The organism is Sphingobium sp. WR1, from assembly GCF_059693745.1.
The window spans coordinates 116,258-165,048 of sequence record NZ_JCATID010000011.1; the positions used below are offsets into that span (position 1 = coordinate 116,258).

54 protein-coding genes (1 of these 54 cut by a window edge) are annotated in these 48,791 nt (G+C 65.5%); 26 read left to right on the forward strand and 28 right to left on the reverse strand.

Annotation, left to right across the window (positions count from 1 at the left end; all coding sequences use genetic code 11):
- The 3 genes from metC to AC58EF_RS14485 form a co-directional block, all read right to left on the reverse strand.
- A protein-coding gene (gene metC, locus AC58EF_RS14475) for a cystathionine beta-lyase (protein WP_497277035.1) crosses the window boundary here: on the reverse strand, positions 1-1,023 show its 5' portion. Its footprint begins 195 nt before the window's first position; only the first 1,023 of its 1,218 coding nucleotides appear in the window; it begins with the start codon at positions 1,021-1,023; its stop codon lies beyond the left edge, outside the window.
- Positions 1,020-1,868 (reverse strand): 3-mercaptopyruvate sulfurtransferase, encoded by an 849-nt coding sequence (sseA, locus tag AC58EF_RS14480; protein ID WP_497277037.1) that lies wholly within the window; start codon positions 1,866-1,868, stop codon positions 1,020-1,022. The genes metC and sseA overlap by 4 nt, the downstream gene beginning before the upstream one ends.
- Positions 1,869-2,024: 156 nt before the next feature.
- A complete protein-coding gene (locus tag AC58EF_RS14485) occupies positions 2,025-3,260 on the reverse strand; it encodes a hypothetical protein (protein ID WP_497277038.1) in 1,236 nt (411 codons plus the stop codon).
- A gap of 88 nt (positions 3,261-3,348) precedes the next feature.
- On the opposite strand from AC58EF_RS14485, the gene queF reads away from it, so the two are divergent.
- Positions 3,349-3,810: a preQ(1) synthase gene (queF, locus tag AC58EF_RS14490; RefSeq protein WP_497277040.1), complete on the forward strand. Its 462-nt coding sequence runs from the start codon at positions 3,349-3,351 to the stop codon at positions 3,808-3,810.
- A 258-nt stretch (positions 3,811-4,068) separates the two neighbouring features.
- Entirely contained in the window at positions 4,069-6,723 is a 2,655-nt protein-coding gene (locus AC58EF_RS14495) for a M1 family metallopeptidase (RefSeq protein ID WP_497277042.1), read from the forward strand.
- Between the two features lie 209 nt (positions 6,724-6,932).
- On the opposite strand, the gene ggt is transcribed toward AC58EF_RS14495, so the two are convergent.
- From ggt to AC58EF_RS14510, 3 genes are all read right to left on the reverse strand, one after another.
- A complete protein-coding gene (gene ggt / locus AC58EF_RS14500; RefSeq protein WP_497277043.1) occupies positions 6,933-8,636 on the reverse strand; it encodes a gamma-glutamyltransferase in 1,704 nt (567 codons plus the stop codon).
- Between the two features lie 79 nt (positions 8,637-8,715).
- Positions 8,716-9,795, reverse strand: coding sequence for a quinone-dependent dihydroorotate dehydrogenase (locus AC58EF_RS14505; RefSeq protein ID WP_497277045.1), 1,080 nt, complete (start codon positions 9,793-9,795; stop codon positions 8,716-8,718).
- A 147-nt stretch (positions 9,796-9,942) separates the two neighbouring features.
- Entirely contained in the window at positions 9,943-10,209 is a 267-nt protein-coding gene (locus AC58EF_RS14510; RefSeq protein ID WP_497277046.1) for a hypothetical protein, read from the reverse strand.
- Positions 10,210-10,232: 23 nt separating this feature from the next.
- Here AC58EF_RS14510 and AC58EF_RS14515 point away from each other — a divergent pair, with 23 nt between their 5' ends.
- The 12 genes from AC58EF_RS14515 to AC58EF_RS14570 all read left to right on the forward strand — a co-directional run bounded on the left by AC58EF_RS14515 (position 10,233) and on the right by AC58EF_RS14570 (position 19,142).
- Positions 10,233-11,177, forward strand: a complete 945-nt coding sequence (locus tag AC58EF_RS14515) for a helix-turn-helix domain-containing protein (protein WP_497277047.1) — start codon at positions 10,233-10,235, stop codon at positions 11,175-11,177.
- A gap of 115 nt (positions 11,178-11,292) precedes the next feature.
- Positions 11,293-11,703 carry an RrF2 family transcriptional regulator gene (locus AC58EF_RS14520; protein ID WP_497277048.1) on the forward strand — a complete coding sequence of 137 codons (411 nt, stop codon included), beginning with the start codon at positions 11,293-11,295 and terminating at the stop codon, positions 11,701-11,703.
- Positions 11,700-13,184 (forward strand): Fe-S cluster assembly protein SufB, encoded by a 1,485-nt coding sequence (gene sufB, locus AC58EF_RS14525; RefSeq protein ID WP_497277049.1) that lies wholly within the window; start codon positions 11,700-11,702, stop codon positions 13,182-13,184. Before AC58EF_RS14520 ends, sufB begins: the two co-directional genes overlap by 4 nt.
- 144 nt (positions 13,185-13,328) lie before the next feature.
- Positions 13,329-13,706 carry a hypothetical protein gene (locus AC58EF_RS14530; protein ID WP_497277050.1) on the forward strand — a complete coding sequence of 126 codons (378 nt, stop codon included), beginning with the start codon at positions 13,329-13,331 and terminating at the stop codon, positions 13,704-13,706.
- Between the two features lie 14 nt (positions 13,707-13,720).
- Positions 13,721-14,176, forward strand: coding sequence for a hypothetical protein (locus AC58EF_RS14535; protein WP_497277051.1), 456 nt, complete (start codon positions 13,721-13,723; stop codon positions 14,174-14,176).
- Between the two features lie 3 nt (positions 14,177-14,179).
- Entirely contained in the window at positions 14,180-14,926 is a 747-nt protein-coding gene (gene sufC, locus AC58EF_RS14540; RefSeq protein ID WP_497277053.1) for a Fe-S cluster assembly ATPase SufC, read from the forward strand.
- Between the two features lie 97 nt (positions 14,927-15,023).
- On the forward strand, positions 15,024-15,776 hold the full coding sequence (locus AC58EF_RS14545) for a SufD family Fe-S cluster assembly protein (RefSeq protein ID WP_497277055.1): 753 nt from the start codon (positions 15,024-15,026) through the stop codon (positions 15,774-15,776).
- Positions 15,777-15,856: 80 nt separating this feature from the next.
- Positions 15,857-17,047, forward strand: a complete 1,191-nt coding sequence (locus AC58EF_RS14550) for an aminotransferase class V-fold PLP-dependent enzyme (protein WP_497277109.1) — start codon at positions 15,857-15,859, stop codon at positions 17,045-17,047.
- Entirely contained in the window at positions 17,040-17,504 is a 465-nt protein-coding gene (locus AC58EF_RS14555) for an SUF system Fe-S cluster assembly protein (RefSeq protein WP_497277056.1), read from the forward strand. Before AC58EF_RS14550 ends, AC58EF_RS14555 begins: the two co-directional genes overlap by 8 nt.
- A gap of 124 nt (positions 17,505-17,628) precedes the next feature.
- Positions 17,629-17,991 carry a HesB/IscA family protein gene (locus AC58EF_RS14560; protein ID WP_497277058.1) on the forward strand — a complete coding sequence of 121 codons (363 nt, stop codon included), beginning with the start codon at positions 17,629-17,631 and terminating at the stop codon, positions 17,989-17,991.
- Between the two features lie 96 nt (positions 17,992-18,087).
- On the forward strand, positions 18,088-18,885 hold the full coding sequence (locus tag AC58EF_RS14565) for a Rossmann-fold NAD(P)-binding domain-containing protein (protein ID WP_497277059.1): 798 nt from the start codon (positions 18,088-18,090) through the stop codon (positions 18,883-18,885).
- Between the two features lie 77 nt (positions 18,886-18,962).
- Positions 18,963-19,142, forward strand: a complete 180-nt coding sequence (locus AC58EF_RS14570) for a hypothetical protein (RefSeq protein ID WP_497277061.1) — start codon at positions 18,963-18,965, stop codon at positions 19,140-19,142.
- Here the strand turns inward: AC58EF_RS14570 and AC58EF_RS14575 are convergent.
- On the reverse strand, positions 19,139-20,035 hold the full coding sequence (locus tag AC58EF_RS14575; protein WP_497277062.1) for a DMT family transporter: 897 nt from the start codon (positions 20,033-20,035) through the stop codon (positions 19,139-19,141). The genes AC58EF_RS14570 and AC58EF_RS14575 overlap by 4 nt on opposite strands.
- Positions 20,028-21,047, reverse strand: a complete 1,020-nt coding sequence (locus tag AC58EF_RS14580; RefSeq protein ID WP_497277064.1) for a threonine aldolase family protein — start codon at positions 21,045-21,047, stop codon at positions 20,028-20,030. Before AC58EF_RS14580 ends, AC58EF_RS14575 begins: the two co-directional genes overlap by 8 nt.
- A gap of 156 nt (positions 21,048-21,203) precedes the next feature.
- Between AC58EF_RS14580 and AC58EF_RS14585 the strand changes: the two genes are divergently transcribed.
- Together AC58EF_RS14585 and AC58EF_RS14590 are read left to right on the forward strand one after the other, a co-directional pair.
- Positions 21,204-22,295, forward strand: coding sequence for a branched-chain amino acid aminotransferase (locus tag AC58EF_RS14585; RefSeq protein ID WP_497277066.1), 1,092 nt, complete (start codon positions 21,204-21,206; stop codon positions 22,293-22,295).
- Positions 22,296-22,475: 180 nt separating this feature from the next.
- Positions 22,476-23,684, forward strand: a complete 1,209-nt coding sequence (locus AC58EF_RS14590; RefSeq protein WP_497277067.1) for an FAD-dependent monooxygenase — start codon at positions 22,476-22,478, stop codon at positions 23,682-23,684.
- A 223-nt stretch (positions 23,685-23,907) separates the two neighbouring features.
- On the opposite strand, the gene AC58EF_RS14595 is transcribed toward AC58EF_RS14590, so the two are convergent.
- From AC58EF_RS14595 to AC58EF_RS14630, 8 genes are all read right to left on the reverse strand, one after another.
- Positions 23,908-24,141 carry a hypothetical protein gene (locus AC58EF_RS14595; protein WP_497277068.1) on the reverse strand — a complete coding sequence of 78 codons (234 nt, stop codon included), beginning with the start codon at positions 24,139-24,141 and terminating at the stop codon, positions 23,908-23,910.
- A 28-nt stretch (positions 24,142-24,169) separates the two neighbouring features.
- A complete protein-coding gene (locus tag AC58EF_RS14600; protein WP_497277069.1) occupies positions 24,170-24,421 on the reverse strand; it encodes a hypothetical protein in 252 nt (83 codons plus the stop codon).
- 30 nt (positions 24,422-24,451) lie between these two features.
- Positions 24,452-24,763: a hypothetical protein gene (locus tag AC58EF_RS14605; RefSeq protein ID WP_497277110.1), complete on the reverse strand. Its 312-nt coding sequence runs from the start codon at positions 24,761-24,763 to the stop codon at positions 24,452-24,454.
- Positions 24,764-24,790: 27 nt separating this feature from the next.
- Positions 24,791-25,081 carry a hypothetical protein gene (locus tag AC58EF_RS14610; RefSeq protein WP_497277071.1) on the reverse strand — a complete coding sequence of 97 codons (291 nt, stop codon included), beginning with the start codon at positions 25,079-25,081 and terminating at the stop codon, positions 24,791-24,793.
- Positions 25,082-25,123: 42 nt separating this feature from the next.
- Entirely contained in the window at positions 25,124-25,504 is a 381-nt protein-coding gene (gene pspC, locus AC58EF_RS14615; RefSeq protein WP_497277072.1) for an envelope stress response membrane protein PspC, read from the reverse strand.
- A gap of 1 nt (position 25,505) precedes the next feature.
- Positions 25,506-25,772 carry an envelope stress response membrane protein PspB gene (pspB, locus tag AC58EF_RS14620; RefSeq protein ID WP_497277073.1) on the reverse strand — a complete coding sequence of 89 codons (267 nt, stop codon included), beginning with the start codon at positions 25,770-25,772 and terminating at the stop codon, positions 25,506-25,508.
- 3 nt (positions 25,773-25,775) lie between these two features.
- Positions 25,776-26,456, reverse strand: a complete 681-nt coding sequence (pspA, locus tag AC58EF_RS14625; RefSeq protein WP_497277074.1) for a phage shock protein PspA — start codon at positions 26,454-26,456, stop codon at positions 25,776-25,778.
- Between the two features lie 86 nt (positions 26,457-26,542).
- Positions 26,543-26,716 carry a hypothetical protein gene (locus AC58EF_RS14630; protein WP_497277076.1) on the reverse strand — a complete coding sequence of 58 codons (174 nt, stop codon included), beginning with the start codon at positions 26,714-26,716 and terminating at the stop codon, positions 26,543-26,545.
- A gap of 183 nt (positions 26,717-26,899) precedes the next feature.
- On the opposite strand from AC58EF_RS14630, the gene pspF reads away from it, so the two are divergent.
- Complete coding sequence (pspF, locus tag AC58EF_RS14635) at positions 26,900-27,934, forward strand: phage shock protein operon transcriptional activator (RefSeq protein ID WP_497277078.1); 1,035 nt, start codon at positions 26,900-26,902, stop codon at positions 27,932-27,934.
- Positions 27,935-28,000: 66 nt separating this feature from the next.
- On the opposite strand, the gene AC58EF_RS14640 is transcribed toward pspF, so the two are convergent.
- The 3 genes from AC58EF_RS14640 to thiS all read right to left on the reverse strand — a co-directional run bounded on the left by AC58EF_RS14640 (position 28,001) and on the right by thiS (position 30,461).
- The gene (locus AC58EF_RS14640) at positions 28,001-28,471 is read right to left on the reverse strand and encodes a hemerythrin domain-containing protein (protein WP_497277079.1); all 471 of its coding nucleotides are present in this window, start codon (positions 28,469-28,471) and stop codon (positions 28,001-28,003) included.
- 74 nt (positions 28,472-28,545) lie between these two features.
- A complete protein-coding gene (locus tag AC58EF_RS14645; protein ID WP_497277111.1) occupies positions 28,546-28,887 on the reverse strand; it encodes a hypothetical protein in 342 nt (113 codons plus the stop codon).
- A gap of 572 nt (positions 28,888-29,459) precedes the next feature.
- Positions 29,460-30,461 carry a sulfur carrier protein ThiS gene (thiS, locus tag AC58EF_RS14650; protein ID WP_497277080.1) on the reverse strand — a complete coding sequence of 334 codons (1,002 nt, stop codon included), beginning with the start codon at positions 30,459-30,461 and terminating at the stop codon, positions 29,460-29,462.
- Between the two features lie 114 nt (positions 30,462-30,575).
- Here thiS and aroQ point away from each other — a divergent pair, with 114 nt between their 5' ends.
- The 4 genes from aroQ to AC58EF_RS14670 all read left to right on the forward strand — a co-directional run bounded on the left by aroQ (position 30,576) and on the right by AC58EF_RS14670 (position 33,355).
- The gene (aroQ, locus tag AC58EF_RS14655) at positions 30,576-31,016 is read left to right on the forward strand and encodes a type II 3-dehydroquinate dehydratase (RefSeq protein ID WP_497277081.1); all 441 of its coding nucleotides are present in this window, start codon (positions 30,576-30,578) and stop codon (positions 31,014-31,016) included.
- 157 nt (positions 31,017-31,173) lie between these two features.
- Positions 31,174-31,647 carry an acetyl-CoA carboxylase biotin carboxyl carrier protein gene (accB, locus tag AC58EF_RS14660; RefSeq protein ID WP_497277083.1) on the forward strand — a complete coding sequence of 158 codons (474 nt, stop codon included), beginning with the start codon at positions 31,174-31,176 and terminating at the stop codon, positions 31,645-31,647.
- Positions 31,648-31,661: 14 nt separating this feature from the next.
- Positions 31,662-33,014, forward strand: a complete 1,353-nt coding sequence (gene accC, locus AC58EF_RS14665; RefSeq protein WP_497277084.1) for an acetyl-CoA carboxylase biotin carboxylase subunit — start codon at positions 31,662-31,664, stop codon at positions 33,012-33,014.
- The gene (locus AC58EF_RS14670; protein ID WP_497277085.1) at positions 33,011-33,355 is read left to right on the forward strand and encodes an arsenate reductase family protein; all 345 of its coding nucleotides are present in this window, start codon (positions 33,011-33,013) and stop codon (positions 33,353-33,355) included. Before accC ends, AC58EF_RS14670 begins: the two co-directional genes overlap by 4 nt.
- A 42-nt stretch (positions 33,356-33,397) precedes the next feature.
- Here the strand turns inward: AC58EF_RS14670 and AC58EF_RS14675 are convergent, their stop codons facing one another.
- Positions 33,398-35,551 carry a TonB-dependent siderophore receptor gene (locus AC58EF_RS14675; protein ID WP_497277086.1) on the reverse strand — a complete coding sequence of 718 codons (2,154 nt, stop codon included), beginning with the start codon at positions 35,549-35,551 and terminating at the stop codon, positions 33,398-33,400.
- Between the two features lie 176 nt (positions 35,552-35,727).
- Here AC58EF_RS14675 and AC58EF_RS14680 point away from each other — a divergent pair, with 176 nt between their 5' ends.
- Positions 35,728-36,477 carry a ParA family protein gene (locus AC58EF_RS14680; protein ID WP_497277087.1) on the forward strand — a complete coding sequence of 250 codons (750 nt, stop codon included), beginning with the start codon at positions 35,728-35,730 and terminating at the stop codon, positions 36,475-36,477.
- Positions 36,478-36,504: 27 nt separating this feature from the next.
- Here the strand turns inward: AC58EF_RS14680 and AC58EF_RS14685 are convergent, their stop codons facing one another.
- The gene (locus AC58EF_RS14685) at positions 36,505-38,226 is read right to left on the reverse strand and encodes a fatty acyl-AMP ligase (protein ID WP_497277112.1); all 1,722 of its coding nucleotides are present in this window, start codon (positions 38,224-38,226) and stop codon (positions 36,505-36,507) included.
- Between the two features lie 187 nt (positions 38,227-38,413).
- Here AC58EF_RS14685 and AC58EF_RS14690 point away from each other — a divergent pair, with 187 nt between their 5' ends.
- Positions 38,414-38,935: a regulatory protein RecX gene (locus AC58EF_RS14690; RefSeq protein ID WP_497277089.1), complete on the forward strand. Its 522-nt coding sequence runs from the start codon at positions 38,414-38,416 to the stop codon at positions 38,933-38,935.
- 139 nt (positions 38,936-39,074) lie between these two features.
- Here the strand turns inward: AC58EF_RS14690 and AC58EF_RS14695 are convergent, their stop codons facing one another.
- On the reverse strand, positions 39,075-39,395 hold the full coding sequence (locus AC58EF_RS14695; protein WP_497277090.1) for a hypothetical protein: 321 nt from the start codon (positions 39,393-39,395) through the stop codon (positions 39,075-39,077).
- 37 nt (positions 39,396-39,432) lie between these two features.
- On the opposite strand from AC58EF_RS14695, the gene AC58EF_RS14700 reads away from it, so the two are divergent.
- Complete coding sequence (locus AC58EF_RS14700) at positions 39,433-40,560, forward strand: serine hydrolase domain-containing protein (RefSeq protein WP_497277091.1); 1,128 nt, start codon at positions 39,433-39,435, stop codon at positions 40,558-40,560.
- Here the strand turns inward: AC58EF_RS14700 and AC58EF_RS14705 are convergent.
- From AC58EF_RS14705 to AC58EF_RS14730, 6 genes are all read right to left on the reverse strand, one after another.
- Entirely contained in the window at positions 40,557-41,342 is a 786-nt protein-coding gene (locus AC58EF_RS14705; protein ID WP_497277113.1) for a PhzF family phenazine biosynthesis protein, read from the reverse strand. The two genes, AC58EF_RS14700 and AC58EF_RS14705, sit on opposite strands and share 4 nt — an antisense overlap.
- Before the next feature lie 91 nt (positions 41,343-41,433).
- Positions 41,434-43,215 carry an SLC13 family permease gene (locus AC58EF_RS14710; protein WP_497277092.1) on the reverse strand — a complete coding sequence of 594 codons (1,782 nt, stop codon included), beginning with the start codon at positions 43,213-43,215 and terminating at the stop codon, positions 41,434-41,436.
- Positions 43,216-43,516: 301 nt separating this feature from the next.
- A complete protein-coding gene (gene aroC, locus AC58EF_RS14715; protein ID WP_497277094.1) occupies positions 43,517-44,599 on the reverse strand; it encodes a chorismate synthase in 1,083 nt (360 codons plus the stop codon).
- A 29-nt stretch (positions 44,600-44,628) separates the two neighbouring features.
- Positions 44,629-45,438: an enoyl-ACP reductase FabI gene (gene fabI / locus AC58EF_RS14720; RefSeq protein ID WP_497277096.1), complete on the reverse strand. Its 810-nt coding sequence runs from the start codon at positions 45,436-45,438 to the stop codon at positions 44,629-44,631.
- The gene (locus tag AC58EF_RS14725) at positions 45,435-46,400 is read right to left on the reverse strand and encodes a YihY/virulence factor BrkB family protein (protein WP_497277097.1); all 966 of its coding nucleotides are present in this window, start codon (positions 46,398-46,400) and stop codon (positions 45,435-45,437) included. Before AC58EF_RS14725 ends, fabI begins: the two co-directional genes overlap by 4 nt.
- Before the next feature lie 15 nt (positions 46,401-46,415).
- Positions 46,416-47,342 (reverse strand): DnaJ C-terminal domain-containing protein, encoded by a 927-nt coding sequence (locus AC58EF_RS14730; RefSeq protein WP_497277098.1) that lies wholly within the window; start codon positions 47,340-47,342, stop codon positions 46,416-46,418.
- A 136-nt stretch (positions 47,343-47,478) separates the two neighbouring features.
- Between AC58EF_RS14730 and pdxH the strand changes: the two genes are divergently transcribed.
- Positions 47,479-48,066 carry a pyridoxamine 5'-phosphate oxidase gene (gene pdxH / locus AC58EF_RS14735; protein WP_497277100.1) on the forward strand — a complete coding sequence of 196 codons (588 nt, stop codon included), beginning with the start codon at positions 47,479-47,481 and terminating at the stop codon, positions 48,064-48,066.
- Positions 48,067-48,260: 194 nt separating this feature from the next.
- Positions 48,261-48,791: dicarboxylate/amino acid:cation symporter (locus tag AC58EF_RS14740; RefSeq protein WP_497277101.1), on the forward strand; the 531-nt coding region annotated here is incomplete at its 3' end.

Genomic DNA, 48,791 nt, shown 5'->3' on the forward strand with positions numbered 1-48,791 from the left:
GAAATGGGCGAGGCCGTCGATCAGCGCGGCGCGCGCCGCTTCGTCCCCGCCCTTCAGGATGAAGCTGAACAGGCCCGTGGAGCCGGTGAAATCGCGCCGCCAATGGGCGTGGCCGGGGCAGTCCGGGAACGCGGGGTGGAGGACGCGGGCGACGTCGGGCTGGTCCTTGAGCCAATGGGCAATGGCGAGCGCGCTGTCCTGATGCTGCTTGAGCCGGACGCCGAGCGTGCGCAGCCCGCGCGAGGCGAGCCAGGCGTCGTCGGGGCTGGTCATCTGGCCGAACAGATAGGCGGTCTGGCGGATCTTCGCGAACCAGTCGGCATTGGCGGTGACGCTGCCGATCATCACATCGCTATGGCCGACGATATATTTGGTGCAGGCGAGGATGGAAATATCCACGCCATGCGCCATGGCCGGGAAATAGAGCGGCGTCGCCCAGGTATTGTCGAGCAAAGTGACGACCCCGTTCGCCCGCGCCCAGGCGGTGATGGCGGGAATATCCTGCACCTCGAAAGTCAGGCTGCCGGGGCTTTCGAGGAAGATGGCGCGGATCGGGCCGCCTGCAAGATGGACATCGAACTGGACAGTCAGCGGATCATAATATATCGTTTCGATACCGTAACTTTTTAGCATTTGCGCGCAGAAATTGCGGGTCGGGTCATAGGCGCTGTCGACCATCAGCAGCCGGTCGCCCGGCTTCAACACCGCCATCAACGCGCAGGCGATCGCGGCGACGCCCGAAGGGTAGAGCATCGTCCCTTCCGCCCCCGGCTCCATTTCGGTGAGCGCGTCGGCGAGGCTCCAGGCGGTCGGCGTGCCCTTGCGCCCGTAGAAGAGGCGTTCATGCGTGCTGCTGCCCGCCGCCTTCCGCAGATGGGCGACATCGTCATAGAGGATGGTCGACGCGCGCCAGACCGGCGGGCTGACGATGCCGCCGGGCTGGCCGGGCATCCCCGTCCATTCGGGCCTGCGGCCGGCCTGGGCGAGTTTCGTCAGCGGTTTGCGGTCGTCCCGATCGCTCATGCGGCCGGACCCGTCGCCTTGGGCGTGGCGGGGTCGAAGCCCCATTCGGACCAGCTGCCGTCATAGAGGCTGACGTCGCTCTTGCCGAGCGATTCGAGGCCGGCGAGGATGATCGCCGCGGTCACGCCGCTGCCGCAGGTGGTAATGATGGGTCTGTCCAGGTCGGTGTCGGCGTCGATGAACAAGCGGCGCAGTTCCTCCCCTTGTTTCATGCGGTTGTCGGCAGCGAAGAAGGCGGTGGAGGGAATGTTGCGGCTGCCGGGGATATGGCCCGACGCCATGCCGGGGCGCGGTTCCGCCTCCGCGCCGGTGAAGCGCCCGGCCCCGCGCGCGTCGAGCAGTTGCGCCGCGCCGCTGTCCAGATTGGCGAGAATGTCGGCCTTGGTGCGCACCTGTGTCCGGTCGAGCCGGGCGATGGCGTGTCCGGGGGTCGGTGTCGGGAAACCGCTTTCGACCGGGCGGCCCTCCGCGATCCATTTGATGAGGCCGCCGTCGAGGATCGCGGCGGACACGCCCAGGCCGTAGACGCGCATCATCCACCAACCGCGCGCGGCGCTGTGGGTCGGGCTGTTGTCATAGACGATGATGCGGCTGTCGGCGTTGACGCCGAGCGCCTGCATGTGCTGGGTCATCATCGCGTCGGAGGGCAACATGCCGGGGGTCGGATCGTCGGGATCGTTGAGGCCCGGCAGGTCCATGAAGGCGGCGCCGGGGATATGGGCGGCCTCATATTCGGCACGCGGATCGCGCGGGGTGCCGGGCAGGAACAGGCTGGCGTCGAGGATGACGAGATCGGGCGCGCCCAGTTCGCCCGCGAGCCAGTCGGTGGAAACGAATATGGTCATGCGGCTCCTTTCAACCTCGTTCCTTGGCCGTCCGATGCCACCCCCGTTCGCTTCGAGCCCAGTCGAGAAGCGGATAGCGCATCCTTCTCGTTTCTCGACTGCGCTCGAAACGAACGGGCCAGTAGTAGGATGCTGAACCGATGCTGGGAAGAGGCGTCACGCCGGGGCAAGCTCCGCCGCGGCGCGCGCGGCCGGGCGGCGATATTGGCGCGGCCCCTGATCCAGACGCAGCGGGGCGAGGCGGTCGGCGGGCGGCTCCTGCTCCTGCCCGACGATGAAGGCGCGCGCGGTGCGGCCATGGCCTTGCGGCTCGCCCTCGGCATCCTCCCAGCGATAGGCCATGTCGAAGGCGGCAAGCGGGATCAGCAGGCTGCGCTGGCCCATCGCGACCGGCACGATCTGATCGGGCGACAGGCGCAGTTCGCCGGCAAGCTGCCGCGTCTCGCCCGGCGCGATCGACACTGCGCTGTGCAGCGGCAAGCCGTCCTGGCCGGAGAAGAAGCCCTGAAGCAGCGCCTGCTGCGACGCGCCGGCATTGCCGACGATGCCGCGGATCAGGATATCCTGCGCCGGCCGGTCGCCGCGATTGTGGAGGATGAGGCTGTAGGCGATGGTCACGCCGATCAGCGAATAGCGCGCCTGGCTGACCGCCATGTCCATGTCGAGCCAGGGGCGCTCGGCGGCGGGTTCGGCAGCGGGCGGTTCGGGCGCCGCCACTGGTTCGGGCGTCGGGACGGGCGCGGCGGCCGGTTCGGGCGGCGTTACGTCTGCCGGCGGCGAAGCCGATTCGACCAACAGCTCCTCTTCCGCCTCCTCCACCGGACGGCGGCGACGGAGCAGCAGGAAGGCGGCCAGCGCGACGAGCGCCAGTGCGCCGCCGATGATCCAGGGCAGGTTGTTGTCCGCTTCCGCAACGACCGGCGCGGGCGCAGCGGGTTCGGGCGTTTCCACCGCGTTGGTCGCTGGCGCGGGCAGTTGCGAAGGGGCAGCGACGGGCGCGCTTTCATTGGCTGGTTCGGCGCTTTGCACCGGCTCGGCCGGGGTTGGCGTCGGCTGCGCGGGGGCGGGCGATGCGCGATCGGCCGGAGGGGTAGCACGCGGCTGCGCGGGCTGCGTAGGCGCGGGACGCACCGGCGTCGGCTGCGGTCTTGGCGCGGCCTGAACAGGCACGGGCGGGGGCACGACCGTCGGCGCGACGATGGGCGGCGCGGTGCGCGGCTGGTCGCGATAGACGTCCAGTTCCGGCCCCTGACGGTTGGGATCGGGCACGGGTGCCGTGCTGGCAGGCGGCAGGGAAAAGGTCGGGGCCGGCTTCTGCGGCTGCTGGGCATGGAGAGGCGCAACCAGCAGCAGCAGCGCGGCGAAAAGCAACGAACGAACGAAGGACCCCATGACGTCGCCAAGGCACAAGAATGGCTGAACCGCAAGTGAACAATGCGGGGCGATGACATCAGGCGTGCGATGGCGTAGACGGCGCGGCATGACTGACCTTCCCACACACCCGCTGCACCTGGGCCAGACCAGTGCGCTTCCTGCCCGGCCGGAAGAGGCCGTGCTGGATTATGTCCCCAATCCGCGTCCCGGCAAACCCTATCTGGTGCGCTTCACCGCGCCGGAGTTCACGTCGCTCTGCCCGGTGACGGGCCAGCCCGACTTCGCCCATCTGGTGATCGATTATGCGCCCGCGGACATGATCGTCGAATCCAAGTCGCTCAAGCTGTTTCTCGGCTCCTTCCGCAACCATGCCGCCTTTCACGAGGATTGCACTGTCGGCATCGGCCAGCGGCTGTTCGACGAGATGAAGCCGCTGTGGCTGCGCATCGGCGGCTACTGGTATCCGCGCGGCGGCATCCCGATCGACGTCTTCTGGCAGTCGGACGAGCCGCCGGCCGGACTGTGGCTGCCGGCGCAGGATGTGCCGGGGTATAGAGGGCGGGGCTGACGCCGACCTCCGTTCGTTTCGAGCGTGTCGAGAAACGGGAAGCGTGGTGCTATCCGCTTCTCGACTTCGCTCGAAGCGAACGGACGTGAAGTGCTACACACTTCCTGTTTGACGAACGCGCAACAGACTTCGACCAACGACATAGGCTTGCGGATAGTTCACTTGACCCTCGCGGCGAAAGGACGGATCCCGCATTGCATGACGGCGCGTGATAGTGTCACATCGCGCGCTTCAAGACGTGTCGGAGTCTGAAACCCTATGTCCTTCCAGAAAATCCTGCCGCTGCTGATCGCGGCCGCCCCGGTCGCATTGGCGACGCCCGCCCTGGCCCAGAGCGCAGCCCCTGCCGGCCCCGCCGCCGGGATCACCACCCAGCTGCCGCGCGGCGCTGCCCCTAGCCATTATGCGATCGAGGTGACGCCCGATGCGGCGAAGCTGACATTCACCGGCAAGGTGTCGATCGACGTCACCGTCGCGACCACCATGCCGACGCTGGTGCTGAATGCGGCGGACCTGACCGTCTCGACCGTCACCCTGACCCCCGTAAGGGGCAAGCCGATCACCGGCACGGCCAAGATCGATGCCGAGGCGCAGACCGTCAGCCTCGACTTCGGCAAGCCGGTCGCGCCGGGCAGATACACGCTCGCCATCACCTATGCCGGCGTCATCAACCAGCAGGCCAATGGCCTGTTCGCGCTCGACTATACCGACAATGCGGGGGCGGCGAAGCGCGCGCTCTTCACCCAGTTCGAGGCGCCCGATGCCCGCCGCTTCGTGCCGAGCTTCGACGAGCCGAGCTACAAGGCGACCTTCGACCTGTCGGCCGTGGTCCCGGCGGACCAGCTCGCGGTCGGCAACATGCCGGTCAAGGCGAGCAAGGATGTCGGCGGCGGCAAGAAGCTGGTGACGTTCGGCACCAGCCCCAAAATGTCGTCCTACCTGCTGTTCTTCGGGCTGGGCGAACTGGACCGCGCGACCAAGATGGCAGGCCAGACCGAAGTCGGCGTCATCACCGGCAGGGGCAATACCGGCAAGGCGCAGCTCGCGCTCGATGCGTCAGCGGCGATCCTGCCCTATTATAACGACTATTTCGGCGTGCCCTTCCCCCTGCCCAAGCTCGACAATGTCGCCGGGCCGGGCCAGAGCCAGTTTTTCAGCGCGATGGAAAATTGGGGCGCGATCTTCACCTTCGAGCGGGCGCTGCTGGTCGATCCGCGCTTCACCTCGGAAGAAACGCGGCGCACCATCTACGAGATCGTCGCCCATGAAATGGCGCATCAATGGTTCGGCGACCTCGTCACCATGGCCTGGTGGGACGATCTGTGGCTGAACGAAGGTTTCGCGAGCTGGATGGCGACCAAGGTCACGGACAGACTGAACCCGGAATGGGAAACCCTGCTGTCGCGCGTCGACGGGCGCGAGCGGGCGATGAGCCTCGACGCGCTCAGGACCACGCATCCGGTGGTGCAGAAAATCCATACGGTGGATGAGGTGAACCAGGCGTTCGACGCCATCACCTACCAGAAGGGCGAAGCCGTCATCACCATGCTGGAAGGCTATGCCGGCGAGGATGTGTGGAAGGCGGGCATCCAGTCCTATATGAAGGCCCACGCCTATGGGAACACCGTGACCGACGATCTGTGGAAGGCCGTCGAGGGCGCGGGGGCGAAGGGGCTGGTGTCCATTGCGCATGATTTCACGTCGCTGCCGGGCATTCCGCTGGTCACGGTGGAGAGCGCCCTGTGCCAGGGCGGCAACACGCTGCTGACGTTGAGCCAGGGCGAATATAGCCGCGACGCGAAGGACAAGACGCCGCAACGCTGGAACGTGCCGGTGAAGGCGCAGACGCTGGGCGGCGAGGCGCAGCGCCTGATCCTGACCGGCGGCAAGGGGCAGGTCACGCTGCCGGGCTGCGGCGCCTATATCGTCAATGCGGGGCAGACGGGCTATTATCGCTCGCTCTATCCGGCGGAGAATGTGAAGGCGCTGGCCAAGGATTTCAGCCGGTTGGCGAGCATCGACCAGACCGGCCTGCTGGCGGACAATTTCCAGCTCGCGCTGGGCGGATATCAGCCGATCGGGCTGGCGCTGGACCTGGTGGACGCGGTGCCGGCCAATGGCAGTCCCGCCGTGCTGGCCGAGGTGCCGGGCTATCTCAAGGGCAGCTATGACATGCTGGAGGGTGACGCCGCCGCACAGGCGAAGGTTGCGGCCTATGCGTCAAGGAAGCTGACCCCGGTGCTGGCCGGCATCGGTTATGATGCGAAGGCGGGCGAAGGACCGCAGGTGCCGGTGCTGCGCTCCAGCCTGGTGGCGACCTTGGGCAGCATGGGCGACAAGGCCGTGGTGGCGGAGGCGAACAGGCGCTTCGCCGCGCTGGCAAGCGACCCGGCGGCGCTCGACGGGCCGCTGCGCAACATATGGCTGGGCATCATCGCGGAAAATGCCGATCAGGCGACCTGGGACAGGCTGCGCGGACTTGCCAAGGGCGCGAAGAGCGACCTTGAAAAGAGCACCGTCTACGCGCTGCTGGGCAAGGCGAAGGATCAGAAGCTGGGCGCGCAGGCGCTGGACCTCGCCCTGACCGACGAGCCGGGCAAGACCACCAGCGCGGCGATCATCGGGCAGGTCGGCGCGGCGCATCCGATGCTGGCGGTCGACTATGTGCTGGCGCACAGGGCGCAATATGAGGCGCTGATCGACGTGTCGGCGCGCAGCCAGGCGCTTGCAAGGCTCGGCGGCGGATCGGCCGACCCGGCGATGGTGACGAAGCTGGACGCCTATGCGACCCAATATCTGACGCCGGATTCGCGCAAGGTGGTGGATCGCGCCATCGCCGCGATCAAGACGCGGATCGAGACGCGCGGGCGGTTGAAGGCGCCGACTGCGGCGTGGTTTGCGGGGAAGAAATAAGCGGCAAAAGGAAAGGGCGGCTCGAAAGGCCGCCCTTTTTGGTTGGTGGATTGGGAGGCCTGCTTTTCATCCGCCCCTATAAGGGGAGGTGGCAGCCCGAAGGGCTGACGCGGGGTGTTCTGCTCTCGATAGGATGCCCCCCTCCACCGGCTTCGCCGGTCCCCCTCCCCTTACAGGAGAGGATTTTTAGTAAATTCCAGCCGCCAACCTCATTCCTGCAAGGACACGCCGGGGCTGCGGGGATCGGCAGCGCCGACCCAGTGGCCGTCGGGCATCCTCTCCGCCGCATTGGCCTTGAGGCCGAGGCGGCTGATGGTCACGCGGTGGCCCAACTTCTCCAGCGGGGCCTTCATCGCCTCCAGCGACGTCCCCTGTTCCAGCACCAGCCCGTCGCCGTTGAAGAAGAGAAGGCCGTGGGCGATCGAATCCTGCGCCGACAGGCCCCAGTCGAAATGGGCGATCAGCGCTTTCGCCACCTGCATGATGATGGTCTTGCCGCCCGCCGCGCCGACGGTGAAGACGGGCGTGCCCCTGTCGTCATAGACGATCGTCGGCGACATGGAGGAGAGCGGCCGCTTGCCTGCCTCCACGCGGTTGGCGACGGGCTTGCCGTCCTTTTCCGGGGTCAGGCTGAAATCGGTCAGCTCATTGTTGAGGATGACGCCGTTCGCCACCAGCTGGCTGCCGAAAAAGCTTTCGATGGTGGAGGTCCAGGCGGCGATGTCGCCATCATGGTCCACCGCGACGAAGTGGCTGGTGCCGCTTTCGGGCTGGGGCAGCGATGTCGTGCGCGGCTGCGCGCCGGGCGGCGTGCCGGGATTATAGGCGGTGAGCGCCTTGTTGAGGCGGATCAACGCGGAGCGCTGCCTGAGATAAGCGGGGTCGATCATGCCGCTGATCGGCACCGACACGAAATCGGGATCGCCCAGCCAGGTGTCGCGATCGGCATAGGCAAGTTGCATCGCTTCGCCGATGACATGCCAGGAGCGCGGATCGTCCTTGCCCCATTGCGCCAGCGGGAAGCGCTCCACCATGCCCAATATTTCCAGCACGGTGACGCCGCCCGACGAGGCCGGCCCCATGCCGCAGACGGTATAGACACGATATTTGCCGCAGACGGGCTTGCGCGGCCTGGCCTGATAGGCGGCGATGTCCGCTTCGGTCATCGGCACCGGATTCTTCGGCGCGTTGGTGACGGCGGCGGCGAGCAGCTTCGCATTCTCGCCGGTGTAGAAGGCGTCCGGCCCTTCCGCCGCCACCCGTTTGAACAGGGCGGCGAGCGGCGGGTTCTTGAGGATCGTGCCCTTGGGCGCTGGCTTGCCGTCGATCCAGAAATATTTCTGGATCTCGGGGAAGTCCGCCCAGATCGGCGCGACCGCCCGCATCGCGGTATCGAGCCGCTCGCGCACCTCGAACCCATCCTGCGCATAGCGTATGGCGGGCTGGAACAGGTCGGCCCAGGGCAGCTTGCCCCATTTCCTGTGCGCGTCCCAGGCAAGGCGCAGATTGCCCGGCACGCCGACCGAATAGCCGCCCGGCCAGGCATTGCGGAAGGACATGACCTTGCCGTCGGGGCCGATGAAACGGTCGGGGCGGGCGGCGGCGGGCGCGGTTTCGCGCCCGTCGATCGATTCCAGCAGGCCGGTGCGACCGTCATGGTGCATCAGGAAGCCGCCGCCGCCGATGCCGCTATTGTGCGGCTCGACCACGTTGAGCGCCAGCATCATGGCGATCGCGGCGTCGGTGGCGCTGCCGCCCCGGCGCAGGATTTCCTGCCCCGCCTGTGCGGCGCGCGGATCGGCGGCGGAGACGGTGGCGTTGGTGGACACCGGTTCGCGCGCCAGGGCGGTGGCGGCGGGGATCAGGGCAATAAGGGCGAAGGGGGCCAGCAGGCCGGTCAGGCGGGAAGTCATGGCCGGCACCCTATCGCCGCGACCGCGCTTCGCAACCCCATGATAGACGGGGGTTATGATCGGCCAAACCGGCCGCTTCTCAATCCAGGGCATCCACCCCGACCAGATCGGCGATGTTGCGCACGCCGTCGCGCGCCATCAGCGCCTTCAGATCGGCATTGATGCGTTTCGCCAGCCAGGGGCCTTCATAGACCAAAGCGCTGTAGAGCTGCACCAGCGAGGCGCCGGCGCGGATGCGGGCATAGGCCTGCGCGCCGTTGGCGATGCCGCCGACGCCGATCAGCGGCAGGCGATCGCCCAGAAGGCGGCGGAAATCCTTGAGCCGGGCGTGCGACAAATCGGTCAGCGGCGCACCGGACAGGCCGCCCGCCTCGCCCGCATGGGCCGATCGCAGCGCCGGGCGCGTGATGGTGGTGTTGGACACGATCAGTGCGTCGACCCGATGATCGATGCAGGCGGCGGCGATATCCTCGACATCGGCCGGCTCCAGGTCGGGCGCGACCTTCAGGAAAATGGGAGGCACGCGACTCCCATTTGGTGTGGCGCCGCTGCCGCGCGCGGCCATGACCGCGCCCAGCAGGTCGTCCAGCGCCGCCCGCCCCTGCAAGGCGCGCAGGCCGGGCGTATTGGGGGAGGAGATGTTGACCGTCAGATAGTCGGCCAGCGGCGCCATGCAGGTGACGCCGGTCACATAGTCGGCGATGCCGCGTCCAGCCGCCGTCGCGTCCTTGTTGGCGCCGATGTTGATGCCGATCACCGGCCGTTCGCCCGACGGGCGGCGATAACGGGCGATGCGATCGGCGGCCGCGCCCTGCCCGCCATTGTTGAAGCCGAAACGGTTGATGACGGCGCGATCCTCCACCAGGCGGAACAGGCGCGGCTGGGGATTGCCCGGCTGGGCGAGCGGGGTCAGCGTGCCCAGCTCGGCAAAGCCGAAGCCCAGGCCATGCATCTTGTGCGCGACGCGCCCATCCTTGTCATAGCCCGCCGCAAGCCCCACCGGGTTGGGAAAGCGGATGCCCGCCACGGTCGTTTCCAGCATCGGGTCCGCCGCCAGCGGCCGGAGCGTCGGCATCATCCGCAGCGCGGCGATCGACAGATTATGGGCGCGCTCGGCATCGAGGGCGAAAAGCAGGGGGCGGATCAGGCGGTATGGCATGGGGCGGCGCTATGCCAGCGGCGCGCGCGCCCGTCGAGTCACTGTGGCAGAAGCATCACATCGGGCCACCTATGACATTTCATGACAGGAAACGTCATGAATGAGACTGTTTCGGACGGAAAAATGTCCGATCCATCCAATAAAATTTCACTGATTCGGGCGTAAAGCCGGCTTGCGACCCGAAGGCTCCAAGGCCCATGGCCGAACGAGACCTTTTCCTGACCCGGCGGTGATGAACCGCCGGGTCATTTTTGTCTCAGAGTCGGTTTGGAAATGCGCCTTTGGCGCATCCACATCGAAAATGCGCTCTTTCGCGCATTTTCCAAACAGACTCTCAGCCTTTCTCCTCAAAAAGAGGCATAAAAAATGCTCTTTTTCAGCGCCATGGCTTGCGTCCGAACGTAATTCGCGCATAGTTCCCGCCTGGGGTGAAGAAAATGGGGTTGCATCGCAAGAATGCGCCGGGGAGCAACGTCGCTCTGCCGGATCAGGGGGGACCGCTTTCCTATACCGTTGCGGCCGCGCAAGGTCCGGTCCGGCTGCGCTATTTCGCGCCGCCCGAGCATCTGCGCGCCTATTTCGGATCGCTCTATTTCTTCAGCGTGTCGTCCGACCATTATGCCGATGCGACCCGCGCCGACGTGCCGCAACTGCGCTTCATGATGGCAGGCGCCGGGGATTATCATTTTCAGGACGGAGCCGTCATGGCGACACCGCAGGTCTGCCTGCTGGGACCGACCATGGGTGCGACCCGCTTCGCGCTGGAAGGGCCGGTGCGCGTGCTGGGCATTTCGCTGCTGCCGGCTGGCTGGATTTCGCTCCATGGTGGGGATGCGAGCGGGCTGGCCGATCGCCTGTGCGATCTGGTGGCGGAGCGCGGGCCGGCCTATGGCGCGCTGCTGAGCCAGTTGCAGGACCTGGAGGACAGCCAGGCCGAAGAGATGGCCGACTTGTGCTGGAAGATATTGGGGCGGCTGGTGAAGCCGGTGCGCAAGGCGATCTGGGAATTGCTGGGGACGGTCGACGCCTGGCTGATCGGCGAAGGGTCGCCCCGGATCGAGACGCTGGTGGAAACCACCCAATTGTCGCCGCGCCAGCTCGCGCGGCTCACCAACAAATATTATGGCGCACCGCCCAAATTGCTGGCGCGCAAATATCGCGCGCTGCGCTGTTCGGCGCGGATCGCGCTCGACGGCGACAGCTGGCAGCAATTATGCGAGGAAGCCGGCTTCTACGACCAGTCGCATTTCATTCGGGAGATCAAGCATTTCATCGGCCTGACCCCGCACCAGTTGCAGACCGAGCCGACCGCCGTGGCGCAGCTGACCCTGCTGCGCCGCTCGCTGGGCGGCGACGTGGCGGTGCTCAATCGATTGAGTTGACCCCTCCCAATCAGAAATTCCTTGATTAACGACCCGCTTGCGACCACATGCCCCCAATCGGATGGAATCGGTCCGATTTGAGAATGGTTCGCAACTTGGGACGTGTCATCAGGCCATGAGACTGTCGAGCTTCGCCGATTATGCGGTCGTGCTGATGTCCGCCGCCGCGCGCCATTGCGGCGCCACCCGCATGAACGCGACCACGCTGAGCGCCGAAACCGGCATCCCGCTGCCCACCGCGCAAAAGCTGGTGAGCCGCCTGTCCGCCGCGGGCCTGCTCGAATCGAGCCGGGGCACGGGCGGCGGCGTGCGCCTGTCGCGCCCGCCCGCCGCCATCACCCTTGCGGACGTGGTGGAAGCGGTGGAGGGCCCCATCGCCATGACCGCCTGCGCGGAAATGGGCGCGCATGACTGCAATCTGGAAAGCGATTGCCGCATCCGCCCACACATGAATGTGGCGAACAATGCGATCCGCGAAGCGCTCGCGGGCGTGACGATCGCCAGCCTGACACGAGAAATGGCATGACCGAAGAAGCAACCACTGTTCGCAACCTCGAAGCGCAGGAGGCCGCCGAGCGCGCCTCCACCTATGAGCATGGCTGGTCATCGGCCATCGAGCAGGATTTCGCGCCCAAGGGGCTGAACGAGGATACGGTCCGCTTCATTTCGGCCAAGAAGAAGGAGCCTGAATGGCTGCTGGAATGGCGGCTGAAGGCCTTTGCCCTGTGGCAGAAGATGGAAGCGCCGGACTGGGCCAAACTCAACATCCCGCCGATCGACTATCAGGACGCCTATTATTATGCCGAGCCGAAGAAGAAGGCGGAGCTGGAGTCGCTGGACGAACTCGATCCCGAAATCCGCGCGACCTATCAGAAGCTGGGCATCCCCATTGCCGAGCAGGAAGTGCTGGCCGGGGTGAAGGGCAGCCGCAAGGTTGCGGTCGATGCGGTGTTCGACAGTGTCTCGGTCGCCACCACCTTCCGCAAGGAGCTGGAGGAAGCGGGCGTCATCTTCCGCTCGATCAGCGAGGCGGTGCGCGAATATCCCGATCTGGTGAAGAAGTGGCTCGGCAAGGTCGTGCCGATGCACGACAATTATTTCGCCACATTGAACTGCGCGGTCTTTTCCGACGGCACCTTCGTCTACATCCCCAAGGGCGTGCGCTGCCCGATGGAGCTTAGCACCTATTTCCGCATCAATGCGGAGAATACCGGGCAGTTCGAGCGGACTTTGATCGTCGCGGACGAGGGGAGCTATGTCTCCTATCTCGAAGGCTGCACCGCGCCGATGCGCGACGAGAATCAGCTGCACGCCGCTGTCGTGGAACTGGTCGCGCTGGACGATGCGGAGATCAAATATTCCACCGTCCAGAACTGGTATCCCGGCGACGAGAATGGCAAGGGCGGCATCTATAATTTCGTGACCAAGCGGGCGCTCTGCCAGGGGCGCAACAGCAAGGTTTCATGGACGCAGGTGGAAACCGGCTCCGCCATCACCTGGAAATATCCGAGCTGCGTGCTGAACGGCGAGAACAGCGTCGGCGAATTCTACTCGGTGGCGCTGACGAACAATCTGCAACAGGCCGATACCGGCACCAAGATGATCCACAATGGCAAGGGGTCGCGATCGACCATCGTGTCCAAGGGGATCAGCGCCGGGCGGTCTAACAACACCTATCGCGGGCTGGTGCGCGTGGCGCCGGGCGCGGAGGGCGTGCGCAACTTCACCCAGTGCGACAGCCTGCTGCTGGGCGACCAGTGCGGCGCGCATACCGTGCCCTATATCGAGGTGCGCAACCCGTCGGCGCAGATCGAGCATGAGGCGACGACGAGCAAGATCAGCGACGATCAGCTTTTCTATGCAATGCAGCGCGGGCTGGATCAGGAAAGCGCCGTGTCGCTGATCGTGAACGGCTTCGCCAAGGAAGTGCTGCAACAACTGCCGATGGAATTTGCCGTCGAAGCGCAGAAGCTGCTGGGGATTTCGCTGGAGGGTTCGGTCGGTTGACCTTCGCCCTCGCCTCCTCCGTCATGCCGGACTTGATCCGGCATCCCGCTTCTTTTGGCGCGATAGTCGAAGGCAGCGGGACCCCGGATCAAGTCCGGGGTGACGATATGTTTGGGATGATCGTAGCGAAGCAGGGAGAGTAGGATGAAGTCTTGCACTCAATGTGGTTTGGAAGCGACGGACGACGTTCCAGCCTGCGTGTCTTGCGGCAGGTTGTTCAGTTTTGTTGCCCGTTCGGATGGAACTTCACCAAATCTTTTAGCGTCAATGACGTCGCTCGTCGGCAGACCTGATGGCTCAACTGCTTTGGCTTGGTGCAAAGGGCTAGGCGTAGCCGCTGTTATTTTTGCGGTTATCGCTCTGTTGGGTGGACGAGGCGCGATCTCCCCATCGACCGACCTCGATATGCTATTCGCCGCGTCTTTGCGCATGGCGAACGCGCTGTTCTGGATTGCCTTGCTGGTGGGGCTTGTAGGGTATGTCGTGCGGGCGATTTCGTTTCTGCCCGGACGTGATGATTAAGAGGACCGAGAATTTTGAGCGACGAAGACGATATTCAGGATGCCCTCGCCGATTTCGCGGAGGATGTCGGCAATGGCCAGGCATGGACCGCCGCGATCCGCATCCTGACCGAGGATTATGAGCTGGAAGAGGGCGAGCTTGCCGCCCGCGCCGCCAAGGATTTCGGTGATCTCGACGCCTATCAGGCCGAATGCCGCGCCGCGCTGGAGAAGGGCGATCTCGCCTTCACCGAGAAGCTGAAATCCGACAAGGCCTTCCACAAGGCCAAGGCCCCCAACCTCGCCCGCATGGGGCCGGTGACGGAGTTCGTGACCGGCGTGCTGGAAAAGGGCGCGCCGGAACCGGGCGCCGACTGGTGGCCCTATATGCCGATCAAGCGCCATATCGACACGCTGTTTCCCGCGCCGGGCGACGTGCGGGACATGGCGTTCTGGACCGCGCGCACGCTCCAGCGCGCGCATAAGGGATAAGATATGCTGACGATCGACAATCTGACCAACGAAATCGACGGCAAGGCGATCCTCAAGGGCCTGTCGCTCTCCATCAACGCGGGCGAGATCCACGCGATCATGGGGCCGAACGGCGCGGGCAAGTCGACGCTGGCCTATACGCTGGGCGGCCGTCCGGGCTATGAGGTGACGGGCGGCACCGCGACCTTCGAGGGCGCGGACCTGTTCGAGATGGAGCCGCATGAGCGCGCTGCCGCCGGGCTGTTCCTGGGCTTTCAGTATCCGGTCGAGATTCCCGGTGTGTCCAACCTGCAATTCCTGCGCGAAAGCCTCAATTCGCAGCGCCGCGCCCGCGGCGAGAAGGAGCTGAACGGCGGCGAGTTCATCAAGCTCGCCAAGGAAAAGGCCGCGCTGCTCGGCCTCGACATGGAGATGCTGAAGCGTCCGGTGAATGTCGGCTTTTCCGGCGGCGAGAAGAAACGCGCCGAAATGGTGCAAATGGGGATTCTCGACCCCCGGCTGGCGATCCTGGACGAAACCGACTCCGGCCTCGACATCGACGCGCTCAAGACCGTGGGCGCCGGGATCAACGCGATCATGCGGCAGCCGGACAAGGCGGTGCTGCTCATCACCCATTATCAGCGGCTGCTCGACTATGTGAAGCCGGACTATGTGCATGTCCTGGCGGCGGGCCGGATCGTGAAGTCGGGCGGCCCCGAACTCGCGCTGGAACTGGAGCGCGAAGGCTATGCGGAGGTCGTTGCCGCATGAGCGCCGCAGGCAAATTTCTTTCTTTCCGCGCCTCCGCGCCTCTGCGTGAACAAATTTTTCTCACGCGGAGACGCGGAAACGCGGAGGAGGCGTGCGCATGACTGCCCTTGCTCTGCCGACCCGGAAACAGGAGGAATGGCGTTATAGCGATCTGGAGGCTGTCGCCTCCATCTGGCCCTTGCCCGCGCCGACGCGGATCAATGTGGCGGCCGGGGAAAGCGCGCACCATCATCTGTTGCAGGATGCCGCAGACGGCACGGCGGCGGTGCATGATTATGTCATCAGCATCGCGGACGGCGCCCGGCTCGACTTCCATGTCCTCAACATCGGCGGCAAATTCGGCCGCGTGACCTTCACCGTCACGCTCGGCAGCAATGCGCATTTCGAACTGAACGGCGCGATCATCGGCGGCGGCGACCAGGTGCTGGAGATCATCACCGCCGTCACCCATGCCAAGCCGGATTCGACCAGCGGCCAGACGATCCGGTCGATCCTGGGCCAGCGCGCGACCGGCAGCTATCTGGGCAGCATCAACGTCGCCCGCGACGCGCAGCGCACCGACGCCTTTCAGTCGGTCAAGGCGATGCTGCTGGACCGCACCGCCACGGCCAACGCCAAGCCGGAACTGGAAATCTACGCCGACGACGTGAAATGCGCCCATGGCGCGACCGTGGGCGAGTTGGACAAGCAGGCGCTGTTCTACATGGCCAGTCGCGGCATGGACCCGGCGACGGCCAAGACATTGCTGCTGAAGGCCTTTGTCGCGGGCGTGTTCGATGATGTGGCGGATGAGGCGGTGAAGGACCGCTTCGAAGCGGCGGCGATCGCCAAGCTGGAGGCTCTGGTGTGACGAACAACCCGACTTCCGTTCGCCCTGAGCCTGTCGAAGGGCGCGCGCAGGGCTTCGACAGGCTCAGCCCGAACGGGGTTTTGAGGCTTAGAGACGATTTCCCCGGCGTCGGCGACTGGCATTATCTGGATAGCGCCGCCACCGCGCAGAAGCCGAATGCGGTGATCGAAGCGATCGCCCGCGCCTATGGTCCTGATTATGCGACCGTGCATCGCGGCGTCTATGAACGCTCGGCCAATATGACGCTTGCCTATGAAGCTGCCCGCCGCAAGGTCGCCGGCTTCATCGGCGCGCAGTCGGACAGCGAGATCGTCTATGTCCGCGGCGCGACCGAGGGGATCAACCTCGTCGCCCAATGCTGGGCGGGGACGCAGCTCAAGGCGGGCGACCGCATCCTGCTGTCGATGCTGGAGCATCACAGCAATATCGTGCCGTGGCAGATTGTGGCCGAAAAAGTCGGTGCGCAGATCGACGTCGTGCCGCTGACGGCGGACGGCAAGATCGACCTCGACGCCATGGCCGGGATGATCACGCCCGCGCATAAGATGGTGGCCCTCGCCCATGTGTCGAACGTGCTGGGCAGCGTGCTCGACGTGCGCCGCGCCGCCGACATCGCACATGGCGTCGGCGCGAAGATATTGATCGACGGTTGCCAGGCCGTGCCGCGCCTCACCGTCGATGTGCAGGCGCTGGACTGCGATTTCTACGTCTTTTCGGCGCACAAACTCTATGGCCCGACCGGCATCGGCGCGCTGTGGGGCCGCAAGGAACTGCTCGACGCCATGCCGCCCTATCAGGGCGGTGGTTCGATGATCGACAAGGTGACGTTCGAAAAGACGACCTATGCCCCCGCGCCGACCCGGTTCGAGGCAGGGACGCCGCATATCACCGGCGTCGTCGGCCTGTCGGCGGCGATCGATTATGTGCAGGCCATCGGGCTGGACGCGATCCACGCCCATGAATGCGCGCTGGTGGGCAAGGCGCGGGCGGCGCTGGAGAGCCTCAACAGCGTCCGCGTCTTCGGGCCGGAGGACAGCGCGGGAATCCTCTCTTTCGAGGTGCAGGGGGTTCATCCGCACGATGTCGGCACCATATTGGACGAAACGGGCGTCGCCATCAGAGCCGGGCATCATTGCGCCCAGCCGCTGATGCGCCATCTGGGCGTCGAGGCGACCGCGCGGGCCAGCTTCGGCCTCTACAGCGACGAGAGCGATGTGGATGCGCTGGTCAAAGGCATTGAACGAGTGAGGAAGATCTTCGGGAATGGCTGAGGAACGCAAGATTTTGGTGGAAGAGGTCGAGGCGGTGGACACCCCGCCCAAGGCGCGCGTCGAGGAAGCTTCCGATTCTGGCCATCGCCAGCGCGACTATCTCGACGGCTTCCTGAGCGCCAGGCCCGCCGAAACGCCTAAAGGCGAGCCGGGCGGCAGCCTCTATGACGCCATCATCGATGCGCTCAAGGAAATTTACGACCCGGAAATTCCGGTCAACATCTATGATCTGGGCCTCGTCTACGGCGTCGACGTGACCGAGGACGGCCATGCCGTCGTGACCATGACGTTGACCACGCCGCATTGCCCGGTCGCCGAATCCATGCCGGGCGAGGTCGAACTGCGCGTCGGCGCGGTGCCGGGCGTGGGCGACGCCCAGGTGAACCTCGTCTGGGACCCGCCATGGGACCCGCAGAAAATGTCGGACGAGGCCAAGCTCGAACTGGGAATGTTGTGAGCGCGACGCACGGAATTGAGAGACATTTATCTCCGTTCGGGCTGAGCCTGTCGAAGCCCCATTCTTCCTTTCAAGAAAGAGCGGCCCTTCGACAGGCTCAGGGCGAACGGATGGAGACGCTGAAATGACCGAGACGACCATCAAGACCCGCGCCCGCCCCGCCGCCGTCATCCTGACGCCGAGCGCCGAGCAGCGCATTGCCGACCTGATGGCCCAGGCGCCCGAAGGCACGATCGGCGTCAAGCTCTCGACGCCCAAGCGCGGCTGCTCGGGCCTTGCCTATTCGGTCGACTATGTGACGCAGGAAGCCAGGTTCGACGAGAAGATCGAAACGCCCGGCGGCACCTTCTACATCGACGGGGCGTCGGTCCTCTATCTGGTCGGATCGACGATGGACTGGGTGGAGGACGACTTCACCGCCGGCTTCGTCTTCAACAACCCCAACGCCAAGGGCAGTTGCGGCTGCGGCGAGAGCTTCACGGTCTGATATGAGACAGCCGTTCGTTTCGAGCGTGTCGAGAAACGGGTAGCGCAGCCTGAGCGTTTCTCGACTTCGCTCGAAACGAACGGAGGTGGATTCACTATGCCGCACATGCTCATCCTCGGCATGGGCTATACCGCCTCTCGCCTCGCCACCCGGCTACGCGCGGAGGGCTGGCGGATTACCGGCGTCCGCCGCACCGCCGACACCGATGCGCTCGCCTTCGATGACGACAGCGCCGTCCGCGCCGCCCTGGCGCAGGCCACGCACATCCTCTCCTCCGTCCCGCCGGAAGGCGACACCGACCCCGTCCTGACCCGTTACGGTGCGGCCATAGCCGCAGCGTCGGCGATCTGGACCGGCTATCTCTCCTCCACCGGCGTCTATGGCGATGCCGCGGGCGCCTGGGTCGACGAAGGCAGCCCCGTCCGTTTCAGCCGCCGCGCCGCGCGGGCGCAGGCCGACGCCGACTGGGGGGCGCTGCGTCCCGACATGCGCCGTTTCCGCCTGCCCGGCATTTACGGCCCCGGCCGATCGGCGCTCGACCGGGTGCGGGAGGGGCGGGCGCATCGCATCGACCTGCCCTACCAGATATTCAGCCGCGCCCATGTGGATGACATCGTCGCGGGCATCGCCGCCTCGCTCCACCGGGGGCCGCCGGGCGTCTATAATCTGTCCGATGATCTGCCCTGCGCGCAGAACCGGCTGATCGAGGAAGCCTGCGCGATCCTGGGCCACCCCGTCCCGCCGCTGCTGACGCTGGAGGAGGCGCAGCTTTCTCCCATGGCGCGGTCCTTCTATGCGGAAAACCGCCGGGTCGCGAACGGCCGGGCCAAAAGGCTGCTCGGCTGGTCGCCCCGCTATCCGACCTATCGCCAAGGCCTGCGCGCCTGCCTCTGACGCGGCTCGCCGCATGGTTTACACCTTGTTAACCGAGTCGGCCGACAAGCAGGACATCGCTTCACAAGGGATGTCCCATGACCCGCATCGACGCTCAGATTGACAGCCGGATTGACAGGGCTTTTTCCGCGCTCAGCCACCGGATGAACGATGTGTCCATGCCCGGCCGCGCGGCGTCTTCGTCCGAATCGATCGCCAGCCTGCTCGACAAGGTGAATGCCGCCAAGCTGCGCTACCAGCCGGGCGCGATGCGCTAACCCTCTTTGGATCGCAGCGCGATTGCCATGCCGGCCACCGCCAGCAATGCGCCGATGATCGCCAGCGCCGACCAGCGATAGCCCTCCGCCACGGTGGAGATCAGCATCGCGATCACCGGGATCAGCACGCTGGTATAGGCGGCGCGCCCCGCCCCCATGCGCTGGATCAGGGTGAAATAAAGCGGGAAGGTCACGACCGATCCGGCCAGCCCCAGCCAGCCTATGCCCAATATATAGCCCAGCCGCGGCTCGAACTGCGGCGGGCCGACGCTGATCCAGGCGAAGAGGGCGTCCACCGCCGCGCCGATCAGCATCGCCCAGGCCAGCACAGCCACCATCGGCAGCCGCCGGGCGATCTCCATCCCCTGCATGATGTTGGCGGCCGACGCGCTCATCAGGCCGGCGAGCGAGAAGGCCGCGCCCAGCAGCACCTTGTCGGGCCGCACCGTCGCGGCATGATATTCGTGAAGCAGCATCAGGATGATCCCGGCGACCGCCACCACCGAGCCGGCGATAAAGGCGCGTCCGACCGGCTGGCGGAAGATCAGCCAGGCCAGGATCGAATTGGGGATGAGCAGCATTGCATAAACCACCGCGACCACGCCGGAGGTCAGAAAATGCTCGGCCCGATAGACGAAGTTGAAGTTGAGCACGAACTGCGCGGTGCCCAGCAGCGCGGCGAAGACCATGCCCGCGCCGCCGATCCGCAACGACACGCCGCGTATCCGGGCAAAGACGGCCATGGCGATGCCGGCGAGCAGGAAGCGATAGCAGACCGACCAGCTGGCCGGCACCGATCCGATCTGGTCGCGGATGACGATCCAGGTCGAACTCCAGATCAGCGTGACGAGGATGAAGGGCAGGGCGACGCCGCCGCGTCTGCCCTCATCCATGGTCGAGCGCCCCGAGCGCGTCCGCCAGGGGGGCGACGCTCGCCGCATCCTGCGCCCAGTTGGTGACGAGCCTGGCGGCGCCATCGCCCCAGTCGTAGAAATCGAAGCCCTGCGCGCGCAGGCGGGCCGCTTCCTCCGCCGTCAGCCGCACGAACAGTTCGTTCGCCTCGACCGGGTGCAGCAGCCGCCCGGCCGCGCCCTGCGCCAGCGTCCGCGCCGCCGCATTGGCGGCCCCGGCATTGCGCAGCCACAGGCCGTCCTCGACCATCGCCAATATCTGCGCGGCAAGATAGCGGCCCTTGGAAAAGAGATGGCCCGACCGCTTGCGCCAGCGCTTCGCTTGCGCCGCGCGCGCCGCCGCCTGCGGGCCGAAGAAGAGCAGGGCCTCCCCCACCATCCCGCCATTCTTGACGCAGCCGAAGGACAGCGCGTCCACGCCGGCGCGCCAGGTGACGTCGGCCGGCGCGCAGCCCAGATGGGCCACCGCATTGGCGAAGCGCGCGCCGTCCATGTGGAAGCCCAGGCCCTGCGCCTTCGCCACCTCGCCCAGCGCCGCGACTTCGTCCGGCGTATAGACCAGCCCATATTCGGTGGCGTTGGTGATGCTGATCGCCCGCGCCGGCACCTGATGCACGTCGGGGCGGATCGCCTTCAGCCGATCGCGCACCACCTCCGGCATCAGCTTCGCCCCCGCGCCCGGCAGTGGCATCAGGGTCGCGCCATGGGTGAAGAAGCCGGGCGCGCCGCATTCGTCGACAACGATATGCGCTTCCTCATGGCAGAGCACGCCGCCATAGGGCGGGCAGAGGGTGGCCAGCGCGATGCTGTTCGCCGCCGTGCCGGTGGAAATCCACAGCGCCTGGACCGGCGCGTCGAACAGGTCCGAAAAGGCGCCGTCCAGCCGGGCGCTCCATGCGTCGCCGTCATAGCCATGATCGGCCCGGTCGGCGGCGGCGATGGCGGCCATGATCGCGGGGCTGACGGGTGTGGCGTTGTCCGAGAAGAAATGCATGGCGCAGCGATACAGGGACGCCGGGCGAGCGGGAAGAGGCCAGCGCCGTCCGGCTGGCCCTTTTGCGGAAAATAGGTCAGCATATATGACCGATTGTTTCATCGGCCGCTCTGTGACATAGGCGGCTCCGTCCGAGCCAGAACAAGGAGACTCACCATGGCCGCCGAGCAGACGTCGCGCTTCACCGTCATCCGCAACAGCCAGGCTGTGGCGGCGAACGAGCGCGCTCTATTGCTCGAAGATCCCGGCTTCGGGCGACTCTTCACCGACCATATGGTGACGATCCGCTATACCGAGGGGCAGGGCTGGCACAGCCACAAGGTGGAGCCGCGCGCGCCCTTCATGCTCGATCCCGCCTGCGCGGTGCTCCATTATGCGCAGGAAATCTTCGAAGGCATGAAGGCCTACCGGCGCGAGGACGGCAGCATCGCCATGTTCCGCCCGGAGGAAAATGCCCGCCGCTTCGCGGAGTCGGCCGAGCGCATGGCGATGCCCGCCATCCCCGAAGACCTGTTCCTGGAAGCCGTCGAGCAATTGGTGAAGATTGACGCCGACTGGATTCCCGGCGGCGAAGGCAGCCTCTATCTGCGCCCCTTCCTGTTCGCGAGCGAGGCCTTTCTGGGCGTCCGCCCGGCGAACGAATATATTTTCTGCGTCATCGCCTCGCCCGCCGGCGCCTATTTCAAGGGCGGCAAGAAGGCCGTGACCCTTTGGGTGTCGGAACATTATAGCCGCGCGGCGCGCGGCGGCACCGGCGCGGCCAAGTGCGGCGGCAACTATGCCGCGTCGCTGGTCGCGCAGAAGGAAGCGATCGGCCATGGCTGCGACCAGGTCGTCTTCCTCGACGCCGCGGAGAATAAGTGGGTCGAGGAACTGGGCGGCATGAACGTCTTCTTCGTGATGGACGACGGGTCGATCGTCACCCCGCCGCTCTCCGGCACGATCCTGCCGGGCATCACCCGCGACAGCCTCATCTCGCTCGCCCGCGCCAAGGGGCATGAGGTGCGCGAGGAACCCTACAGCTTCGCCCAGTGGCGCGCCGACGCCGCCAGCGGCAAGCTGCGCGAGGCCTTCGCCTGCGGCACGGCGGCGGTCGTGACGGCGATCGGGACGGTCAAGAGCGTCGATGGCGACTTCACCGTCGGCAATGGCGATGGCGGACTGGTGACGGAAAGCCTGCGCGCCGAACTGACCGGCATCCAGCGCGGCGCCGTGGCCGATCCGGCGGGCTGGGTGCGCACCCTTTAACTTGCACCTGCGTCATTCCCGCGCAGGCGGGACGCGCAGCGCACCGCAGGTAATCCATCTCCTGACCTTGCATTCAGACGATCTATTGGGAGATGGATCCCCGCCTTCGCGGGGATGACGCTATCCTTTAAGGGAAAGCCAACGCTTCCCTTGAGCCGGTCAAGCGCTTAGATAGCCCTCATGGAACGCTTCGACGTCGTGATTTTGGGTGGCGGGCTGGTCGGCCTGACCCTTGGCATCGCTCTTTCCGGCCATGGCGTGAAAACCGCCGTGATCGATCCGGCCGATCCGGTCGATACGACCGCTGCCGGTTTCGACGGCCGCGTTTCCGCCATCAGTTCGACCAGCCATGCCATGCTGCGCGCCATCGGCGTGGACCGGCATCTGGAGGGCAAGGGTTGCCCGATCGACCGGATCTGGGTCAGCGACGGGCTGGAGCCGGGCGCGCTCGATTTCGCGCCGGATGCGGATGACGGGGTGATGGGGACGATGTTCCCCAATCGCGACCTGCGCGTCGCGCTGGCGCAGACGGCGGCCGAGGCGAAGAATCTGACCCGTTTCCAGCCCGATCGTGCCGTCCATGTCGACCGCAACGCCGATGGCGTCACGCTGACGCTGGCGAACGGGGCGACGATCGCAGGCGCGCTGCTGGTGGCGGCGGAAGGGCGCAACAGCCCCACGCGCGAGGCGGCAGGCATCAACACGACGCGCTGGCAGTATAAGCACACCGCCATGGTGACGGCGATCGACCATGAGGTGCCGCACGCCAACACCGCCTATGAGATTTTCTACGTCGGCGGCCCCTTTGCGCTGCTGCCGATGCTGCCGGGCACCCGCTCCGCCGTGGTCTGGACCGTGCCGACCGGGCAGGCGCCGGCGATGATGAAATTGTCCGAGCGCGCCTGGCTGGCCGAAGCGCAGAAACGGATCGGCGGCTTCCTGGGCGAAATCAGGCTGGCCGGGCCGCGTTCCTCCTATCCGCTGGGTTTCCACCATGCCGCACGCATCACCGATACCCGCCTTGCGCTGGTCGGCGACAGCGCCCATGCCATCCATCCGATCGCGGGGCAGGGGCTGAACCTGGGCTTCCGCGATGTCGCCGCGCTGGTCGAGGTGCTGGTGGAGGGGATGCGCCTCGGTCTCGATCCGGGCGATGCGCAATTGCTGGCGCGCTATCAGCGCTGGCGCGGGCTGGATGCGATGATGACCAGCGTGGCGATGGACGGGCTGGTCCGCCTGTTCGATGTGCCGGGCAGGCTGCCCTCGCTGGTGCGGCGGGCGGGACTGGCAACGGTGCAGCGCACATCCCTGCTCAAGAACCGCTTCATGGCCGAAGCGCGGGGCCAGTCCGGCGCGCTCCCCCGCCTGCTGGCCGGCGAAATGGTCTGAGATTCTTTAGCGTCGGCCGTTTCGAGAGGCCGGTTTCGGCCAGGAGCGGACATAGTTCCCCCTCCCGCTTGCGGGAGGGGGTTAGGGGGTGGGCTTACGCGACCTTGGTGCTATAGCCCACCCCGCTGCGACTAATTCGCTCCGCGAATAAGTCTCGCTGCCCCTCCCGTTTACGGGAGGGGAATGTCATGTTCCCACCCAAAACCGCCATCTCGCTTGCCTCCTACAGATCGACGCCCGCGGCGATGGCTTCCAGCTTGCGGATGCGTTCCTTGAGGTCGGCGACCTCGATCCGCGCCACCGCCGACGGCGGGGCGCTGTCTTCGATGCGGCGGCCCAGTTCGGCCCGCTTCAGTTCCAGCCAACCATTCCAGCCGCGCAAACCGGCGACCGCGATGATGGTGAGACCGGCAAGACTGGTCGCCGCCAATATGATGTAGAGATAGGGGTCCTGCATAAATGCCTCCCTGCCCGGATGCGCGCTTTCAGTCGCGATCCCGGAGTTTTTCGAATTCCCGCTCCAGCGCGCTGGAGCCGTCCGTGGCCAGCCGTTCCAGCACGGCCACGCGATCCTTGAGCGCCTTCACCTCGGCGCGCAGCCGTTCCGCTTCCGGGTCCGGGCCGCGCTGGATGAAGTCCTCGCCCTTGTGCCGGCGCACGACGCCATATCTGGCGCGGATGACACTGGCGATGGCGGTGATCGCGACGATGGCGACGACCATTTCAAACGGACCCATGGTCACTACTCCCTGCTATGCTGGCGGCGCTCAGTTGGCTGGGCCGCGCAGCCGTTCGATTTCACGATTTAGTTGATGGCTTTCATCGGTGACGATCCGCTCCACCACGGCGAGCCGGTCCTTCATCGATCCGATCTCGGCGCGGAGCTGCGCATTTTCCTGGCTCAGCAGCCTGATGCGTTCGACCATCTCCTCATTCTTCTGCGGATAGACCGCCTTCCCCCAGCTGTTTTCCAGCGGATAGCCATGCTTGATGCGCAGCCAGGTGGTGAAGATCCAGCCGGCGATGGCGAGCATGCCCAATCCTGCCGCGACAGGCGCGAAGGCTTCGAATGGAAACATCATGATCTACTCCCCTTGCCTGGCCGGTCAGCGCAGCGCGTCAATCTCGCGCGCGGTGCGGGTAGCAGGATCGGTGGCGATCCTTTCCAGCACGGCGATGCGGTCCTCAAGGCGGCTGATTCGGCCAAGCAGCATTTCGTTTTCGTTTGAAAGAAGCTCGATTTTTCGACCGGCGTCGGGATCGGTTCGATGAACGGTGTTACCGTTGTCGTCCGTCAGCGGATAGCCATGCTTGACCCGCAGCCAGGTGGTGATCACCCAGGCGCCCATGGACAGGGCGACGATGGCGACGATGAAGCTGGGTCCTGCGAAATTCATGGTCCTTTGCTCCCTTCAATTCCCCTCCGGCGGCCGCGCTGTTCAGCGCAGGCTTTCGATCTCGTCGGACAGGCGGGTGTTGCGGCTGGTATAATAGATTTCGATGTCGGCCAGGCGCCGGTCGATGTCGCGGAACTTGGCGCGGACGTCGCGGGTGGAGCGGGCCGGGTTACTGCGCACGCCCTGCCAGAATTTCTCGTCGTCGCGGTCCGCATACAGGCCCTGCGGCTTGTTCTCGGCGAAATAGGCGGCGGCGAAATAAGCGATCAGCGTCCAGGGGAAAGCGCCCATCAGGGTGATGAGCACCGCGCCCACCCGGACCCAGACCACATCGATCCCGCTATAGTCGGCGATGCCGGAACAGACGCCCATCCATTTGCCATTGGCCTTGTCGAGGTAGAATTTGGTGCGGCGGGCGGTCATGTCAGTTCCTCCGGTCGAATTCGTAGGCGTCGTCGGTCGACGGGCGCTGCGGGCGGAAATCGGGATTGTCGGCGGCGACGATCCGTTCGACCGTCTGGAGCCGTTCTTCCAGGCGACGGGCGAGAAGGTGAAGCTCGTCCAGCAGCTTCTCATCCTCGTCGGTGATCTTGGGCGCCTGCTTCCATTTGGTGACATAGTGGAAGATCAGCCAGGGCATGCCGATGAACAGCATGCCGCAGATCATCAGCGGCAGAAACACGTCCTCCATGGATCAGGCTCCCTCGGTCTTGCCGGCGTTCATGCTGGCCTTGAGCGCGGCGAGATCGGCATCGACCTTGTCGGCCGACTTGAGTTCGGCGATCTCTTCCTCCAGCGTCTTGGGCTGGCTGCCCAGCGCCATGGCGTCGGCGCGGCCTTCGGCGATGTCGACGCGGCGTTCCAGCATGTCGAAGCGGGCAAAGGCCTCGTTGACCTTCTCGCCGGCATAGGCTTCGCGGACGCGCAGGCGGTTCTCCGCGCTCTGCATCCGGCTGACCAGGCTGTTCTGGCGCGCGCGGGCTTCGCGCAGCTTGCCCTGCAACTTGGCGATGTCGGCTTCCGACGCGGCCAGTGCCTCGTCGAGCGTCTCGATCTCATGGTTCAGCTGTTCGGCCATGTCGGCGGCCTTCTGGCGTTCGATCAAGGCGGCCTTGGCCAGGTCCTCGCGGTCCTTGCTCAGCGCCAGCTGCGCCTTTTCGGTCCAGCTGTCCTGCAAAGCGGTCAGCTTGGCGATATGGCGGCGCATCTCCTTCTGATCGGCGATGGTGCGGGCGGCCGACGCGCGGACCTCGACCAGCGTTTCCTCCATTTCGAGGATGATCATGCGGATCATCTTCGCGGGGTCTTCCGCCTTGTCGAGCAGGTCGGTCACATTGGCGGCGATGATGTCTCGGGTGCGGGAGAAAATACCCATTTTAACGTCACTCCTGGTCGTATCTCGTTTTCAGGTGCCGGGGCGGGCGAGAGGGGGCAGTCCCGCCCCGGCCGGGATTGCGATCCTTACGCAAGATAGCGCAGGTTCGCGGGGGTGTCTTGCGCCGCGAGGATCGGGGTTTCGCTGGCGCGGGCCGGGCCGACCGCCGAAAGGATCATGGTCGATCCGAACAGGACGGCGGCGATGGCGACCGACATCAGCTGGCCGATTTCGCGAACGCTGCTGGTCTGCTTTTCCATTTTCTTACTCCCTGAACCTTGGCCTTCATGTGTTTCCGCGTTTCGGTGCGGATTGCCCATAGCTTTGCAGGGGGCGTGCCAATTTGCGGAAAGCGCGGATTTCCTTCATTCTCGGTTCATCTGGCACGACTGGATCGACATGCCACTTGCCAAGAGGTGGGAAATTTCACCATAAGTTGGCGCATGGAGAAAAATACGCAGTTCGTCGGTCAGTCGCTGGCCTTTCTCGACGCGGTCGAGCAGGCGGGTCGCGCGGCCGAACTCAACCGGCCGGTGCTGGTGATCGGCGAGCGCGGGACCGGCAAGGAACTGATCGCCGAGCGGCTGCATCACCTCTCCCCGCGCTGGGGCGAGCCGCTGATCGTGATGAACTGCGCCGCGTTGCCCGAGACGCTGATCGAGGCGGAGCTGTTCGGCCATGAACAGGGCGCCTTCACCGGCGCGACCCGGGCGCGGCCCGGCCGGTTCGAGGAAGCCGATGGCGGCACCCTGTTCCTGGACGAGCTGGGCACTTTGTCGATGGCGGCGCAGGAGCGGCTACTGCGCGTGATCGAATATGGCGAGGTGACGCGGATCGGCGCATCGCGGCCGGTGACGGTGGACGTGCGCATCGTCGCGGCGACCAATGAGGATCTGCCCGCCGCCGCCGAAGCCGGGCGCTTCCGCCCCGACCTGCTCGATCGCCTCAGCTTCGAGGTCATCACCCTGCCCCCGCTGCGCGCACGCGAGGGCGATGTGGCGGTGCTGGCCGATCATTTCGGGCGGCGCATGGCGGCGGAACTCAACTGGCCGCAATGGCCCGGCTTCGCCGCGGCTTGCGCGGCGGAGCTGGAAGGTCATGGCTGGCCCGGCAATGTGCGCGAACTGCGCAATGTGGTGGAGCGCGCGGTCTATCGCTGGGACGAGCCGGCACGGCCGATCAGCCGCCTGACCTTCGATCCCTTCGCCTCGCCGTGGAAGCCCAAGCCGTTGATGCCAAAGGCGGGGACGGAGCCTGGCGCCGGCAACCTCCCGGCCGCTCCGACCCAGCCGGCGCCAGCGACGGCTTTCGAGGAGATCAGCGACCTGCGCAGCGCGGTGGACGCGCATGAAGCGGCGATCATCCGAGCGGCGCTTGACCGCTATCGCTACAATCAGCGCGCGACGGCCAAGGGGCTGGGGCTGACCTACGACCAGCTGCGCCATTGCATGAGAAAACATGGGCTGAGCGCGGGTTAGGGCCGATCGACATTCAGCGGATGGCGCCCCACCGCCTTGGCCGGCGCAGCAACGCCGCGCAGAATATCAGTCTTCGGTCTGGGCGCGCTCCAGTTCAGCGGGCTTGCGCCTGGCGAACAGCGTGCCGAGCTTCTGCTCCTCCTCCGCCGTCAGATCCCTCGCGGCTGCGGGGAACATCTCCTCTTCCTCCTCGTCAATATGATGGAGATAGCGCTTCTTCATCTCGGCGAATGTCTCGCGCCAGGCGTCGCCATTGAATTTGAGGCCGTCCAGCTTCTCCAGATAATCGTCGATCTCCTTGTGCTCCGCCACGCTGTGCTGCGCATCCTCGCGCAGGTTGGGACGGGACAGCATCGTCGCATAGAGCGTTTCCTCCTCGGCCGCGGCATGGGCCGTCACCTCCACCTTGAACTGCTCGAACAGCTTTTCCAGCCGATCCTCGTTCTTTTCCCGATCGGCATCCGCCATCTTGGCGAAAAGCTGGCGGTGGGCGTCGTGATCCTGCTTGAGGCGATGGAAAATGCTGGCGTCGGCCATGATCGGTCCTCCTGGTTCGAGGAAGGACAACGACGGGCGCGCCGATTGGCTCCGGCCGACCGACCGAAGAAAGATCAGCCGAAGAGGAAGCGGAAGATGATCGCGACCGGGATCCAGAGCAGCGCGCCGACAAGGCTGGCACCCCAGAGTTGCAGCAGGTCGCGGCGGAAGCGCAGCGCCAGTCCGCCTTCCGACAGCCCCCCCTGTTCGAGCAGGCGCCAGCGCCGTTCCAGCCCGCGGGCGGCCACGGCATAGCCGCCGATCGCGACGATGATGCCCAGGTGCAGGGCCAGCGACCCGCCCATTTTCGCGACGATGAAAATCTGAAGCAGGCAGAAGATGACGAGCGCGGCAGCCAGGTGCGTGCTGATCCGCTTGGCATAGCCGGTGCGGCGCCCCTGCCCCCGATCGCCCATCGCCGTCGCCAAGACCCCGTCCTCCTTCTTTGACCCGTCATCAGAATTTCACGAACGACTCGCCCGATCAACTGGAAATTAGGGGTCAGCCGAAGAGGTCAGCGGAACGAAGATCAGCCGCAGCGTTGTGGGCCATCGCAACGACGGCGCGCCGCCCCCGCAGAAACATCTTTCCTACCCGGCGTTCCTCTGATCTACCCTGTGCGATGGAAGCGCTCCTCCACCCCCCCGCCTCACTAGGGCCGATCGACATTCAGGAGATGGCGGAGCAAAAATGGTGGATTTCCGTGACCCTTGAAACGAGTCATGTGCCTCGCTTCAACCATTTGCAGCCCGCCAGAACTGAATGTCGATCGGCCCTAGCCCGCTTGCGCGCCACGGGCGCGTATCCGACGCGCGACGGCCGCGTTGCTGTCGCCTCGAGGGCGCGCCACCATGACCCGACCGTCGCGTCGGTGACGCGTCGCAGGCGCGTCGCGAGCGCGTCGCGGGCGCAATTGGCCCAAATCACCCGACGACAGTGTGAACTTCGGTATGACGCATCAACGTCGCGTCGCAGCGGACACCCCCGCCTAGATCAGACCAGCGAGCGGGCTGGACGGATCGGCATACATGCGCTTGCCCATGCGCCCGGCGCGATAGGCCATGCGGCCCGCCTCGACCCCCGCCTTCATCGCGGCGGCCATCAGCACCGGATCCTTCGCCTCGGCGATCGCGGTGTTCATGAGCACGCCGGTGCAGCCCAGTTCCATCGCCTGCGCCGCCTCCGACGCCGTGCCGACGCCAGCATCGACCAGCACGGGCAATTTGGTGCCTTCCACGATCAGGCGGATCGTCACCCTGTTCTGGATGCCCAGGCCCGACCCGATCGGCGCGCCCAGCGGCATGATCGCGACCGCGCCCGCATCCTCCAGCCGCTTGGCCGCGATCGGATCGTCAACGCAATAGACCATCGGCTTGAAGCCTTCCTTGGCCAGCACCTCGGTCGCGCGCAGCGTTTCGACCATGTCGGGATAAAGCGTCCGCGCCTCCCCCAGCACTTCCAGCTTCACCAGGTCCCATCCGCCCGCCTCGCGCGCCAGCCGCAGGGTGCGGATCGCCTCCTCGCCGGTGAAGCAGCCCGCCGTGTTGGGCAGATAGGTGATCTTCTTGGGATCAATATAGTCAGTCAGCATCGGCGCCTTGGGGTCGCTGACATTGACGCGACGCACCGCGACGGTGACGATCTCCGCGCCCGACGCCGCGACCGCCGCCGCATTCTGCTCGAAACTCTTATATTTGCCGGTGCCCACGATCAGGCGCGACCGGAATATCTTGTCGGCCACGGTCCAGCTGTCGTCATCCACCGCCGTCATATCGCCGCCCCCGACAAAGTGCACGATCTCCAGCTCGTCGCCATCCTCGACCCTGACCTGGCTCAGGGTCGAACGCGGCACCACTTCCAGATTGCGCTCCACCGCGACCTTTTCCGGCACGAAGCCCAGCTCGCTCGCGAGGTCGGCAAGGGTCAGTCCGTTGCGGACGCGGCGATGCTCGCCATTGATGCGGATGGAGATGGTGCCGTCTATGCTCACTATGCGTTCCCGATTGGCGAACTGTCTCGACTAAGCGAGACAGGAAGGGCTAAGGATCGTGCCGCATATAGGGGCGGCCACGCCCCGGCCGCAACATAAAGAAGGGGACACGCCTTGGCCGACGCGCGCAAAATCTATGTGCTGAACGGACCCAATCTCAACATGCTCGGCACCCGCGAGCCGGACATCTACGGCTATGACACGCTGGACGATATCGCCGAGCGGATGGAGGATGCGGCCAACCGCGCCCATGTGGAGATTGATTTCCGCCAGTCGAACCATGAAGGGCATCTGATCGACTGGGTGCAGGAAGCCCATGCGGAAGGCGCGCACGCCATCATCATGAACCCCGGCGGCCTGACCCATACCTCGATCGCGCTGCATGACGCGATCAAGGCGGTGACGGTGCCGGTGATCGAGATTCACCTGTCCAACCCACATGCGCGCGAGCCTTTCCGCCACAAAAGCTATGTCGGCATGGCCGCCAGGGGGACGATCGCGGGCTTTGGCCCCATGTCCTACATGCTGGCGCTGGAAGCCGCGCTGGAACTATAGAAAATTGTTTGATTGCCGCACCTGCCGAAAATGCGCATTCGCGCATTTTCCGAACAGACTATAACTGCGCGCGCCCCGACGCACGAAAGTTGCGCTTTGCCGTAAATACGCATAGGCGCGGGCACAAGAAACGACATTCACCGGCCAGGGATTTCACATGACCGACAAAGAAAAGGGCGCAATGCAGGTGGACGTGCAGCTGGTGCGCGATCTCGCGACGCTGTTGGACGACAGCAACCTGACGGAAATCGAGGTGGAGGACGGCGATCGCAAGATCCGCGTCGCCCGCTCGGGTGGCGGCGCGCCCGCCGCCGTCTACGCTCCTGCGCCGGTGGCCGCGCCCGCCGCCGCGGTGCCCGCCGCCGCACCGGCCGCCGCCGAAGCCGCCATCCCGGCCGGCACCGTGGTCAAGTCGCCGATCGTCGGCACCGCCTATCTCGCCGCGGAACCCGGCGCCGCGCCCTTCGCCCGTATCGGCGCACAGGTCGCCGCCGGCGAAACCGTCCTGATCGTCGAGGCCATGAAGGTCATGAACGCGATCACCGCGCCCAACGCCGGCACGGTCAAGGCGGTGCTGGTCGATAACGGCCAGCCGGTCGAATATGACCAGCCGCTGATCGTCATCGAATAAGGCGCGCACCGCTCATGGCCATCGAAAAGCTGCTGATCGCCAACCGCGGCGAGATCGCGCTCCGCATCCACCGCGCCTGCCATGAAATGGGCATCAAGACCGTCGCGGTGCACTCCACCGCCGACGCCGACGCCATGCATGTCAGGCTGGCGGACGAGGCGATCTGCATCGGCCCGCCCGCCGCCAGGGACAGCTATCTGAATATCGCCGCGATCATTTCCGCGGCGGAGATCAGCGGCGCGGACGCGATCCATCCCGGCTACGGCTTCCTGTCGGAAAACGCCAAGTTCGCGGAGATCGTGGAAGCGCACGGCCTGGCTTTCGTCGGTCCCAAGCCCGAACATATCCGCACCATGGGCGACAAGATCGAGGCGAAGCGCACCGCCGGCGCGCTGGGCCTGCCGCTCGTCCCCGGTTCAGACGGCGCGGTCAGCGATGTCGAGGAAGCCAAGGCGATCGCCGAGGCGGCGGGCTATCCCGTCATCATCAAGGCGGCGTCCGGCGGCGGCGGCCGCGGCATGAAGGTCTGCACCTCGCCCGACCAGCTCGAAACGCTGATGCAGCAGGCGGGTTCGGAAGCCAAGGCCGCCTTTGGCGACGCCACCGTCTATATCGAGAAATATCTCGGCAATCCGCGCCACATCGAAATCCAGATATTCGGCGACGGCAAGGGCAACGCCATCCATCTGGGCGAACGCGACTGCTCGCTCCAGCGCCGCCACCAGAAGGTGCTGGAAGAAGCGCCCTCGCCCGTCCTGTCCCAGGCCGAGCGCGAGCGGATCGGCGGCATCTGCGCCAAGGCGATGGCCGACATGGGCTATCGCGGCGCGGGCACGATCGAGTTTCTGTGGGAAAATGGCGAATTCTACTTCATCGAGATGAACACCCGCCTTCAAGTGGAACATCCGGTGACGGAGATGATCACCGGCCTCGATCTGGTGCGCGAGCAGATCCGCGTCGCCGAAGGCAAGCCGCTGTCGGTCGCGCAGGAGGATATCGCCTTCACCGGCCATGCGATCGAATGCCGTATCAACGCGGAAGATCCCCGGACCTTCGCCCCGTCGCCGGGCACCGTCACCAGCTATCATGTGCCGGGCGGTATGCATGTTCGCGTCGATAGCGGCCTCTATCAGGGCTATAAGGTGCCGCCCTACTACGACTCCATGATCGGCAAGCTGATCGTCTATGGCCGCACCCGCGAGGGCGCGATCATGCGCCTGCGCCGCGCGCTGGAGGAATATGTGATCGAAGGGATGAAGACCACCATCCCGCTCCATCAGGCGCTGCTGACCGATCCCGACTTCCTCGACGGCAACTATACCATCAAGTGGCTGGAAGAGTGGTTGGCGCGCGAGGACAGCCAATGAAGGCGACCATCTGGCATAATCCCAAATGCGGGACGTCGCGCAAGACGCTGGCGATCCTGGAGGAAACCCCCGGCGTCGACGTCGAGGTGATCGAATATCTCAAGACGCCCTACGACCGGGCGAAGCTGGCGCAGTTGATCGCCGATGCCGGCATCACCCCGGCCGATGCGATCCGCAGGATGGGGACCGATGCCGAGGAACGCGGCCTGCCCGATATGACGGCGGACGCGATCCTGGACGAGATGGCGGCCAATCCCGCCTATGTGAACCGCCCCTTCGTCGAGACGGAAAAGGGCGTCCGCTTCTGCCGTCCCCAGGACAAGGTCCTCGAAATCCTCTGATATCGGGAAAGGGCGGGCCGACGATCCGCCCTTTCTGTTTGTTCAATAATGGTAGCGCAGCGTGAAGGTAACGTTGCGCGGCTCGCCATAGGCCAGCTGATTGTAGAAGCCGATCTGCGAATAATATGTCTTGTCGAACAGATTATCGACATTGACCTGCGCCGACAGGCCCTTGGCGAATTCGTAGCGGCCCATCAGATTGACCAGCGCATAGGGCTTGACCTCCAGCCGCTCGGCCTCTTCGGTGATCGGATTGATCGTGTCGGTATAGCTCAGCCCTTCCCAGTTGACGCCGCCGCCGATGGTCAGCCCCTGGAGCGAGCCGGCGAAATCATAGGTTGTGAACAGGCGCAGCAGCTTCTGCGCGAACAGCGTGTTGACCCGGTTGCCGTCGGCATCCTTGGCCCTGAACTGGGTATAGTTGCCCGCGACCGACCAGCCCGGCAGGATCTCGCCATTCGCCTCCACCTCAAAGCCAGTGCTGCGCGCGCCCCTGGCGGCGTAGGATGCTTCGAAGATGGTGCCGGGGATCAGATGGCCTGTATCGGCCTGGGCCAGATTGTCCTGCTCGATGCGGAACACCGAAATGGCGGTGTTGAGCGCGCCGCCGAAGAAGCTGCTTTTCAGGCCGCCCTCATAATTGTTGCCGGTGATCGGCGGCAGGAAGTCGCCATTGCGGTCCTGCGCGCTCTGCGGCTGGAAAATCTTGGTGAAACTCGCATAGACTGTATGGTTGGGTGTGATGTCGTAGAGCGCGCCGACATAGGGCAGCAGGCGGTTCTTGTCGCCAAAGTCGACGGTCGAGCCATAGGAGATGCCCTGTCGCTCCCAGGAAGCGAGGCGCCCGCCGATAATGATCTTGAACGGATCGCTGATCGACAGGCGGGTGGCGCCGAAATAGCCCCACTGCTTCGTCACCTGATCCAGGTCATGCGAACGGATGCTGCTCCAGCGCGGCTCGGCGATCGAGCCGTCCCAATTGTTGAAATCGCCGACGGACAGGCTGTCGAGCGCGGCGAGGCTGTAGAAATCCTGATTCTGCCGCGCATAGCTGGCCCCCAGGATCAGGTCATGCTCGCGCCCGAACAGCTGATATCTTCCGGTCAGCCGCGCGCCGACATCGGCCTGTTCCAGCTTGCCCTGATAATTGGCCGCGAATGCGCCAAGGCCCAGGCCCGTGGTCCGGTCCGGCGTGCCGGAAATGTAGAGCAGCTGCATGTCGCCCTCGTTGAGCGAATAATTGCCATAGATTTTCAGCGACCAGTTGGCGCCGATCTGCTGGGTCAGGTTGGCGAAATAGGTCTGGTTGGTGGACGCCCAGCGGGTCCAGTCGGCCCCGACCGTCTTCGACCGCTTCCAGTCGGTGCGGTTGCCGTCCGAATACCAGACCGGCAAGCCGCCCCATTGGGTGCCACGAGGGCTGTTATCCTGATAGCTGGCACCGAAGCTCACATGGGTGCCGGGGGTCAAATCGCCGTCGATCACCCCGTAAAGCACCAGCTTCCTGTTGTGCAACAGGTCGGTGAAGCTGTCGCCTTCCTCATATTTCGCGACCACCCGCGCGCGGATCGCGCCGTCGCTCGACAGGGGCGAGGAAATATCCGCCATCGCGAAATAAGTGTCCCAGCGGCTGGCCGCCGCCGTCACCGTTGCGGTGAAGCGGTCGCTGTCTGCATGTTTGCGGATTAAATTGATCGACGCCGAAGGATTGCCCGCCCCCGTCATCAACCCGGTCGCGCCGCGTACGATCTCGATCCGTTCGTAAAGCGCGATGTCGATCTCGGATTCCCCGGCGCTATAGGCTGCATCCCATTGCACCGGGATGCCGTCGATCTGGTAATTGTTGATCTCGAAGCCGCGCGCGGAAAAGCCGTTACGGGCGCTGTCGAAGGATTTGGCGGACACGCCGGCCGCATTGTTGACCACGTCGCTCAGCGTGCGGATCGCCTGATCCTCCATGCGCTGCGCGGTCATCACCGTCACCGACTGGGGGGTCTCCTGCAGGGACAGGTTGAGTCCGGTTGCCGATCCCAGCTTGTCGTTGGTGGTGTAGGAACCGGTGACGACGATCTGGTCCTCGTCCGCCGGATCGGCGGCGGCGGCAGTCTGCGCCAGCACCGGCGTAGCAAGCGACAGGAAAAAGGCCAGCGTCGATGCGCCCCCCAGAGACAGAGCGGAAACGCGCGATGTCGACATGTTGATGCCCCCCGATGGACAAATTTTTATGCTATTGCGAATAATTCGCGTACCGCGCTATGCGTTCGGTCGACCGGCCTGTCAATCGCGGCTTTCGCACAAAACTGTCACAGTCGCCCGACGGCTGGTGATTTGAACGCTTGCTTTGACGGGCGGACGAACTAGCTTCGCCTCTCATGGCAAAGGAACCGGCATTGGCGACCATCGCCGTCTACAGTCTCAAGGGCGGCGTGGGTAAGACCACTTTCGCGATCAACCTCGCCTGGACGTCGGCCAGCGTCTCGAAGCGGCGCACGCTGCTATGGGATCTGGACCCGCAGGCGGCGGCGAGCTGGCTGATCTCGACCGATCAGACCAGCCGCGACGCGGCGCAAGCGATCTTCAGCAAGGATGTGGAGGTGCGCAAGCTGATCCAGCCCTCCACCGTGCCGGGATTGGACCTGATCGCCGCCGACACGTCGCTGCGCGGCCTGGACCATCTGTTCCGGGAAATGGACAAGAAGAAGCGACTGGCCAAGCTGATCGAGAGCCTTGGCCGCGACTATGACCGGATTATCCTCGATTGCCCACCGGGCCTCACCGAAACCAGCGAGCAGGTGCTGCGCGCCGCCGACCTGATCGTCATTCCGGTCATCCCCTCCCCACTATCGCAGCGCGCCATGGGGGAAGTCGCCCGCTATCTGGTCCAGCGCGGCGGCAATCATGCACCGATCCTGCCAGTCTATTCGATGGTCGACCGGCGCCGCAGCCTGCATCGCACGGCGCTGGAGAGCCAGTCGCACTGGCACGCCATTCCGATGGCCAGCACGATCGAGCAGATGACGGTGCGCCGCAAGCCATTGGGCGCTTTCGCCCCCGCCTCGCCCCCGGCGCAGGCCTTCGCTGCGCTCTGGACGCAGGTAGAGCGCCAGCTTCAGGCGAAATAGCGGCGCCTCATCTCCGCCCGCCGCCCGTCAGGCGGCGATGTCGTAGGGCCGAATCTCGCCGGTAAGATAGAGGTTGCGCGCCTTCGACCGGCTGAGCTTGCCCGAGCTGGTGCGCGGCAGCGTGCGCGGCGGCACCAGTTCGACGACGCAGTTCATGCCGGTGATGGCGCGGACCCGCTCGCGGATCTGGTCGCGCAGACGCGAGCGCTCCTCATTGTCCGAGGTGCGGCAATGGACGAGCACGGCAGGCGCTTCTTCCCCACCCGGCGTGGTGATGGCGAAGGCGGCGATGTCGCCCTGCTTGAAGCCGGGGAGTTGCTCCACCGCCCATTCGATATCCTGCGGCCAGTGATTCTTGCCGTTGATGATGATCATGTCCTTGGCGCGGCCGACAATGTAGAGATAGCCATCGCTCAGATAACCCATGTCGCCCGTGTCGAGCCAGCCATCGGCCATGCAGGCGTCGGTGGCTTCGGGATCGCGGAAATAGCCGACCATCAGGCTCGGCCCGGTGGTCCACACCTTGCCGATCTGGCGCTCGTTCATCAGGCCGCCATCCTCGTCGCGGATTTCCACGACCATGTCCTTGGCCGGCTTGCCGCAATTGACGATCGAGCGGAAGCGCTGCGGACGGCCTTCGGGCGCGTCGCCGCCCGACAGGTCGGTTTCCTCGACCAGTTCGACGATGATCCCCTCGCCCGGCGGCATGATGGTGACGGCCAGCGTCGCTTCGGCCAGGCCGTAGCTGGGCAGAAAGGCCTTCGGACTGAATCCCGCGTCGGCGAAGGCGTCGACGAAGCTCTGCATCACGTCGGGGCGGATCATGTCGGCACCGTTGCCGGCCAGGCGCCAGCGCGACAGGTCGAACCGATCCTGCGCCTTGGTTTGGCTCGACATGCGGCGGGCGCAGATATCGTAGCCGAAGGTCGGCGAATAGCTGATCGAGGTGCCCTCGTTCCGGCTGATGAGGTCGAGCCAGGCCAGCGGGCGGCGGGCGAAATCCTCGGTCTTCATATAGTCGGTCGACACCTGGTTGGCGACGACCGACAGGAAGCAGCCGACCAGGCCCATGTCATGATACCAGGGCAACCAGCTGATGCAGCGGTCGCTGTCCTGCAATTCCATGCCATGGCTGTGCGCCGACAGGTTCGACAGCAGCGCATGGTGGGTGACGGCCACGCCATGGGGGAAGCGCGTCGATCCGCTCGAATATTGCAGATAGGCGATTTCGTCACCCCTGGCCTGCGGGAGCGCCACGGGCGCGGCCTCGCGCGCAATGAAATCCTCGAACGCGATGCTCTCGACCTTCTTCTGACGGCCGGATTCGCCCGCCATCTCTTCCAGTTCCTTGGGGAAGAGGAACAGCATCGGATCGCAGCTGGTCAGCTGGACGTTCAGCTGGTCGATATAGCTTTCCTTGCCGCCGAAGCTGGTCGGCAGCGGCAGCGGCACCGGCCAGGCGCCGGCATAGACGATGCCGAAGAAGAGCATGGCGAAATCCGCGCCGGTTTCAGCGACCAGCGCCACGCGATCCTGCGGCTTCACCCCATGGGCGATCAGGCGATGGGCGCAGGTGATCGCATCGGCGCGCAGTTCGCGGAACGGATAGGGCCGAGCCAGATTGCCGCGCGCATCATGGAAATTCAGACCGCGCTTGCCCTGCGCCGCATAGTCCAGCGCTTCGCCCAGCGTCTCGAAGTCGGAGAAGCGGCGCGTCAGATCATCGGTGGTCGGCGTCGGTGCCATCATCTCTTGCGAACCCGTCATATTGGTTTCACCCAATGTCTTAAAACTTGTGAAAGGGCGGCCGCTAGCAGCTTTGTCCGCCACTTGCACCGCATATTCCGTTCCAGCGTTGCTTATTAGCCGACAAGGCGCGGTAAAATTCCGGCCCGACTGTGGCATAAACATGGCGTATCGGGCATTGAGGTTCGAAATGACCGGGAAACGTCTCCCCCCGCCGCTTGACGAGGACATGCTGCGCGACCTTGCGCTGCGCCATGCCGCACGCTTTGCGACCAGCCGGGGCAAGCTGCTCGCCTATCTGCGCCGAAAACTGCGCGAGCGCGGCTGGCGCGGCGGGAAGCCCGCAGATCCCGAAGGACTGGCCGATCATTTCGTGGAATTGGGTTATATCGACGATGCGGGCTATGCGATGATGAAGAGCGCGTCCCTCGGCCGGCGCGGCTATGGTGCGCGCCGGATCGGCGAAGAATTGCGCGCCGCCGGCATCGCGGAGGAGGATCGCGCGCAGGCCGACGCCCAGACCCGCAAGGACGCCTGGTCCGCCGCCGACCGCTTCGCCCGCCGCAAGCGCCTGGGCCCCTATGCCACCGCGCCGCTCGATCCCCCCGCGCGCGAAAAGGCGATCGCCGCCTTCCTGCGCGCCGGGCATGACTATGCGGTTGCGCGGAAATGGGTGGATGCGGCGCCGGGGGAAATGATGATGGAGGAATGATGTGGCGTGGCGAGGAGAAAAAGGGAATGGAAGCCTTAACGATGCCCCAACCCAACCCTTCAAAACGAGGCGCGTGACTCGTTTGCTATAATGGCTCGCTAATGGTCGATTTCAGATCGTCCGAAAGCAGGCGGCCCGTTCAATTCGCGGGATCGAGCAGGCAGCCCCAGCCCGGCCTGAAGCGCGCGGTGCGGCTGGCGAGCAGGGGGACGCTCGCCCTGACCGCATTTTCTTCCGGCAGATCGGTCAGGCGGACCATGGCCATCCCAGGTTCCTTGTCCTGCTGGCAACTGCCCATGGCGCGTCCTTCGACATAGCGGCAGGAACAGCCGATCCGCGCGCCATAGGCCGCGCCTACACGCGCCTGCACACTGAGGCTGGTCCAGCGCCATGCCAGCACGCCAAGCAGCAGCACAAGGATCAGCACTGCTGCAATCCACCATTTCCGCCGAACCGCCATGGCTCTTTCCTACGCCTCCATGTAAGGGCGCCGGCTTATGCAGATCGACAGCCGAATCGTAAAGCGCCTTGGGATAGGCGCCGGCATAGCCGCGCTCGTCGTGGCGGGGACACTCGCCGGGCGCGGGGCGCAGCAGGGGCCGGACCCTGTCTATCGCGTCGCGTCCGACGCCGTGGTGGGCGAAAGCGCGCTGCACGGGGCGATCGACCCGCTGTTCGACGACGATGCGATGGGCCAGACCCGTGCGCTGCTGGTGATGCGCGACGGCAAGGTGATCGCGGAACGCTATGCGCCCGGTTATGGCCCGGACACCAAGCTGCTGTCCTGGTCGATCGCCAAGAGCGTGACGGCGGTGCTGGTGGGGTTGATGGTCGCCGACGGGCGGCTGGCGCTCGATGCGCCGGTGCCGGTGCCCGCCTGGAGCCAGCCGGGCGACCCGCGCGGGCGGATCACGCTGCGACAGTTGCTGACGATGAGTTCGGGTCTGGACCATATCGAAGACGGCGATCCGCTGCCCGATGGCGATACGGTGCGAATGCTCTTCGCCGACGGCGCGCAGGACATGGCGGCCTATGCCGAAGCCAAGCCGCTGGCCCATGCGCCGGGCGAGGCCTTCGCCTATTCGACCGGCAGCAGCATGATCCTGACCGACCTGATGACGCGGATGCTGACCAACAGCGCCGACCCCGACGCGCGGCGGCGGGCGATGCAGATGTTCATCGACGGGCGGCTGAAGGCGCCGGGCAAGCTGCCCAGCCTGACGCCGGAATATGACGCGGCCGGTACGATGATCGGCGGCAGCATCCTGCACATGACCGCGCGCGATTATGGCCGCTTCGGCGACCTGCTGCGCCGCCGGGGGCGGTCGCCCAGCGGCCACCAGATATTGCCGGAAAAATGGATCGACCTGATGACCACCCCGTCGCGCCGCAACCCGGCCTATGGGCTGCATATCTGGCTCAATCGCGACAGTAGCGAAAGCGCGCTGATGCCGGGCCAGGCGCCCGAGAGCCTGTTCGGCTGCGTCGGGCATAATGGGCAATATATCCTGATCTCCCCGTCGCAGCGGCTGACCGTGGTGCGGATCGGCATGTCACCGGACAAGGAACAGCGCCGCGCGGTGCGCGGGGCATTGGCGAAGCTGATGGGGCTGTTTCCGGGTTAAAGGAAAAAGCGCCCCTCGATCACGGTGCGGCAGGCGCCGGTCAGGATGACGCGGTCGTCCGTCAGCGTGCAGCCCAGCCGCCCGCCCCGCGCCGAGGCCTGATAGGCGCTGATCTCGTTCTTCCCCAGCCGTTCCGCCCAGAAGGGGGTAAGCAGGCAATGGGCCGATCCGGTGACAGGGTCTTCATTCACCCCGCCGCCCGGCACGAAAACGCGGCTGACGATATCGCTGTCCTCGCCCGGCGCGGTCGCGATCAGCATGATGTCGCCCAGCGCCTTCAGCGCCGCGAAGTCGGGCGACAGCGACCGCACGGCGGCGGCGTCGGGGAAGAGGAAGAGGCTGTAGCCACCATCGCGCCAGTGCGATTCGAGCGGCTGGCCGCCCAGGCCCGCCGCGAGATCGGGAAGCGCCTTGGGCGCCATCGTCCATGCGGGGAGTGACAGGGCATAGCCTTCGCCGTCGCGCAATACTGTCAGGATGCCGGCATGACGGGTGCGGAAGCGGATGAAGTCCCCCTTCATCAGCACATGGCCGCTCGCCAGCGTGGCATGGCCGCACAGCTTCACCTCGACCGCCGGGGTGAACCAGCGCAGTTCATAGTCCGCTTCGGGATCATCGGGGGTCGGCACGGTGAAGGCGGTTTCGGAGAGGTTGTTTTCCTCCGCAATGTGCTGGAGCGTGGCGTCGTCGAGCCAGGCGTCGAGCGGCATCACCGCGGCGGGATTGCCGGTGAAGGGCGCGTCGGCGAAGGCGTCGACCTGGATGAAGGCCAAACTGGGCATCAGGCTGGTCATGGGCGTTGTCCTCGTCATTTGCGCCTTGATGCCGGGCGTCGCACGGCATGGACAGGGCCGGCCGCGCCGGATTGGCAGCCTATCCGAGCAGTACCAGAGTCGTGCACACCGCGACGCCGACGATGATGTTGATCGGCACGCCGATCCGCACGAAGTCGGCAAAGCGATAGTCGCCCGCGGCATAGACCAGCGCGTTGGTCTGATAGCCGATGGGCGTGGCGAAACAGGCCGATGCGCCGATCATCAGCGCGATTACCAGCGGCCGGGCGTCGACGCCCAGTTGTTGCGCCAGCGCGATTGTGATCGGCGTGAGCAGCGCCGCCACCGCATTGTTGCTGAGCAGTTCGGATAGCAGCAGCGATGCGAAATAGACGATAAAGACCAGGCTCCAGGCCGGCGCCACCTCCATCATCGGCGTGATCCATCCGACCATCAGCGCGACGCTGCCCGCCTGCTCCAGCGCCAGCCCCACGGCCAGCATCGCGAAGATCAGGATCAGCGTATCGCCGTCGATCGCGCCCCAGGCTTCTTCCGGGTCGATGCAGCGGGTGACGAGGATCAGGCCCACGGCGATCACGGCGGCCAGGCCGATGCCTACCACGTCGAAAGCCGACAGCAGCACCGCGCCGGCCATGGCGGCGATCGCGATCCACGCCTTGCGCGGTCGGAAGGCACGGGTGCGGCTGATATCGACGCCGATCAGGTGCGGATTGTCCTTGAGCGCGCGCATGGCGTCGTCGCCACCCGCCACCAGCAGGCGGTCGGCGCCGCGCACGCGTGTCTCGGCCAGCTCCGGTCCGGGCAGATGGCGTGCGCGGTGGATGCCGATGATCCGCACGCGCAGCGCGTGGAGAAAGGGGATGTCGATCAACCGCTCGCCGATCGACGGATGGCTGGGCGCGACCATCGCCTCGACCACCGTGCCCTCCTGCGCGCTGGTGCGGGAATCGGCGGCGACGCCCAGTTCGAACCGGCCGGATTCGCGCAGGGTCATGATCGCCGCGCCATCCGCCCGAACGATCAGCCGGTCGCCGGAATAGATATCCTCTTCCTCCAGATCATGGCGCCGGACATCGCCCCCGCGCTTGAGGCCCAGCAATTGCACCGACCGCCCGAACAGGCCGATGGAACCGATCTGGCGGCCTATGTCGTCGCTATCCTGCGGCACGACCAGTTCGGTCAGATAATCCTGCACCGCGCCGCCCCCTTCGCCCGCGATCGACGGCGGATCGCTGGGCAGCAGGAAGGAAAGGCAGAGCAGCGCCACGATCCCCGCCGCCGCGCCGGCCGCCCCATAGAGGGTGATGTCGAAGATGCCGAAACCCGCCATGCCCTGTTCGGCGGCGATGCCCGCGACAACGAGGTTGGTCGAGGTGCCGACCAGCGTCAGGCATCCGCCCAGCACCGCGACCGTGTTCATCGGGATCAACAGCTTCTTGACCGGATAGCCGGTCGCCTGCGCCAGCTTGAACATGATCGGGATCAGCAGAACGACGACCGGCGTGTTGTTGAGGAAGGCCGACAGGAGCAGCGCGCCCAGCGCGACTTCGGCGAGCGCGATCCGGGGATGACGTTCGGCGCGGGTCATGATGAGGTCGGCGACGCGGCTGATGACGCCGGTGCGGATGAGCGCGCCCGACAGGACGAACATCGCGCCCACGGTCAGCGGCGCGCTGTTGGAGAAGACGGAGAACATCGCCTTTTCGTCCAGCATTCCCAGCGCGCCATAGGCACAGGCGCCGACCACGGCGATGACGGTGGGCGAATAGCGTTCGCGCACGAAGGCGACGAACATGCAGGCGAGGATGATGAGGCCGATTTCCGCGCGGTAGATGCCGAGCAGCGCGGTGATGAAATGCATAGGTCGTTGGCCCCCGTTAGATCGCGTTGCGCGCGTCTCTGACGGAGGTGAAACGAAATGGGCCAGCCATGGTTGCATGGCTGGCCCGTGTCGCGGCTGTCAGGGGACGTTTTGACCGTCAATCCGCGCTTTTTAATCGCAGCGTTTTTCGAGAAAAACGCATGGACGCGTGGTGACGCTCCCCAGGCTTACGCTCTGCCGCTCGCCCTCCCGCGGGCGATGGATGTCATCCTATCGTAATGGGAGCGAGTCGTCTCGCGGATAATGGGCGTTGGGCGCAACGATGGAGCGGTTCGGCGCGTCAGTCCCGCGCGCCATCTCCACATTGGGCGCGGTGGAGCAGCTTCTGGTCCGCCAGCACCAGCGCCATCATCGCCTCGACCACCGGGACGCCGCGAATGCCGACGCAGGGATCGTGGCGGCCCTTGGTGATGATGTCCGACGCCTCGCCCTCGCGCGTCACCGTCTCGACCGGGATCAGGATCGAACTGGTCGGCTTGAAGGCGACGCGGACCTTCACCGGCTGACCGGTGGAAATCCCCCCGGCAATGCCGCCGGCATGGTTGGCGAGAAAGAGGGGGCCGTCGTTGCCGGGCCGCATCGGGTCGGCATTCTGCTCGCCGCGCAGGCGGGCGGCGGCGAAGCCGTCGCCAATCTCCACGCCCTTAACCGCGTTGATGCTCATCATCGCGCTCGCCAGTTCGCTGTCGAGCTTGGCATAGAGCGGCGCGCCCCAGCCCGCCGGGACGCCCGAGGCGATGCATTCGACGACCGCGCCCAGCGACGACCCGTCCTTGCGCGCGCCGTCGACCAGCGCTTCCCAGCGCCTAGCGGCCTCCGCGTCGGGGCAGAAGAAGGGGTTCTGGCCGATCTGCGACGGATCGAAGTTCACAATGTCGATAGCGTCGCCGCCAATCTCGCTGACATAGGCGAAGATATCGACTTCGGGGATGACGAGCCGGGCAACGGCGCCCGCCGCCACGCGGCTGGCGGTTTCGCGGGCGGAGGAGCGCCCGCCGCCGCGATAGTCGCGAAACCCATATTTGGCGTCATAGGCATAGTCGGCATGGCCGGGGCGATAGGCCTTGGCGACATCCGAATAATCCTTGGAGCGCTGGTCGGTATTTTCGATCATCAGGCTGATCGGCGTGCCCGTGGTCCGCCCCTCGAACACGCCGGACAGGATGCGCACCGCGTCCGGTTCGCGGCGCTGGGTAGTGAATTTGGACGTGCCGGGCTTGCGCAGGTCGAGCCAGGGCTGGATGTCCGCCTCGCTCAGTTCCAGGCCCGGAGGACAGCCATCGACCATGGCGCCGATCGCCGGGCCATGGCTTTCGCCCCAGGTCGAAAAGCGAAACACGCGACCGAAACTGTTGAAACTCATAGGGTATCCGATCCGGTCGCGTTCAGTCTTCAGGCCTTGTCGAGCGCGATGTCGGGCGCGTCCTCGGCCTTCATGCCGATGACGTTGTAGCCCGCGTCGACATGGTGGATTTCACCGGTCACGCCAGACGCCAGGTCCGACAGCAGATAGAGGCCGGCGCCGCCGACATCCTCGATCGTCACGTTCCGGCGCAGCGGCGAGTTCAGCTCATTCCATTTGAGGATATAGCGGAAGTCGCCGATGCCGCTGGCGGCGAGCGTCTTGATCGGGCCGGCGGAGATGGCGTTGACGCGGATATTTTCCGGGCCAAGATCCATCGCGAGATATTTGACGCTGGTTTCCAGCGCCGCCTTGGCCACGCCCATGACGTTATAATGGGGGATGACCTTTTCCGCGCCATAATAGCTGAGCGTCAGGATGCTGCCGCCTTTGGGCATCAGCGCGCGCGCGCGCTTGGTGACGGCGACGAAGCTGTAGGCCGACACGTTCATGGTCAACAGGAAATTGTCGAGGCTGGTGTCGACATAGAGGCCGCGCAGCTCATTCTTGTCCGAAAAGCCGATCGCATGGACCACGAAATCCAGCGTGCCCCAGCGCGCCTCGATCTCGGCAAAGGCGGCGTCCAGCTTGTCCATGTCGGTGACGTCGCAGTCGATCAGGAAATCCGATCCGACCTGCTCGGCCAGCGGCCGCACGCGCTTGGCGAGCGCATCGCCCTGATAGGAAAAGGCCAGTTCCGCGCCCTGGGCGTGCAGCTGCCTGGCAATGCCCCAAGCCAGCGACTTGTCGTTCGCCAGCCCCATGATCAGCCCGCGCTTCCCTGCCATCAAGCCTGTCATTGTATCGTTCCGTTCCCTTTGTCCTGCATGGCGGCTTCTGCTTCCTCTTCGGGGAATTCCGCCAGCGCCGCATTCAATTCCGCGCCAATTACCACGCCAAGCCCGACGAGAAAGAAAAAAATGAGGGTGATCATCACGCCCGCCAGACTGCCATAGGTGCGGCCATAGCCGCCCAGCAGCGACAGGGTGGGCGGCAACAACAAGGTCGTGCCATACCACCAGAAGGCCGTCGCCACCGCGCCGGGCCATTTGGGAAAGCGCCGATCCTTGTAGAGGGTCGGCGTCAGCGCGACGAACAGCGACCAGAGCGCGACGCAGGTGATGCCCATCGGCACCAGCTTCGCCGACGCGACAAGCGCGATCGCTTCGTCTGCCCAGGGGAGGATCTGATGCAGGAACTGGTCGACGCCCGTGATCGCGACCTGAAGCGAGAAGGCGAACATCACCGTGAACACGCTGGCCAGGGTGATGCCGATCGCGCCCAGCCGATAGCGCCAGAAGGGCTTGGTGCTTTTCGTGCCATAGGCGCGGCGGAGAATGTCGCGGATCGTCTCGATCAGGCTACCCACGGTCCAGAGGCCGACCAGACCGCCAAGCCAGAGCAGCGGCCCGGTGCGCGCGGTCAGCACTTCGCTGATCGGCTGGCGCACCACGTCGGCGACGCCGCGCGGAACGGTGGTGAGGAAGGCGTTCACCGCCTGCACCCCATCTTCGGTCCGGCCGAAGATGCTCGCCACCGCCGCCGCGACGATGAAGAAGGGGAAGAGCGTCATCAGCGAGAGATAGGCCAGATTGCCCGCATGGATGAAGCCGTCGCTATAGGTGCCGACCAGGACGCGCCTGGCGACCTCGAAGACATGCGACCCCGGCCGCACCCGGTTCATCTGCCGATGGAAATGCGCCCGCGCCTCCCGCGCCATCTGGCGGCGCTGCTCGGGCGAGAGGGGCGAGGGCATCGGCATTCGCGCCCTAACGCGTCAGACGCCCAGATGGGCGCGCACCGCCCTTTTGTCCTGCCAGCCCTCGATCAGCGCCCGGATCGCCGGGTCGTCGGCGGGCACGTCGATCTGAAGCGTGACGAGTTGGTCGCCGCGCTGGCCGTCCTTGCCGGTGAAGCCCTTGCCGCGCAGGCGCAGCGTCTTGCCGGAGGTCGCGCCGACCGGCACGCCCAGCATCACCGGGCCGTCGACCGTGGGCACCTTGACCTTGCCGCCCTTCACCGCCTCGTCGAGGGTGATAGGCAGGTCGAGCAGCACATTGTCGCCGTCGCGCCGAAAATGGGGGTGCGGCTTCACGTCGATGGTGACGATCGCATCGCCCGCGCCGCCCGGCCCCGCCTGCCCCTTGCCCGACAGGCGCATCTGCGTGCCGCTCTCCACCCCGGCGGGGAGCTTCAGGTCGATCGTCTTGCCGTCCTGAAGCGTGATGCGCTGCGGGCTGAGCGTCGCGGCGTCGACGAACTGCACGGCGAGCCGATAATTGACGTTCGCGCCCTTTTGCGGCGGCGCCTGTCGCCCGAAGCCGCCAAATCCGCCGCCACCGCCCGCCGCGCGGCGGCCCGCGCCGCCGAACAGGCCTTCGAAAATATCGCCGAAATCCGCGCCGCCGCTATCGAAACCGCCACCGGGCTGGCCACGGAATCCACCGCCGCCGCTGCCACCAAAACCGAAGGGCGCGGTCGGATTGCCCTCGCCGTCGATTTCGCCCCGGTCGAAGCGGGCGCGCTTGTCCTTGTCCGACAGCAGGTCATAGGCGTTGGTCACGGCCGAAAATTTCTCCGCGGCCTTGGGATTGTCCTTATTCTTGTCGGGATGCAGTTCCTTGGCCAGCTTGCGATAGGCGGACTTGATCTCTGCCTCGCTGGCGCTGCGGGCTACGCCCAGGGTGGAATAGGGATCGGCCATTCATCTACCTGTTGCACAAAAGCATCACTTGCCGACTATGTGGACGATGCGGCGCATACATTCAAGACAAGGATGGCGGTTGGGTGATTGAGCGTCCCCATATCGACACCCTTGTCCCCCTCCCCTAAGACGGGGCATGACCGATCCTTTCGTCCTTTTCGACACATGGTATGCGCAGGCGCGCGAGACCGAACCCAATGACAGCAACGCCATGGCGCTGGCCACCGCTGACGCGCGCGGGCGGCCATCGGTGCGGATGGTGCTGCTGAAGGGGCATGGGCCGGACGGTTTCCTCTTCTACACCAATTTCGAAGGGCGCAAGGCGGGCGAGTTACTGGAGAATCCGCACGCGGCCCTGCTTTTCCACTGGAAGTCGCTGCGCCGCCAGATCCGGATCGAGGGGCCAGTCGGCCCTGTCGACGACGCCACCGCCGACGCCTATTTCGCGACGCGCAGCCGCGACAGCCAGCTCGGCGCCTGGGCGTCCGACCAGTCGCGGCCGCTGCCCGACCGGCAGACGTTCATGGACCGGTTCGACGCGGTCAGCGCCCGGTTCGAAGGCGGGCCGGTGCCGCGTCCGCCGCACTGGTCGGGCTTTCGCGTCACGCCCGAACGGATCGAGTTCTGGCAGGATCGCGAGCATCGGCTGCACGAGCGCCGCCTGTTCGAGCGCGCGGGCGTCGGCGGAGCCGGGGGCTGGCGCGAAGGCCTGCTATACCCCTGAGCTTCGGCCCCGGCCTTTGCCGTCACCACCGGCACGGCCCGAAAAATTGGGGGCGGAAACACGGTCCTGCTTCGTCTTTCCCCATGCGGCTGGGCGTCCGCGCCGATTGCGGGTCGCCCATGCGCCTGTTAGGTGTCGCCTGACAGACGTAAAAATAGGGCGGGGGCGTCTGCGGGCGGCCTTAGAGGAAATTGATGCGAAACAGACTGACGGCCTTCATCCTCATTGGGATGGTCCTGGGGGTGCTCACCGGCTTCGTGGCCAATCTCTGGGTCGGTGGAGACAAGGCGCTGGCGAAGGATGTGGCGGGTTATTTCCACCTGCTGGCCGACATCTTCCTGCACCTGATCAAGATGATCATCGCGCCTTTGGTGTTTTCGACGCTGGTCGCGGGCATCGCCCATATGGGCGACAGCGCGGCGCTGGGGCGGATCGGGGGGCGGGCGCTCGCCTGGTTCATCATCGCCAGCCTGATCTCGCTGACCCTGGGCCTGATCTTCGTCAATTTCTTTGCGCCGGGCGAAGGGCTGAACCTGGTCCGGTCGGGCGCGGATTCGGGGGTGAGCACCGAAGCGCTCAACTTCCGCGACTTCATCCTCCATGTCTTCCCCACCTCGATGATCGGGGCGATGGCGGACAACCAGATCCTCCAGATCGTCGTCTTCTCCCTGTTCGTCGGCGTCGCGCTGACCGCCATCGGCGACAAGGGCAAGCCGATCATCACC

Bases quoted from the DNA above. Each gene is read 5' to 3' on its own strand.
- sseA (WP_497277037.1), bottom strand. From the start codon at position 1,868: ATGACCATATTCGTTTCCACCGACTGGCTCGCGGGCGAACTGGGCGCG.
- AC58EF_RS14485 (WP_497277038.1), bottom strand. From the start codon at position 3,260: ATGGGGTCCTTCGTTCGTTCGTTGCTTTTCGCCGCGCTGCTGCTGCTG.
- queF (WP_497277040.1), top strand. From the start codon at position 3,349: ATGACTGACCTTCCCACACACCCGCTGCACCTGGGCCAGACCAGTGCG.
- AC58EF_RS14495 (WP_497277042.1), top strand. From the start codon at position 4,069: ATGTCCTTCCAGAAAATCCTGCCGCTGCTGATCGCGGCCGCCCCGGTC.
- ggt (WP_497277043.1), bottom strand. From the start codon at position 8,636: ATGACTTCCCGCCTGACCGGCCTGCTGGCCCCCTTCGCCCTTATTGCC.
- AC58EF_RS14505 (WP_497277045.1), bottom strand. From the start codon at position 9,795: ATGCCATACCGCCTGATCCGCCCCCTGCTTTTCGCCCTCGATGCCGAG.
- AC58EF_RS14510 (WP_497277046.1), bottom strand. From the start codon at position 10,209: ATGCGCGAATTACGTTCGGACGCAAGCCATGGCGCTGAAAAAGAGCAT.
- AC58EF_RS14515 (WP_497277047.1), top strand. From the start codon at position 10,233: ATGGGGTTGCATCGCAAGAATGCGCCGGGGAGCAACGTCGCTCTGCCG.
- AC58EF_RS14520 (WP_497277048.1), top strand. From the start codon at position 11,293: ATGAGACTGTCGAGCTTCGCCGATTATGCGGTCGTGCTGATGTCCGCC.
- sufB (WP_497277049.1), top strand. From the start codon at position 11,700: ATGACCGAAGAAGCAACCACTGTTCGCAACCTCGAAGCGCAGGAGGCC.
- AC58EF_RS14530 (WP_497277050.1), top strand. From the start codon at position 13,329: ATGAAGTCTTGCACTCAATGTGGTTTGGAAGCGACGGACGACGTTCCA.
- sufC (WP_497277053.1), top strand. From the start codon at position 14,180: ATGCTGACGATCGACAATCTGACCAACGAAATCGACGGCAAGGCGATC.
- AC58EF_RS14545 (WP_497277055.1), top strand. From the start codon at position 15,024: ATGACTGCCCTTGCTCTGCCGACCCGGAAACAGGAGGAATGGCGTTAT.
- AC58EF_RS14555 (WP_497277056.1), top strand. From the start codon at position 17,040: ATGGCTGAGGAACGCAAGATTTTGGTGGAAGAGGTCGAGGCGGTGGAC.
- AC58EF_RS14560 (WP_497277058.1), top strand. From the start codon at position 17,629: ATGACCGAGACGACCATCAAGACCCGCGCCCGCCCCGCCGCCGTCATC.
- AC58EF_RS14565 (WP_497277059.1), top strand. From the start codon at position 18,088: ATGCCGCACATGCTCATCCTCGGCATGGGCTATACCGCCTCTCGCCTC.
- AC58EF_RS14570 (WP_497277061.1), top strand. From the start codon at position 18,963: ATGACCCGCATCGACGCTCAGATTGACAGCCGGATTGACAGGGCTTTT.
- AC58EF_RS14575 (WP_497277062.1), bottom strand. From the start codon at position 20,035: ATGGATGAGGGCAGACGCGGCGGCGTCGCCCTGCCCTTCATCCTCGTC.
- AC58EF_RS14580 (WP_497277064.1), bottom strand. From the start codon at position 21,047: ATGCATTTCTTCTCGGACAACGCCACACCCGTCAGCCCCGCGATCATG.
- AC58EF_RS14585 (WP_497277066.1), top strand. From the start codon at position 21,204: ATGGCCGCCGAGCAGACGTCGCGCTTCACCGTCATCCGCAACAGCCAG.
- AC58EF_RS14590 (WP_497277067.1), top strand. From the start codon at position 22,476: ATGGAACGCTTCGACGTCGTGATTTTGGGTGGCGGGCTGGTCGGCCTG.
- AC58EF_RS14595 (WP_497277068.1), bottom strand. From the start codon at position 24,141: ATGCAGGACCCCTATCTCTACATCATATTGGCGGCGACCAGTCTTGCC.
- AC58EF_RS14600 (WP_497277069.1), bottom strand. From the start codon at position 24,421: ATGGGTCCGTTTGAAATGGTCGTCGCCATCGTCGCGATCACCGCCATC.
- AC58EF_RS14605 (WP_497277110.1), bottom strand. From the start codon at position 24,763: ATGTTTCCATTCGAAGCCTTCGCGCCTGTCGCGGCAGGATTGGGCATG.
- AC58EF_RS14610 (WP_497277071.1), bottom strand. From the start codon at position 25,081: ATGAATTTCGCAGGACCCAGCTTCATCGTCGCCATCGTCGCCCTGTCC.
- pspC (WP_497277072.1), bottom strand. From the start codon at position 25,504: ATGACCGCCCGCCGCACCAAATTCTACCTCGACAAGGCCAATGGCAAA.
- pspB (WP_497277073.1), bottom strand. From the start codon at position 25,772: ATGGAGGACGTGTTTCTGCCGCTGATGATCTGCGGCATGCTGTTCATC.
- pspA (WP_497277074.1), bottom strand. From the start codon at position 26,456: ATGGGTATTTTCTCCCGCACCCGAGACATCATCGCCGCCAATGTGACC.
- AC58EF_RS14630 (WP_497277076.1), bottom strand. From the start codon at position 26,716: ATGGAAAAGCAGACCAGCAGCGTTCGCGAAATCGGCCAGCTGATGTCG.
- pspF (WP_497277078.1), top strand. From the start codon at position 26,900: ATGGAGAAAAATACGCAGTTCGTCGGTCAGTCGCTGGCCTTTCTCGAC.
- AC58EF_RS14640 (WP_497277079.1), bottom strand. From the start codon at position 28,471: ATGGCCGACGCCAGCATTTTCCATCGCCTCAAGCAGGATCACGACGCC.
- AC58EF_RS14645 (WP_497277111.1), bottom strand. From the start codon at position 28,887: ATGGGCGATCGGGGGCAGGGGCGCCGCACCGGCTATGCCAAGCGGATC.
- accB (WP_497277083.1), top strand. From the start codon at position 31,174: ATGACCGACAAAGAAAAGGGCGCAATGCAGGTGGACGTGCAGCTGGTG.
- accC (WP_497277084.1), top strand. From the start codon at position 31,662: ATGGCCATCGAAAAGCTGCTGATCGCCAACCGCGGCGAGATCGCGCTC.
- AC58EF_RS14670 (WP_497277085.1), top strand. From the start codon at position 33,011: ATGAAGGCGACCATCTGGCATAATCCCAAATGCGGGACGTCGCGCAAG.
- AC58EF_RS14675 (WP_497277086.1), bottom strand. From the start codon at position 35,551: ATGTCGACATCGCGCGTTTCCGCTCTGTCTCTGGGGGGCGCATCGACG.
- AC58EF_RS14680 (WP_497277087.1), top strand. From the start codon at position 35,728: ATGGCAAAGGAACCGGCATTGGCGACCATCGCCGTCTACAGTCTCAAG.
- AC58EF_RS14685 (WP_497277112.1), bottom strand. From the start codon at position 38,226: ATGATGGCACCGACGCCGACCACCGATGATCTGACGCGCCGCTTCTCC.
- AC58EF_RS14690 (WP_497277089.1), top strand. From the start codon at position 38,414: ATGACCGGGAAACGTCTCCCCCCGCCGCTTGACGAGGACATGCTGCGC.
- AC58EF_RS14695 (WP_497277090.1), bottom strand. From the start codon at position 39,395: ATGGCGGTTCGGCGGAAATGGTGGATTGCAGCAGTGCTGATCCTTGTG.
- AC58EF_RS14700 (WP_497277091.1), top strand. From the start codon at position 39,433: ATGCAGATCGACAGCCGAATCGTAAAGCGCCTTGGGATAGGCGCCGGC.
- AC58EF_RS14705 (WP_497277113.1), bottom strand. From the start codon at position 41,342: ATGCCCAGTTTGGCCTTCATCCAGGTCGACGCCTTCGCCGACGCGCCC.
- AC58EF_RS14710 (WP_497277092.1), bottom strand. From the start codon at position 43,215: ATGCATTTCATCACCGCGCTGCTCGGCATCTACCGCGCGGAAATCGGC.
- aroC (WP_497277094.1), bottom strand. From the start codon at position 44,599: ATGAGTTTCAACAGTTTCGGTCGCGTGTTTCGCTTTTCGACCTGGGGC.
- fabI (WP_497277096.1), bottom strand. From the start codon at position 45,438: ATGACAGGCTTGATGGCAGGGAAGCGCGGGCTGATCATGGGGCTGGCG.
- AC58EF_RS14725 (WP_497277097.1), bottom strand. From the start codon at position 46,400: ATGCCGATGCCCTCGCCCCTCTCGCCCGAGCAGCGCCGCCAGATGGCG.
- AC58EF_RS14730 (WP_497277098.1), bottom strand. From the start codon at position 47,342: ATGGCCGATCCCTATTCCACCCTGGGCGTAGCCCGCAGCGCCAGCGAG.
- pdxH (WP_497277100.1), top strand. From the start codon at position 47,479: ATGACCGATCCTTTCGTCCTTTTCGACACATGGTATGCGCAGGCGCGC.